76 protein-coding genes and 1 tRNA gene (1 of these 77 running past the window's edge) are annotated in these 51,833 nt (G+C 67.4%); 37 read left to right on the top strand and 40 right to left on the bottom strand.

Going from position 1 to position 51,833, the window contains the following annotated elements; genetic code table 11:
* The 14 genes in view from IPK85_01535 to IPK85_01470 are tightly spaced (at most 39 nt apart) and all read right to left on the bottom strand, a layout consistent with a single transcriptional unit that may run on beyond the window.
* Positions 1-571, bottom strand: partial view of a hypothetical protein gene (locus IPK85_01535; GenBank protein MBK8246077.1) — the 5' portion only. Its footprint begins 665 nt before the window's first position; only the first 571 of its 1,236 coding nucleotides appear in the window; the start codon lies at positions 569-571; the stop codon falls past the left edge of the window.
* 3 nt (positions 572-574) lie between these two features.
* Complete coding sequence (locus IPK85_01530) at positions 575-871, bottom strand: hypothetical protein (GenBank protein ID MBK8246076.1); 297 nt, start codon at positions 869-871, stop codon at positions 575-577.
* Entirely contained in the window at positions 868-1,221 is a 354-nt protein-coding gene (locus IPK85_01525) for a hypothetical protein (GenBank protein ID MBK8246075.1), read from the bottom strand. Before IPK85_01525 ends, IPK85_01530 begins: the two co-directional genes overlap by 4 nt.
* Complete coding sequence (locus IPK85_01520) at positions 1,218-2,000, bottom strand: N-acetylmuramoyl-L-alanine amidase (GenBank protein MBK8246074.1); 783 nt, start codon at positions 1,998-2,000, stop codon at positions 1,218-1,220. The genes IPK85_01525 and IPK85_01520 overlap by 4 nt, the downstream gene beginning before the upstream one ends.
* On the bottom strand, positions 2,000-2,923 hold the full coding sequence (locus IPK85_01515) for a hypothetical protein (GenBank protein ID MBK8246073.1): 924 nt from the start codon (positions 2,921-2,923) through the stop codon (positions 2,000-2,002). The genes IPK85_01520 and IPK85_01515 overlap by 1 nt, the downstream gene beginning before the upstream one ends.
* The gene (locus tag IPK85_01510) at positions 2,923-3,228 is read right to left on the bottom strand and encodes a hypothetical protein (GenBank protein ID MBK8246072.1); all 306 of its coding nucleotides are present in this window, start codon (positions 3,226-3,228) and stop codon (positions 2,923-2,925) included. Before IPK85_01510 ends, IPK85_01515 begins: the two co-directional genes overlap by 1 nt.
* The gene (locus IPK85_01505) at positions 3,228-3,641 is read right to left on the bottom strand and encodes a hypothetical protein (GenBank protein MBK8246071.1); all 414 of its coding nucleotides are present in this window, start codon (positions 3,639-3,641) and stop codon (positions 3,228-3,230) included. The genes IPK85_01510 and IPK85_01505 overlap by 1 nt, the downstream gene beginning before the upstream one ends.
* A gap of 3 nt (positions 3,642-3,644) precedes the next feature.
* Positions 3,645-4,049: a hypothetical protein gene (locus IPK85_01500; protein ID MBK8246070.1), complete on the bottom strand. Its 405-nt coding sequence runs from the start codon at positions 4,047-4,049 to the stop codon at positions 3,645-3,647.
* A 39-nt stretch (positions 4,050-4,088) separates the two neighbouring features.
* Positions 4,089-4,865 carry a hypothetical protein gene (locus IPK85_01495; protein MBK8246069.1) on the bottom strand — a complete coding sequence of 259 codons (777 nt, stop codon included), beginning with the start codon at positions 4,863-4,865 and terminating at the stop codon, positions 4,089-4,091.
* A gap of 2 nt (positions 4,866-4,867) precedes the next feature.
* Positions 4,868-5,074 (bottom strand): hypothetical protein, encoded by a 207-nt coding sequence (locus IPK85_01490; protein MBK8246068.1) that lies wholly within the window; start codon positions 5,072-5,074, stop codon positions 4,868-4,870.
* The gene (locus IPK85_01485; GenBank protein MBK8246067.1) at positions 5,074-5,445 is read right to left on the bottom strand and encodes a hypothetical protein; all 372 of its coding nucleotides are present in this window, start codon (positions 5,443-5,445) and stop codon (positions 5,074-5,076) included. The genes IPK85_01490 and IPK85_01485 overlap by 1 nt, the downstream gene beginning before the upstream one ends.
* Positions 5,445-5,684 carry a hypothetical protein gene (locus IPK85_01480; GenBank protein ID MBK8246066.1) on the bottom strand — a complete coding sequence of 80 codons (240 nt, stop codon included), beginning with the start codon at positions 5,682-5,684 and terminating at the stop codon, positions 5,445-5,447. The genes IPK85_01485 and IPK85_01480 overlap by 1 nt, the downstream gene beginning before the upstream one ends.
* Before the next feature lie 31 nt (positions 5,685-5,715).
* Complete coding sequence (locus tag IPK85_01475) at positions 5,716-6,465, bottom strand: hypothetical protein (GenBank protein ID MBK8246065.1); 750 nt, start codon at positions 6,463-6,465, stop codon at positions 5,716-5,718.
* 3 nt (positions 6,466-6,468) lie between these two features.
* Complete coding sequence (locus IPK85_01470; GenBank protein ID MBK8246064.1) at positions 6,469-7,047, bottom strand: hypothetical protein; 579 nt, start codon at positions 7,045-7,047, stop codon at positions 6,469-6,471.
* A 229-nt stretch (positions 7,048-7,276) separates the two neighbouring features.
* Here IPK85_01470 and IPK85_01465 point away from each other — a divergent pair, with 229 nt between their 5' ends.
* A complete protein-coding gene (locus IPK85_01465; GenBank protein MBK8246063.1) occupies positions 7,277-7,522 on the top strand; it encodes a hypothetical protein in 246 nt (81 codons plus the stop codon).
* Here IPK85_01465 and IPK85_01460 read toward each other — a convergent pair.
* The 25 genes from IPK85_01460 to IPK85_01340 form a co-directional block, all read right to left on the bottom strand.
* Positions 7,519-7,857, bottom strand: a complete 339-nt coding sequence (locus IPK85_01460; GenBank protein ID MBK8246062.1) for a hypothetical protein — start codon at positions 7,855-7,857, stop codon at positions 7,519-7,521. The two genes, IPK85_01465 and IPK85_01460, sit on opposite strands and share 4 nt — an antisense overlap.
* An 18-nt stretch (positions 7,858-7,875) precedes the next feature.
* Entirely contained in the window at positions 7,876-8,220 is a 345-nt protein-coding gene (locus IPK85_01455) for a hypothetical protein (GenBank protein MBK8246061.1), read from the bottom strand.
* A gap of 124 nt (positions 8,221-8,344) precedes the next feature.
* Positions 8,345-8,956, bottom strand: a complete 612-nt coding sequence (locus tag IPK85_01450; GenBank protein ID MBK8246060.1) for a hypothetical protein — start codon at positions 8,954-8,956, stop codon at positions 8,345-8,347.
* Positions 8,953-9,846 carry a Dam family site-specific DNA-(adenine-N6)-methyltransferase gene (locus IPK85_01445; GenBank protein ID MBK8246059.1) on the bottom strand — a complete coding sequence of 298 codons (894 nt, stop codon included), beginning with the start codon at positions 9,844-9,846 and terminating at the stop codon, positions 8,953-8,955. The genes IPK85_01450 and IPK85_01445 overlap by 4 nt, the downstream gene beginning before the upstream one ends.
* Positions 9,843-10,130 carry a hypothetical protein gene (locus IPK85_01440; GenBank protein ID MBK8246058.1) on the bottom strand — a complete coding sequence of 96 codons (288 nt, stop codon included), beginning with the start codon at positions 10,128-10,130 and terminating at the stop codon, positions 9,843-9,845. The genes IPK85_01445 and IPK85_01440 overlap by 4 nt, the downstream gene beginning before the upstream one ends.
* A gap of 70 nt (positions 10,131-10,200) precedes the next feature.
* Positions 10,201-13,395, bottom strand: coding sequence for a hypothetical protein (locus IPK85_01435; GenBank protein MBK8246057.1), 3,195 nt, complete (start codon positions 13,393-13,395; stop codon positions 10,201-10,203).
* A gap of 30 nt (positions 13,396-13,425) precedes the next feature.
* Positions 13,426-13,505: transfer RNA gene (locus IPK85_01430), tRNA-OTHER, on the bottom strand.
* Between the two features lie 84 nt (positions 13,506-13,589).
* Entirely contained in the window at positions 13,590-14,324 is a 735-nt protein-coding gene (locus tag IPK85_01425) for a hypothetical protein (protein ID MBK8246056.1), read from the bottom strand.
* A 59-nt stretch (positions 14,325-14,383) separates the two neighbouring features.
* Complete coding sequence (locus IPK85_01420; protein ID MBK8246055.1) at positions 14,384-15,112, bottom strand: AAA family ATPase; 729 nt, start codon at positions 15,110-15,112, stop codon at positions 14,384-14,386.
* A gap of 170 nt (positions 15,113-15,282) precedes the next feature.
* Positions 15,283-15,684 carry a hypothetical protein gene (locus tag IPK85_01415; protein ID MBK8246054.1) on the bottom strand — a complete coding sequence of 134 codons (402 nt, stop codon included), beginning with the start codon at positions 15,682-15,684 and terminating at the stop codon, positions 15,283-15,285.
* The gene (locus IPK85_01410; GenBank protein ID MBK8246053.1) at positions 15,650-16,381 is read right to left on the bottom strand and encodes a PD-(D/E)XK nuclease family protein; all 732 of its coding nucleotides are present in this window, start codon (positions 16,379-16,381) and stop codon (positions 15,650-15,652) included. The genes IPK85_01415 and IPK85_01410 overlap by 35 nt, the downstream gene beginning before the upstream one ends.
* On the bottom strand, positions 16,378-17,280 hold the full coding sequence (locus tag IPK85_01405) for a hypothetical protein (GenBank protein MBK8246052.1): 903 nt from the start codon (positions 17,278-17,280) through the stop codon (positions 16,378-16,380). Before IPK85_01405 ends, IPK85_01410 begins: the two co-directional genes overlap by 4 nt.
* Positions 17,281-17,647: 367 nt before the next feature.
* On the bottom strand, positions 17,648-17,818 hold the full coding sequence (locus IPK85_01400) for a hypothetical protein (GenBank protein ID MBK8246051.1): 171 nt from the start codon (positions 17,816-17,818) through the stop codon (positions 17,648-17,650).
* Positions 17,819-17,899: 81 nt separating this feature from the next.
* Positions 17,900-18,130, bottom strand: a complete 231-nt coding sequence (locus IPK85_01395) for a hypothetical protein (GenBank protein ID MBK8246050.1) — start codon at positions 18,128-18,130, stop codon at positions 17,900-17,902.
* Positions 18,131-18,211: 81 nt separating this feature from the next.
* Positions 18,212-18,556, bottom strand: coding sequence for a hypothetical protein (locus IPK85_01390; GenBank protein ID MBK8246049.1), 345 nt, complete (start codon positions 18,554-18,556; stop codon positions 18,212-18,214).
* Positions 18,549-18,815, bottom strand: coding sequence for a hypothetical protein (locus IPK85_01385; GenBank protein MBK8246048.1), 267 nt, complete (start codon positions 18,813-18,815; stop codon positions 18,549-18,551). Before IPK85_01385 ends, IPK85_01390 begins: the two co-directional genes overlap by 8 nt.
* Positions 18,812-19,162: a hypothetical protein gene (locus IPK85_01380; GenBank protein MBK8246047.1), complete on the bottom strand. Its 351-nt coding sequence runs from the start codon at positions 19,160-19,162 to the stop codon at positions 18,812-18,814. Before IPK85_01380 ends, IPK85_01385 begins: the two co-directional genes overlap by 4 nt.
* Positions 19,159-19,869 carry a hypothetical protein gene (locus IPK85_01375; protein MBK8246046.1) on the bottom strand — a complete coding sequence of 237 codons (711 nt, stop codon included), beginning with the start codon at positions 19,867-19,869 and terminating at the stop codon, positions 19,159-19,161. The genes IPK85_01380 and IPK85_01375 overlap by 4 nt, the downstream gene beginning before the upstream one ends.
* A 3-nt stretch (positions 19,870-19,872) precedes the next feature.
* A complete protein-coding gene (locus IPK85_01370) occupies positions 19,873-21,630 on the bottom strand; it encodes a DEAD/DEAH box helicase (GenBank protein MBK8246045.1) in 1,758 nt (585 codons plus the stop codon).
* 136 nt (positions 21,631-21,766) lie between these two features.
* Positions 21,767-22,093 carry a hypothetical protein gene (locus IPK85_01365; protein ID MBK8246044.1) on the bottom strand — a complete coding sequence of 109 codons (327 nt, stop codon included), beginning with the start codon at positions 22,091-22,093 and terminating at the stop codon, positions 21,767-21,769.
* 2 nt (positions 22,094-22,095) lie between these two features.
* On the bottom strand, positions 22,096-24,342 hold the full coding sequence (locus IPK85_01360; GenBank protein ID MBK8246043.1) for a hypothetical protein: 2,247 nt from the start codon (positions 24,340-24,342) through the stop codon (positions 22,096-22,098).
* On the bottom strand, positions 24,339-24,686 hold the full coding sequence (locus IPK85_01355; GenBank protein ID MBK8246042.1) for a hypothetical protein: 348 nt from the start codon (positions 24,684-24,686) through the stop codon (positions 24,339-24,341). Before IPK85_01355 ends, IPK85_01360 begins: the two co-directional genes overlap by 4 nt.
* Positions 24,683-25,021: a hypothetical protein gene (locus tag IPK85_01350; protein ID MBK8246041.1), complete on the bottom strand. Its 339-nt coding sequence runs from the start codon at positions 25,019-25,021 to the stop codon at positions 24,683-24,685. The genes IPK85_01355 and IPK85_01350 overlap by 4 nt, the downstream gene beginning before the upstream one ends.
* Positions 25,018-25,704: a hypothetical protein gene (locus IPK85_01345; protein MBK8246040.1), complete on the bottom strand. Its 687-nt coding sequence runs from the start codon at positions 25,702-25,704 to the stop codon at positions 25,018-25,020. Before IPK85_01345 ends, IPK85_01350 begins: the two co-directional genes overlap by 4 nt.
* Positions 25,704-26,147 carry a hypothetical protein gene (locus tag IPK85_01340; protein ID MBK8246039.1) on the bottom strand — a complete coding sequence of 148 codons (444 nt, stop codon included), beginning with the start codon at positions 26,145-26,147 and terminating at the stop codon, positions 25,704-25,706. Before IPK85_01340 ends, IPK85_01345 begins: the two co-directional genes overlap by 1 nt.
* A gap of 677 nt (positions 26,148-26,824) precedes the next feature.
* Between IPK85_01340 and IPK85_01335 the strand changes: the two genes are divergently transcribed.
* Positions 26,825-28,435, top strand: a complete 1,611-nt coding sequence (locus tag IPK85_01335) for a hypothetical protein (protein ID MBK8246038.1) — start codon at positions 26,825-26,827, stop codon at positions 28,433-28,435.
* 53 nt (positions 28,436-28,488) lie between these two features.
* Here IPK85_01335 and IPK85_01330 read toward each other — a convergent pair whose 3' ends face one another.
* The gene (locus IPK85_01330) at positions 28,489-29,016 is read right to left on the bottom strand and encodes a hypothetical protein (protein ID MBK8246037.1); all 528 of its coding nucleotides are present in this window, start codon (positions 29,014-29,016) and stop codon (positions 28,489-28,491) included.
* A 468-nt stretch (positions 29,017-29,484) separates the two neighbouring features.
* On the opposite strand from IPK85_01330, the gene IPK85_01325 reads away from it, so the two are divergent.
* From IPK85_01325 to IPK85_01155, 35 genes are all read left to right on the top strand, one after another.
* Positions 29,485-30,402, top strand: a complete 918-nt coding sequence (locus tag IPK85_01325) for a hypothetical protein (GenBank protein MBK8246036.1) — start codon at positions 29,485-29,487, stop codon at positions 30,400-30,402.
* Positions 30,403-30,566: 164 nt separating this feature from the next.
* Complete coding sequence (locus tag IPK85_01320) at positions 30,567-31,052, top strand: hypothetical protein (protein MBK8246035.1); 486 nt, start codon at positions 30,567-30,569, stop codon at positions 31,050-31,052.
* A 32-nt stretch (positions 31,053-31,084) separates the two neighbouring features.
* Positions 31,085-31,735 carry a hypothetical protein gene (locus tag IPK85_01315; GenBank protein MBK8246034.1) on the top strand — a complete coding sequence of 217 codons (651 nt, stop codon included), beginning with the start codon at positions 31,085-31,087 and terminating at the stop codon, positions 31,733-31,735.
* A 390-nt stretch (positions 31,736-32,125) separates the two neighbouring features.
* The gene (locus tag IPK85_01310; GenBank protein ID MBK8246033.1) at positions 32,126-32,329 is read left to right on the top strand and encodes a hypothetical protein; all 204 of its coding nucleotides are present in this window, start codon (positions 32,126-32,128) and stop codon (positions 32,327-32,329) included.
* A gap of 48 nt (positions 32,330-32,377) precedes the next feature.
* Positions 32,378-32,974: a transglutaminase domain-containing protein gene (locus IPK85_01305; protein MBK8246032.1), complete on the top strand. Its 597-nt coding sequence runs from the start codon at positions 32,378-32,380 to the stop codon at positions 32,972-32,974.
* Between the two features lie 36 nt (positions 32,975-33,010).
* The gene (locus IPK85_01300; GenBank protein ID MBK8246031.1) at positions 33,011-33,268 is read left to right on the top strand and encodes a hypothetical protein; all 258 of its coding nucleotides are present in this window, start codon (positions 33,011-33,013) and stop codon (positions 33,266-33,268) included.
* A 143-nt stretch (positions 33,269-33,411) separates the two neighbouring features.
* Complete coding sequence (locus IPK85_01295) at positions 33,412-33,687, top strand: hypothetical protein (protein MBK8246030.1); 276 nt, start codon at positions 33,412-33,414, stop codon at positions 33,685-33,687.
* Positions 33,688-33,692: 5 nt separating this feature from the next.
* Positions 33,693-34,223 (top strand): hypothetical protein, encoded by a 531-nt coding sequence (locus IPK85_01290; protein ID MBK8246029.1) that lies wholly within the window; start codon positions 33,693-33,695, stop codon positions 34,221-34,223.
* Complete coding sequence (locus tag IPK85_01285; protein MBK8246028.1) at positions 34,223-34,939, top strand: hypothetical protein; 717 nt, start codon at positions 34,223-34,225, stop codon at positions 34,937-34,939. Before IPK85_01290 ends, IPK85_01285 begins: the two co-directional genes overlap by 1 nt.
* Positions 34,940-34,943: 4 nt before the next feature.
* On the top strand, positions 34,944-36,956 hold the full coding sequence (locus IPK85_01280) for a hypothetical protein (protein ID MBK8246027.1): 2,013 nt from the start codon (positions 34,944-34,946) through the stop codon (positions 36,954-36,956).
* Complete coding sequence (locus tag IPK85_01275) at positions 36,953-37,645, top strand: hypothetical protein (protein MBK8246026.1); 693 nt, start codon at positions 36,953-36,955, stop codon at positions 37,643-37,645. The genes IPK85_01280 and IPK85_01275 overlap by 4 nt, the downstream gene beginning before the upstream one ends.
* A gap of 10 nt (positions 37,646-37,655) precedes the next feature.
* A complete protein-coding gene (locus tag IPK85_01270) occupies positions 37,656-38,084 on the top strand; it encodes a hypothetical protein (GenBank protein MBK8246025.1) in 429 nt (142 codons plus the stop codon).
* Positions 38,085-38,171: 87 nt separating this feature from the next.
* On the top strand, positions 38,172-38,471 hold the full coding sequence (locus IPK85_01265) for a hypothetical protein (protein ID MBK8246024.1): 300 nt from the start codon (positions 38,172-38,174) through the stop codon (positions 38,469-38,471).
* A gap of 19 nt (positions 38,472-38,490) precedes the next feature.
* Positions 38,491-39,267: a hypothetical protein gene (locus tag IPK85_01260; protein ID MBK8246023.1), complete on the top strand. Its 777-nt coding sequence runs from the start codon at positions 38,491-38,493 to the stop codon at positions 39,265-39,267.
* The gene (locus IPK85_01255; GenBank protein ID MBK8246022.1) at positions 39,264-39,626 is read left to right on the top strand and encodes a hypothetical protein; all 363 of its coding nucleotides are present in this window, start codon (positions 39,264-39,266) and stop codon (positions 39,624-39,626) included. Before IPK85_01260 ends, IPK85_01255 begins: the two co-directional genes overlap by 4 nt.
* Positions 39,626-40,072 (top strand): hypothetical protein, encoded by a 447-nt coding sequence (locus IPK85_01250; protein MBK8246021.1) that lies wholly within the window; start codon positions 39,626-39,628, stop codon positions 40,070-40,072. Before IPK85_01255 ends, IPK85_01250 begins: the two co-directional genes overlap by 1 nt.
* 94 nt (positions 40,073-40,166) lie before the next feature.
* Positions 40,167-40,709, top strand: a complete 543-nt coding sequence (locus tag IPK85_01245; protein ID MBK8246020.1) for a hypothetical protein — start codon at positions 40,167-40,169, stop codon at positions 40,707-40,709.
* A 29-nt stretch (positions 40,710-40,738) separates the two neighbouring features.
* The gene (locus tag IPK85_01240; GenBank protein MBK8246019.1) at positions 40,739-41,467 is read left to right on the top strand and encodes a hypothetical protein; all 729 of its coding nucleotides are present in this window, start codon (positions 40,739-40,741) and stop codon (positions 41,465-41,467) included.
* Between the two features lie 19 nt (positions 41,468-41,486).
* Positions 41,487-42,188, top strand: coding sequence for a hypothetical protein (locus IPK85_01235; GenBank protein ID MBK8246018.1), 702 nt, complete (start codon positions 41,487-41,489; stop codon positions 42,186-42,188).
* Positions 42,189-42,190: 2 nt separating this feature from the next.
* Complete coding sequence (locus IPK85_01230) at positions 42,191-42,883, top strand: hypothetical protein (protein MBK8246017.1); 693 nt, start codon at positions 42,191-42,193, stop codon at positions 42,881-42,883.
* A gap of 97 nt (positions 42,884-42,980) precedes the next feature.
* On the top strand, positions 42,981-44,249 hold the full coding sequence (locus tag IPK85_01225) for a hypothetical protein (protein ID MBK8246016.1): 1,269 nt from the start codon (positions 42,981-42,983) through the stop codon (positions 44,247-44,249).
* Positions 44,250-44,256: 7 nt separating this feature from the next.
* Positions 44,257-45,249: a hypothetical protein gene (locus IPK85_01220; GenBank protein MBK8246015.1), complete on the top strand. Its 993-nt coding sequence runs from the start codon at positions 44,257-44,259 to the stop codon at positions 45,247-45,249.
* Positions 45,246-45,674 carry a hypothetical protein gene (locus IPK85_01215; protein ID MBK8246014.1) on the top strand — a complete coding sequence of 143 codons (429 nt, stop codon included), beginning with the start codon at positions 45,246-45,248 and terminating at the stop codon, positions 45,672-45,674. Before IPK85_01220 ends, IPK85_01215 begins: the two co-directional genes overlap by 4 nt.
* Positions 45,675-45,735: 61 nt before the next feature.
* Positions 45,736-46,299, top strand: a complete 564-nt coding sequence (locus IPK85_01210; GenBank protein ID MBK8246013.1) for a hypothetical protein — start codon at positions 45,736-45,738, stop codon at positions 46,297-46,299.
* Positions 46,296-46,541, top strand: a complete 246-nt coding sequence (locus IPK85_01205) for a hypothetical protein (protein MBK8246012.1) — start codon at positions 46,296-46,298, stop codon at positions 46,539-46,541. Before IPK85_01210 ends, IPK85_01205 begins: the two co-directional genes overlap by 4 nt.
* Positions 46,541-47,164: a hypothetical protein gene (locus IPK85_01200; protein MBK8246011.1), complete on the top strand. Its 624-nt coding sequence runs from the start codon at positions 46,541-46,543 to the stop codon at positions 47,162-47,164. Before IPK85_01205 ends, IPK85_01200 begins: the two co-directional genes overlap by 1 nt.
* A 577-nt stretch (positions 47,165-47,741) precedes the next feature.
* Entirely contained in the window at positions 47,742-48,005 is a 264-nt protein-coding gene (locus IPK85_01195; GenBank protein ID MBK8246010.1) for a hypothetical protein, read from the top strand.
* The gene (locus IPK85_01190; protein ID MBK8246009.1) at positions 48,002-48,247 is read left to right on the top strand and encodes a hypothetical protein; all 246 of its coding nucleotides are present in this window, start codon (positions 48,002-48,004) and stop codon (positions 48,245-48,247) included. The genes IPK85_01195 and IPK85_01190 overlap by 4 nt, the downstream gene beginning before the upstream one ends.
* 1 nt (position 48,248) lies before the next feature.
* Entirely contained in the window at positions 48,249-49,079 is an 831-nt protein-coding gene (locus IPK85_01185; protein ID MBK8246008.1) for a hypothetical protein, read from the top strand.
* Positions 49,080-49,089: 10 nt separating this feature from the next.
* On the top strand, positions 49,090-49,464 hold the full coding sequence (locus tag IPK85_01180; GenBank protein MBK8246007.1) for a hypothetical protein: 375 nt from the start codon (positions 49,090-49,092) through the stop codon (positions 49,462-49,464).
* On the top strand, positions 49,442-49,630 hold the full coding sequence (locus IPK85_01175; protein MBK8246006.1) for a hypothetical protein: 189 nt from the start codon (positions 49,442-49,444) through the stop codon (positions 49,628-49,630). The genes IPK85_01180 and IPK85_01175 overlap by 23 nt, the downstream gene beginning before the upstream one ends.
* The gene (locus tag IPK85_01170) at positions 49,627-50,283 is read left to right on the top strand and encodes a hypothetical protein (protein ID MBK8246005.1); all 657 of its coding nucleotides are present in this window, start codon (positions 49,627-49,629) and stop codon (positions 50,281-50,283) included. The genes IPK85_01175 and IPK85_01170 overlap by 4 nt, the downstream gene beginning before the upstream one ends.
* Complete coding sequence (locus IPK85_01165; protein ID MBK8246004.1) at positions 50,280-50,801, top strand: hypothetical protein; 522 nt, start codon at positions 50,280-50,282, stop codon at positions 50,799-50,801. The genes IPK85_01170 and IPK85_01165 overlap by 4 nt, the downstream gene beginning before the upstream one ends.
* A gap of 135 nt (positions 50,802-50,936) precedes the next feature.
* Positions 50,937-51,230, top strand: coding sequence for a hypothetical protein (locus IPK85_01160; protein ID MBK8246003.1), 294 nt, complete (start codon positions 50,937-50,939; stop codon positions 51,228-51,230).
* A 2-nt stretch (positions 51,231-51,232) separates the two neighbouring features.
* A partial coding sequence (locus IPK85_01155; GenBank protein ID MBK8246002.1) for a hypothetical protein occupies positions 51,233-51,833 on the top strand: 601 nt, incomplete at its 3' end.

The raw sequence follows: 51,833 nt of genomic DNA, 5'->3' as shown, positions 1-51,833 counted from the left end.
AGACCGCATAGGAGTGATCGACGTTGGCCGGGACGTTGGGGAGGCGGGGGTTCGTGCCGTTAATGACGTGCAGCGCAAACTGGCGCTGGCTCACGTGGCCAGAGCGCCCCGGGATGGTCTGCTTTGTCGCGGGAGCCGTCGTCATGGCGCCCAGGCTGCCCGGGCACGAGCCTCCGAAGCTGGGCGGCCCAACAGGCAGGCTGAAGCTTGGGGCGCCCATCTTCGAGGTGTCCGTGAACAGCTGGATGCTGCTCAGCAACGGGTTCTTGTCGCCCGACCAGGGCGGCGAGGAGGGGTCGTTGAGCTTGATGGGCGGCTCGATGTGAATCTCGGCACCACGCAACGTGAGCGTGCGCCCCACGAGCGCCTTCTCAGCCCAGAAGCGTGTGTGGATGTCGCGCTCGAGCGCCGCGTGGGACACCTCGGCCTTCTGGGGACGACCACCACCAGACTTCTTGGTCCAGACGTCACCGCGCACCTTGGAAGGGCGCCGCGTGTACTTGTGGCTGCGTGCTGGCTTGACGTTCTGCTGCTCGAGCGCGTCCTCCATGCCGGTGGTGTTCGATGCCATGACTCAGCGCCCCCCAGGCAGCGCGTTCAGGATGCGCGCGATGTTCGACGTCGTCTGCTGCGTGATGCCGTACTCGGTGAGCACCTCGTCGAGGGTCTGCCGGATGCGCGGCGGGACCTCACGGTCGAGCTGGGCCTGGAGCTCGCTGCGCATGCGCGGGGCGACCGCGTCGATGAGTGCGTCCGCGCTCCGACCGATGTTCTTGTCGATCACCCGGTCGAGGATGAGCCACGAGCCGAACGCGGCCGCGCCGCCTGCGAGGATCGACCGGAGGAGGAGCTTCTTCTGAGAGGTGTTCATAGCAACTTCGCCACCTTGTACATGGTCGTCGAGACAGTAGCAGCAACCTGCCGCCCGAGGTACATGTCCGCCGTGCCGTTGATGCGCTTGGTCAGCGGATCGAACTCCAGCTTGCACATCTGGACACGCCCCTGCGGGCTGGTGGTGTAGGCCTCAGCCTGGACCATTTCGCCGCGCTTGTGGTTGCGCATGCGCACTTGCGGGGTGAGCTTCTTGCGGAAGGCCTCGAAGGCCTGCAGGCACGCTGCCCCAGCGCCGGCATCGAGCCCCGCGTACGAGGCAGGGGCCGATCCCTCCACGTTGATGGAGCCCATCCGTAGGTTCACGACCATCATGCGGTGACTGCTCATGCCGGAATACCTGCCACTTCTGCGAATCGCTTCCAGGACCAACAAGCGGGCGCTGTGTCCCAGGCCGCGCCGTTGCTCGAGCGCGCCACGGGGTGGCCGTCCGAGTGGGTGAAGATGTGGAGCGGGGACAACGGGATGTTGAGCCGCCCAGCGCACTCTAGCACACCCTCGGCGAGGCTCTCCCAGCACTTGTTCGACCAGGGCCCGCGCGGTCGCTGGATGTCAGGCACGACCTCCTTGCCCACCGCGTTGTCGTTGCAGCTCGCCTTCGCGAAACCGGTGCGCACCGCCATGCGGAAGGGCTTGCTGTTGCGCGCCTCCCACGCGGTGCCGGCGGCCAGCTCGAAGGGGCTCGTGAGGCCGAGAGCGCCCCAGCGCTCGAACCACCAGTCGTGCTGGCCGCCCTTGTCCGCCCAGCCGCCGTTGGGCTTGCTGTAGACGCCAGATCCGAGCGATCCCACGTGCCACGCCGCGAGGCTCTCGGGGCACACCTGGGCGCGCTCGCCAGCGGCGCCGTACACGTAGTGCGGACCTTCCTTCATCAGCGAGCCGTAGATGCGGAGCGCGGCATCGAAGGGCGTCTCGTAGCCGAAGCGTGTGCGCTCGCGTGCGTTGGCGAAGCGCCGCAGCGGCCCGCTGCCGGTCGTGTGGATCACGATGCACGTCGGCGGGTCCGGGCGCTCGAGGTAGACGTTCTCCTTGAAGCCGCGCGACGGCGCCACGATGAGCCCCGCGAGGCGGGCGTCAGGCGCGAACGTGGGCGGGGCGGGTTTCGGCATCAACGACGCCCGCCCAACGTACTGCCATCGCGCTGGTATTTGAAGTCCTGCACCGCCAACGCCACGTTGGTGATGTCGTAGGTCGAGCGCGGGGCGATCTTGCCCGGCACCGTGATGGTGACCTTGCGCTCGCCTGGCCTAATGTGCGCGATCGCGAGCAGTTCGACACTGTGCCCGCTGCTCCAGACGCGAATCCGCACATCCTTGACGGTGTTCGGCTTGAACTCGCTTGGGTGCCGCCCGATGGTGCGCACCCAAGCGTTGAAGGCGTCTTCGAGCGCGGCGCGAAGGCTGGGCTTGCGCAGTCCTGCGCCGCTTATCGCACCATGTTGGATCTCGGCTTGGTAACTCATCACTCCACCCACTCCCCGTAGACATTCTCCATGCCGTGCAGGAGAACCTCGCGCCGGGTACCGCACGCAGCGCTCGACCAGCACTACACCGCGTGAGGTCTCCCGGCGAGTGGTCTTCGTCGCGGAAGGCTCGTGCGTGTGCCCCCCGCCACGCGCCGACTCCCACTTCGGGGCGCGCCAGTGGCTCGGACGTCCACGAAGGCCCACGTTCTTGCGCTTGCGTGGGTTCTGCACGGCGCGTTTCGGGCCCCGCACCTTCACCGACATGCGCCAGGAGAGGTTGTAGATGTCGGCCGCTTCGTGCAGGCTCAGGCTGTTCGCGTGGAGCGTGCGCACGACGCTGGCGTTGCTGGCCTCGTCGTAGTGGCGCTTGTGCCAGGCCGCGCCGTACGAGCCGCCGCGGGCCTCGATGGCGATGTAGGGGTAGCTCGACTTGTCGAGCGCTGCGGGGTGCGCCTTGTAGAGCGCGGTCCACCGCTGCTCGGCGTCCACGCAGGCCTCCTCGAGGCGTGGCAGGGCGCGCGAGGTGGCCGTGATGCCGCCAAGGGAGATGGTCACCGCGTGCGGCATCAGCACCGCTCCAAGATGCGCTGGCCCGCTTTGAAGAGGGTGAGCGCTGCATCGGTGTCGAGGCCGCGCACGGTGGTGGGGTGCCCAATCCAGACGGTCATGGTCGTGTGGCTGGGCGTGCCCTGCGCGCGGGTGTACTCGATGGTCACCCAGCGGCCATTTCCGTCACAGCGCATGTTCTCGACCAACGCTTCAGCAGCAGCTCGTAGGCTTGTACGTGAGCTGCCGCGCCCAGCCGGATACGCCCCGCTGCGCGAGGTGAACGCGACGAGGTTGTGCCCAATGTTGAGGTGGCCACCAGCCATCAACGCACCGCTAGCGCGAGGTCGTAGAGGGGCTTCACGAGGTCGGCCGTGAAGCTGCCGGTCGTCGGGAAGGACTGATTGCCGTGCGTGGGCATGATGAGCTTGCACGACATGGTGCGGGTCGGTTTGCCAGCTCGCTTCGCGGGCGCATCGCTGAAGACACGTGCCGAGACCTCGACCACACCGGTCGGACTGGCTGCGCCCTTGCGCCCACGAATGACCAGCAAGCCGCGCCAACGTGACTTGGCGTCGGCACACGCAAAGCGCACGGCGTCCGCAGCGGTAGTCGCCTCGGACACACCAGTTACGACGAGCACACCACGACTGATGCTGACGTTGGCTGTGTACGGGTACGCCACCGTGCGATCATGCGCGTTCCACGAAATGTCGTCGTAGTCGTGATGGTGGCGCATGGCTCAACGCCCTCCCTTGCGCAGCTTGTTCCAGCGCCAGATGCCCCAGCCGAAGAGGCCCGCGCCGGCACCGGCCACGAGGAGCCCGGGGAGCGCCGACTCACCGGTCTCGGCCGACATGGCGGACGCTCCGAGGCCGCCCGCGAAGCCGGCCAGGCCACCGCTCACGAGGGCCCCCGTACCGGCGCCCGACCACTTGGCCGAAGCGAGACCGCCAATGATGGCGCCACCGAGCGCGGAGCTCGCCATGCCGCCGACGGCCACCCCCGAGGAGATGGCCACCATGACGCCGTCACCGAGGCCGCCGTTGAGGTTGTAGCGCCGCTCTCCACCAGGCGCGAAGCGGGCCGGGGTGGTTGGGATCACGGTGCCGAGCGCACCGGGGTAGGGGGAGATGCCGATGGTCATGTTGTTCTACTTTCCACATGTGAGCGCAGGCGGGCGTAATTACTCCGGGTCGACGGCGTTGGCGGTCTGGTAGGAGATGCGAAGCTGCATGCGCCCAAAGGCGTCACCCGTGACGCCGAACGTGACGCGCGCATTGGTTGGGGATGTGATGACGCACGTAGCGGTCGCGTCGGTGAAGAGCGTCGTCGCGTCGATGACGGGGTGGGCCCCGTCGGTGGCCATCTCGAACGGTAGGGGGATGTCGAGCGTTTCCGAGTTGACGATGTCAGAGAACGCGATGACGCCAGTAACGACAACGGTGTCACCAGCGCTTGGGGCGCCTGCTCCGTTTCCAACTCGCGACACGCCAGCGCTGCCGGGGTCAACGTCGTAGTTGATGAAGACGCCACCGCCGGCGGCAGAAAACGAAAGCTCGGGGGCGTACGTGCCAGAGTAGCTATAAGTGAACGCCACGACTTCGGCGCCCCCCGTTGCATCGATGAGCACCTCAGCAGCGGCCAGGTCCGTGGCGGGGCAAATCACCGGCCCTGGGCCGCCACGCAGGTACCACGTGGTGCCCGTCGCGCTGAGCTCCACCACCCGCTGGGTGTTGGGGCCACTGATGTAGCAGCTGCCGAAGTTACTGCTGACCACCACGGTGGTGAGCACAGTGCCGGCGGCCGTGCCGTTCACAGCTGCGGCCTGGGCGGCGGCCGAGAGCGCGGACTCGAGCTGCTGGCTGTCGGCCAGATAGACGGTGGACTCGGCGCCGCGGGGCGCAACGAGGGCGACATCTGCGACGTCAATGAGGCTTGTGCCGATGGTGATCAGGGCCATGTTCAGGTACCTTCGTGCACGGCGGTCTTGCCGAGGATGCGCTCTTCCGCGAGCCGGTCGTTGTCGGCCTCGAGCGCGGTGATTTCGTTGGTGCGATCGCGGATGAGGTCGAGCGCCTTGCGCTCGTCTCCGCGTGCCGCGCTGACGGCCTGGGCGCCCATGCGCGCGAGCTCCGAGAAGAGCTGGAGGATGAAGCCGAGGTTCTGCATCAGACGTTCTCCGGCATGGTGCTGTTCGCAGCCATGGTCTTGATCTTGTAGGCTGCGAGGAGCCCCACGCTCTGCGAGAGGCTCATGCCGAGCGAGAAGAGCAGCATGTCGCGCACCTTCTGAAGCTGGGCGATGTCGAGCACCTTGCTGGTGCCCCACACGAACGGCACCATGAAAGCGGCTCGCACGAACGTCACGTGAACGAGCCGCGGGATGCCACCGGGTTCGCCGTTGATGACCGCCGCCACCGCGTAGCTCGAGGGCATGGCGTCGCGCTCGATGGGCACGCCCTGGACGCCGTAGCGGCCGCCCAGCTGCCGGGCCCGCTCTTCCTGCTCGGTGAGCAGCGCGATGTCCTTCGTCCAGTGCATCAGCGGCGACCCTTCCGGCGGCGGTAGAGCAGCACGCCACCCACCACCACCACCGCGCCCACCGCCACCACGGCCATCTTGCCGGTCGCCGAGTCCGGCAGGATGTCACCGAGCACGCCGCCCTGAGGCTGACAGCCGCACGCGGCGAGGCCGCCCGAAGTGACGTTGTCCGGGTCGTAGGAGCGGACCTGGCCGGCCTGGTCGATGTAGGTGCGGATGGGTTGCGAGACGACGTACATGGCTGGTCCTCGGGGCGCGCGCTGGCGTGGATCAGGCCGCGCGGTACGGCAGGTGCATGGCGATCTGCACCACGGTTTCGAGCGTCACGGCGCCAGGCGCCGCGATGGTCACGGTGTTCGCGCCCGTGATGTCCGCGTAGATGAACGGCGCCGACGCGTCGCCCGAGATGCGCGTCACCTCGAGGACCGGAGCCTCGGAGGTGAGGTTGGCGGCCACCGGAAGGCCCGCGACCGTGAACGACATCGTCCCAAGGGCCGCGATGGTCACCGAGAACAGCGCGGTGACGAACACCATGTCGCCGGCCGCCGCCACCGGGCCACCCGAGCGGATGTAGTTCGCGGCGTTGGCCGTGAACGTCGCCGTCGTGCCCGCTCCATTCGTGATGACTGGCGTCCAGGCGCCACCGGGCGTCGAGTTGGTCGCACCAGCGGCTGCATCCACCAGGACGGCCGCAGCCGCCACGGTCAGCGCGGGGCACACCACGGGGCCGGGGCCACCGCGCAGCACGATGCTCGATCCGAGCACACCGTTGCTCGGGTCGATGCGCTGCACGTTGCCGGCACCCACGTAGCAGAGGCCGTAGTTGGTGCTGGTGATCACCGTGGTGAGCACGGTGCCCGCGGCGGTGCCGTTGATGGCCGTCCGCTGCGCGGCCGGCGTCAGCGCGGACTCGAGGAAGGAGTTGTCGGCCAGGTAGACCGTGCTGAGGGCGCCGCGCGGGGCGACGAGGGCAACGTCGTTCACGTCGACGCTGGTGGTACCGATGAGAAGCTGGGCCATGATTCAGGGATCCTCAGTGACAGGGGCGGGTTGATCTGCGGGGGCGTCAGGCCGCCCGCGGTTCGGCAGGATCTCTTGCAGGGCGCGCCACGCGTCGAGCAGAGGGTCCATGGCCGCGAAGAAAGAGGCGCGCGTACCGCGCCCTGCGCGGTAGGCGTCGAAGGCCGCAACAGCTGTCGCGTGGAGCTGCCGCACCAAGCGGAAGCGCGCGTACACCGCATGCGAGCGCGCGCGAACGGTGGCCAGCTCGCGCTGCACCTCGGCAAGGATGACAAGGCGCGCAGCCTCCTCGAGGCCGGCCGCGCGCGCGGCGCCGTCGTTGATGGCCGCCGCCTCGCTCGTGCGCTGGTTCTCGATGGCGATCGACCAAGCAGCCTCTGTGCCGATGCGCGTCGTCTCGAGGCTCACCAGCATGCTGCGCTGCCACGCACGCTCACCGCAGCCGGACACGAGCGGCAGCACCAGCGCGAGCAGCACCAACAGGGCTGCTCGAGCGGGCGCGAACGCGCGCGCGGGAAGCGCAAAGGCGGGCTTGCGGTCGCGCTGGACGAGGGGCCGATGTAGACTGGTGGTGGCGGTCACCCCCGCAGGATACCGCAGGCCTGAGCATGTACGCAAGTGACCTACACCAACCTACACGTAAGCAAAAGTGTATCTCTGCTTTTCTGCACAAGAAAAACCCAATAAAACCGGCATTTTAGAACTATTTTCATTTTTATTTAGCAGACTACTTGTTATTCGATTCAGGCGCCGCTAGATTGTGGTCTCAGGTCGCCGCTCTCACTTCCGGCGCCTCGAAAGGAACCCCGTCATGTCCAACCTCCGCACCGACATCTTCGAGCGTCGCACGGGACTCTTCGTGCGCCCGGCCACGGCCGAGGAGCACGCGGCCTGGGAGGCTGGACAGCCTGACCCGCGCTTCCAGCCCTATCCGCAGATGGGCTTCGCCTTCCGGCAGGCCATCGACCTCGGCAACGGACTGACCGTCGCGTGCGAGGTCGATGCGCCTGCCGACAACACCCGCACAGCGGGGCACTGGGGGCGGTCGCAGCCCTAGTTCCGGCGCTTCGGGCGCGGCGTCCCCACAGGGCGCCCGCCCTGCCCGGCGCCGCCCCACACCCGATCATCGAGCACCTCACGCGCCAGCCGATGCATCAGCTCCTCGAGCTCCGGTGTGGCCGCGCGGATGGCCTCCTGCATCCGCGCCAGGTACTGCCGCTTGAAGTGCTCCCCAAGAGCTGTTGCCGGCGTGGTGTCGCTACGCCCGTAGCGCCCCGCGACGATCTCCTTGGCCATGATGTGCGGGCTCACGCCCAGGGCGGCACCCTCCTCGAGCAGCTTGCGGTAGAGCTCGTCGTCATCGACACGGAACGTGATCAGCTTGCTGGCCATGGTGTGAGCGTACGCGCCTCAATCGCTCGCGTCGAGGTCGGTCAGGGAGTCGATCCACGCCTGGCCCCCGTTGTCGAGCAGCGCCTGAGCCTCGGGTCGCACTGGCACATGGATGCGAACCCGTGGCGCGCGCAACGCCGCCAGCAGCTCCCGTGCCACCTTGGCGCGATCGTCAGCGTGGTTGCCCCAGAGGTCCAGCTCGGCCTTCTCGCGCGCCAGGTACGCCCCGCGCCACGCGGTGTTGTGCACGATGTGCTTCCCGGCGTCGCGTTTCGCCTTCAAGTCCTCGATGTGGTCGTCAGCCTTGACCAGCCGCTCGAGCTTCCGCAACAGGTCAGTCGGTGTGTTCGACTTCGCTCTCACGAGGACCCCAGGTGTTCGAGCAGCAGGAAGAGCGCCAGCACGTTGACGAACGCGAGCCACGCCACGACCAGCGTGGCTGCCAGGATGACCAGCGCAAGGCGCAGCTGCAGCAAACGGCGCGCCTTCACGGATGCCTCACGAGAGCGGCCCAGCGCTGCGCCACCTTGCCGGCGCGCGTGGTCGGCCAGAGCTCGGTTTCGACCAGCCGCGGCGTGATCCAGTCGCGCGCCGCTTGGATGTCCGCGGCGGCGACCCCGTAGCCGTTGAGGGTTCCGAGGCGCTGCTCGAGGCTCGGCGGGTTCCAGTCGAACATCGCGCAGGCCTCGAACTCGGCCAGGAAGGCCTCGGCCTCGAAGAGCGCGCGCTTCCGCGTGCTGCGCGCGTACTGCGCGAGGAATCGTACCGGCTGCTTCCGCCACTGGGCGACGTGCTGGTGCTCGTGCACGGCGAGGAGCATTTGCGCGCGGAAGCCCCAGCCCTCTTCCTCGGTGCCGATGACGAACGGCAGGTAGATGCGGCGCCCGAGCGTCGTCACGAAGTCGTCCATGAACTCCGCGCGCGTGGTGTCCGTGCGGCGCGCCACGATGCGCGCGGCGATGCGCATGATGGCCTTCTTCTCCTTCGGGGCGACGATGGAGCCGAGGTCGCGCTGGAACAGCGTCCAGAGCGTCATGGTGTTGTGGGCGTTGGCAGCGATGGGGTCTTCGTACGCGCGCTTGTCGATGTGGTTGCTCACGTTGGGTCCTTGGGGTCTTGCGGGGTGGTGTAATTGCGGACAACCAGCTCGGTGGTCACGCCGCGGGTGGTGGACTTCATGCTGATGCTGCGCTGTGTGCTCACGGTGCGCACGTCCCACTCGTAGTAGAGCTCACGCGTCAGCGGCGTGTCCGCTTGGCAGAGCAGGAACTTGCCGCCGTCCTTGTCGATGCGGCGACAGGCATCTCGCAGCTCGAGGTGGTGCGCGTGGGTGAAACCACCCACCGAGTAGCCGGTGAAGCCGGCCGTCGCGCTCGTCGGGGTGTAGGGCGGGTCGAGGAAGTAGAACTTGTTCCCGGCGGCAGCGGTGCCCAACAACGAGGAGGCACTGTTCAAGCACAACGACACGTGGCGCAGCGCCTTGCTGGCCGCGATGAGCTCGGCCGAGTCGTAGATGCGCGGCTCCTTGTAGTCGCCGCACGCCACGTTGAGCTCTCCGAGCTTGTTCACTCGCCAGAGGCCGTTGTACCCGGTCTTGTTCAGGTAGATGAACTGCGCGGCTGCAATAGTGTTGGGCCAACCTCTGCGTGCGCCCTCCACAGATATCAGCCAGCGGTTGAAGGCGCTCCGTTCGCGGTAGTACTGGTCGCGGTAAGGCCCGAGCCGCTGCAGGTCGTCCAGCGCGAGCATCACGCCCTCCACGTCGTCGCGAACGCAGCGGAAGGCGTTGATGAGCGCGGTGTTGACGTCCCCGGCTATGACGCTCTTCGCGCGGTGAACGCCCAGCCCGAAGAGCGAAGCGCCGCCCCCGAGGAACGGCTCCACCCAGGTGTGCACCTCGGCGGGGACCAGTGGGGCGATCTGCTCGAGCAGACGGCCCTTGCCGCCCGCCCACTTGATGAACGGCTTGGCTGTCGGGCGAGCGGTCACCACGGCACACCGCAATTCGCGCAAGCAGCGCGTGCTGGAAGCCCAAAGCACGACTCCACATCCCACAACCCGAGACTCATGTCAGAGACATGGTCATCCACCACCACCCTGGACCCGTCTCTCAGCGTCAGCACGCAGTTCGCGCATGTCTCACACAGCTGCGCTGTGCCGGACACCTCCACAACCTCTGCGACACGGAAGACACGCACCGTTTCGTCCGTTTCGCACTCCAACACCAGAACGACGAACCGTTCTCCATGGCGTTCGACGATCTTGGTCTTCATCGCAGCACCACCCACCACATGAACGCCACCGCCCACGCGCACCCGACCGCCGTCACGGCTTCTGGCCAGCTCACGCCGCGTCCTTCCAGTTGAGAGCGATGTTCGCGCTGGCGGGAAGCGCCATCCACGGACCGCCGTTGAAGCGCACCTCACAACTGAGGCACTCCTCGACGAGGTTTGAGACCTCCTTCGCGTCTGCGATGTCGCACTCGACGTAGACGGCATCGTGCACCGTCGCGAAGATCTGGTTGCGCCCGTCGTACCGCGCGCGCAGCTGCTCGTCTAGCGTGATCACCGAGGTGTCCACGACAGCCGAGGCCGCGCCCTGCACGCCGTAGTTGTAGGCCACGGTGTCGTCCACCTGACCGAGCGGGAAGCAGCGGTAGCGGCCACCCATCATCTCGCGCACGTAACCCGTGCGCTTCGCCTCGCGGAGCACCCCCTCACGCCAGGGCTTCACCTTCGTGAAACCAGCGAAGTAAGCCTCGACGGTGCGCTGCACCATCTGCAGCGTGATGGGCGGGCCGTCGTAGCCGTCGTTGTAGATGCCGGCCAGCACCGTGTGTTCGTCGCCGCCGTACGCGAGCGCGTAGATGGTCCGCTTCGTGATGTCGCGGTAGGTCTTGCGCCGGCACGTCTCGCACAGGCACGTCTTCGTGTAATCCTTCTTCGCCGTGCAGCTCGGGTCCTTCAACGACAGACTCGTGAACGCCTGCCCGAAGCTGATGGCCGTGATGTAGCTGTGCGGGTCGAAGTCCGGCTCGAGCTTCCGATCCTCCTGCGCGTTGGCGCAGAGGTCGATCATCTTCTCGTCACCGGCCAGCGCCGCGATGATGCGGAGCTCGAGCTGACTGAAGTCGGCGCCCACGAACACGCGACCTTCGGGCGCTTCGACCATGGTCTTCGTGGCGCCCTGCCAGTTCTGGAAGTTGGGAGAGGATGACCAGCGCCCCGTGACCGCGCCCTGGGGCTTCCACTCGGGGTGGAAGCGCCCGTCCTGGCCGATGGGGATGTTGCCGATGGTGGTGCGCAGCTTGTCCGCCCCGCGATAGCGCATCAGCGTCTGCACGAACGGAACCTTCATGTGCGGGAGGAGCGCCTCCTTGTCGGCCGAGGGTGCCTGCGGGTTCAACGGGGCTAGCCCGAGGCGCGTGTAGAGCGCCCACTGCAGCTGGCGCTGGCTATTCGGGTTGAAGAGGCGCGGGTCGCGCTTCTCGGCCTTCGCATCCTTCATGGCCCCGTCGCTCACAAGCGCGTCTGGCACGAGGCCCACGATCTCACGCATCGCCCGCAGCGCCTTCTCGGCGATGAAGGTCTGGTCGGCCGTGCGCTGCAGCATCACCTGGCGGTTCACGGGCACCCCGAAGGCGCCCATGCGGAGCGCGATGCGCTGCTTCCGCATGTCGAAGTCGAGCAGGTGCTCAATGCCCTCGGCCACCAGCTCGGGCTTCATCGCCTCGAGGGCGAGCCCCGTCGCGCGGCAGTCGCGCGCGTTGTAGAGGTGGAGCTGCTCTGAGGAGTCGAACTGCCCGAAGCCGTTGCTGTTCTTGGGCGGCTTCCAGGGAGGAGCGTCCGTGAACTGGAAGGCGATGTGGCCGAGGTCGTGCGGGGCGTCCGAAAGCAGCAGCGTGTGTGCCACGAGGGAGTCCTCGGTCCACGTCTCGGGCACAGGGATGCCCCAGAGGCGCTCCAGCACCCGGAGGTCGTAGACGCCGTTCTGGGCCGCCCAGCGCAGATCACCGCGACCCATGTAGTGCTTGAGCTCCTGGACCAGGCTCGACTCCACGGTCATGCCTGCCGTCTCGAGCACCAGGATGCGCCCGTCCGCGCGGCGGTGGATGCCCACGCAACGGATGTCGGTCACGAGGATGGGGTCCTTGTTGTCCGTCTCGATGTCGAAGTCGAGCGGCTTCGCGCCAGCCAGCCAGAGCTCGGGGCCGCTCTGCGCGAACGCTGTCTCGGTCATGAACTCGCGCAACACCAACGGGTCCTTGGTCGACGACCACTGGAGATCCCACTTCGGGGCCTGTCCCGCGAGCAGCCTCGAGGCCTTGGCCACGTGGGCGTCGAACGCGGGTAGCAGGAACTGGCCGAGGATCTGCTTCTGCGCGTCCGTCGCCGCCTTGTTGTGGAGCGAGTGCGGGTCGTAGGTCCCGATGAAGTAGGTGTTCGCGCGCGCGTCCTCGGGGTAGAGGTGCCCGAGGGGCGTGCGGTCGACGGTGAACGCGCCGCCGGCCATGCCACCCTTGCCCGTGAGCGTGTACCCGCAGCTGAAAGTGGGCAGTTGCACCTCCTTGGTCTTGAGCCCGTTGCAGTCGCCGCACTTCTCGACGTGCTTCTGCCACTTGGGCGGGTTCAAGGGCTTGCCCTTCGGGCCGACGGCGTGGCTGCCGTCCTCCTTCACGCAGCCACAGAAGTGGTCCCAGGGCGTGCCCTCGGGCTGCACCTTCGCATCGGTCCAGGGTAGATGCCGGAAGCTCGTCTTGCACTTCGCGCAGCCCCAGAGGCGCCAGGTGCGCTCGTTGCTGCACGTCGGGCAGTCGTACGCCTCGCGGCGCGTCTTCATCACCTGATCGCCCATCACCGCAGTGAAGGCCACGGAGCCGAGCGCGAGAATGACGCGCGGCTGGATGTTCTGCACCTCGGTGAGCAGCTTGTAGCGGCAGCTATCGAAGACGTTCGCCGGGATGTCGTTGCGGTCCATCTCCTGGGGGATGTTGCACGCGATCGCGTGCGTCACGTACGCGTCCTCGTACTCGATCCCGTGCCGGCGCAACGCCTGCTGCAAGATGCTCATGTTGCCGCCCGAAGCGTCCCCCAGGCGGATGGCGCGCTGCGTCGGGAAGCCCCACACGACCATCAGGCCGTTGAAGTTCTCGGGCGCCTGCGGCGCGCGCCCGGGGCAGTGCCCGTCCGCCGTGGGCGTCAGCTGACAGCTCGAGCAGTGCGCCGAGCGCGCGTCGTACGCGTAGTCGAAGGCTCCCTGTGGTGTCTGGGCGAACACCGGTAGTTGGGCTTTGGTGTAGTGACTCGACTGCAAGTCGAGCTCACGCAGATCCTGCTGGTCCTCCTCAGTGAGGAGGTTGATGTGCCCCTCCTCCTCCTCGCGCAGCCGCAGCTGTCCGAGCGCCTCAAGTTCCTCACGTGAGTCGCGCGCGGCAGCTGCCGCATCGAAAGCGTCGCCTTCGATCTCGCCGCACCAGACGCAGCTCCGAGGCTCATCGGGGTACGGCCCCGGTTGGAAGTTGTGCTCGCAGTCGATCATGGCGGTTCCTGTGGTTGTGAGAGATGAACTTGGTGGGTGCCGCAGGGCTCGAACCTGCGCTGGCAACGCCCCCGGCGGGGCTGGGCCTGTCAACCTTCTATGAGGCACCCGGGTGGTCGCGATATCCCGCGCGACCGTTCGGCGATCCTACGATGTCGTTGGCTCAAGGCACCTGGCACGAGAGCCGTACGCTCTCAGCGCTGGTACGCGGGCGGGGTCGCTCCGGCCCCCTGGTAGCCCTGCGGCCCCGGCTGGGCATAGCCGGCCGAAATCGGCTGGTGGGCGGGCTGGTGCATCGGCTGCGCCACCGGCTGCGCCACCGGCTGGGCGACCTGCTGGGGCGCGTGGGAGACGTAGCCCCCGGGGATGAACGGCTGCGCGGCCACGGGCTGCGCCACCACACCGGCCACAGCGCCCGGACGCGCGCTCTGCACGACGCCACCCGCGCGGGCGAAGGTGCCCTGCGGCTGGTAGTCGACGAGCCTGGTCTGCATCGGGTACTTCGCGCCCGGGCGGTCGTCCGCCTGGTGGATGACCTTGACCTCGATGATGCGGTTCACGAGGTGGTCCGTGTCGAAGGCGATGCCCTGGACGCCGCCCGCGTACTGCTGGATCGCGTAGTGGACGCCCGCTGCCTCGACGAGGGCCTTCATCGTGCCGACGGTCTTCGGGCTGTGCGAGAGCACCTCGCTCACGCTGCGACCCATCGGGGGCGTGCTCGCCAGGTCGGCGAGCTGGAGCACGGCCACGACCTGCCCCTCGAGGCGTGACCACGGGTACTTGCCGGCCTCCTTCGGCGGGTTGATGTCGAACCCGGTCACCAGCATCTGGTAGATGCCCTCGGGCACCATCCCACCGCCGTTGCCGGTGTACTGCTTCGCATCGTTGATGGCGACGTTCTCTTCGCCCTGGATCTGGATAAGCGGCATTGTTTTCTGGCTCTCTTTCGTGTGTGACTGGTTGGTTGTGGCTCAGTACAAGGGCGGTGCTAGGCGCCCAGGTACGGGGCGATGTGCGCCCCGAAGTTGAAGTTTTGATAGGCACCGTTCGGCATCCCCGGGATGCGCCCGCCGCCTGTGAACATGCCTCGGCGGCACATGTAGGCCATGAAGACCCCATCGGCCTCCTGCTCGGTGTAGGCGATGATGTCGCACTCGCTCGGGAGGAGCGCCCCGATCTGACCCTTGAGCGCGTTCGTGTGACCGATGATGCGCCCGTCTTTCGACTGCTTCACCTCATCGAGACACGTCAAGACCACGTGCACGGGGAGCGCCCAGAGCGCCGCGCGGAAGGCTTTCCAAGCCTCGAGCAGCACACCCCAGGTCTGCTGCTCCATCTTGCCCTGCCCCACCAGCTCGGACATCAGCATCGACTCGAAGTGCGACAGCGAGTCGATGATGATCGTGCCCACAGGGCTGCCGTCAGCGCGTCGCAGCGTCCCGTTACGCGCCTCGGCAGAAGCCCAGCGCACCACGTCCATGAGCGCTGGCCCGCTCGAGCTCTTGCCGGCCTGGAAGCCGCCGCACTCGACCACGCTCACGTGGAAGGGGAGGTTGTCCGCCACACGAGCCCCGTTCTCGTCCTTTGCCGAGACGAGCAACGAGTTCGGGAAGGAGAGCGCCGTCGAAGTCTTCCCCGACCGCGAGGGCCCCGTGAAGAAGGCACGCACGGGGCGCGTGGCGACGCCCTGGTTGGTCCGCATGTGGGCGTTCAGCATTCGAGTCGTGCTCCGGTGAGAGTCGGGCAGGCGAGGGTCTTCATGGTGTCACTCCGTCCTAGGCGTGTTGGCGTAGGTTGCGTTTTGTTCGGTTGTGTCGAACGGAGAATCAGGTTCTTACAGGAGCGCGGTGGAGAGGTCAATAGATTTTTTCGACCAATCGTATGTGGTCACGGAAGTACGGACAGTTGCAGCTTTTTCTGCCTTTCGAAGAACGGACCCACGGGTGCCCCGGCGGCGTAGTCGTGTCCCGTGTACGGTCGCCCCTGCTCGAGCATGCCGCGCGAGACGTCCGTGCTGCACACGTCGAAGAAGGGGCAGAGCCCGTACGGGCGGTTGCAGGCCGCCCAGTTCTTCGGCCAGCCGCGCTCAGGATTCCGCTGCTGGTCTTGCTGGGCGAGCAGCATCGACTCGCGCCACTCGAGCAGCCCCTCCCACGGGGGCGCCACGACCACGCGGTGATTGCGCGGCTGCGCCTTGCTCCATTCAACCTTGCCGCCCTTCGTGGTGAGGTTCACGAGGCCGCCCGCGTAGTACTCACCGGGCCAATGCGTCTCGAGCGCGTTCGCCATGACCCACACCTGCCCCCGTCTGGAGGTCGTGCGTGAACATCTTCAACGTCTGGGGGTCGTCGAAGGTCGAGCTCTTGTGCTCGACGCTGCGCAACACGGGCGCCGCGCGCACCTCGTAGTCGCGCACGACGAGGTCGAGGCGGCTCGTGTACGTGACGCCCTGCCGAGGGTTCCCAGCATCGGTGCGGAACTCGTGCTCGACGGCCAGGATCTCCCACTGGTCCCCGCGGCTGAACGCCAGGTAGCTCTTGAGCATGCGCTCGAGCCGACCGCGCCAGGTGTCGTTGTCGTAGTCGGGGGGCCCTTCGAGGGCGTCCGGCACCGAGAACGCAGCGCGCGTGGCCTCTTCAGCGCCCGCGCTGAAGTAGGCTGTGGGGTCGATCCAGTTGAGCTGCAGCGCGTTCACGATGGCAGCTCCCAGCGCCGGGGTGTCGGCGCGCCCCGCCATGGCCTGCTGCGCCCGCTGCCTCACCTTGTAGAACCGCTCGAGCATCAAGTGCCAGAGCAGCCCCATGTCGAGTGCCTCGCTCAGCTGCAAGGGCGTCCAACCGAGGTCGTTGCTGAGGAGCCCTTCGCGTGCGCACTGGAGCTCGCGGCGCCAGTACGTGCTGCCGCGCGAGCTGGGGCCGCCGTTGAACTCCGGGAAGATGTCGCTGAGAGGCTTCCGCAGCTGCGGCTCACCGGTCTGCACGATCATGGTGTCTGGTCCTTCTGCGCCTTCTTGCGCCTGATCACGGTCTTCTGCTTCACGGGCTTCACGAGGCGCTCCTCGGCCGGAGGCGGGGGTGCGTACGCCCCGAGGCTCTTCGGCCCGCTGTACTTGATGTCGCCGCGACGCATGACGCGCCCAGCGCCTGCGAAGTGCCGGCGGAAGCGCCCCTTCCGGTACCCGTAGTAGACCAGCACGGTGCCGACCTTGCTGCGCTCCTCGGCGCCGCCGAACCACAACGGCTCGCGCAGGAAGCACACTGCGTCGGCGGCCCAGACGTAGTCGAACCAAGGGCGCGCCGCATGCTCGAGGCTCACCACCATGATGACCTCGCCCGCGAACGGCAGCTCGTTGCCCTGCTGCACGACCTTGGCGGCTTCACCGCCGCGGGCGCGGGCCCGGTGGTTGAGCGACTCGGTGCGCACCTTCTTGAGCCACTGCTGGGTCTTGCCGGCCTTGAAGCCGGGGAAAACGTACGTGAGGCCCTCGTCCGGGAAGGGACGCCGCAGGCCATCACCGAAGGTTACCTTCCCTGGGAAGTTGTGCTTGTAGCGCATCGACTGTGTCGCCTCGGTCGAGAGCTTCAGCTGGGCCGCGCGGTACTGGGTGAGCATGTTCGCGTTCGTGGCGCGCGTCGGCGACCAGGGACAGCTGCACGGGTCGTACGCGATGGGCGCGCCGCCGAGGAACTGCCGGATCTCGTAGAGCAAGCCGGCAGGCGTCGTCACCTCCTCGGCGAGGAGCGACTCACGCTCGAACGCCTCAAGAGCGCCAAGGACGGGGCGGCCCAACGAGAGCTTCTGGGGCTGCTCTTCTTCTTCTTCTTCTTCTTCTTCTTCTTCTTCCTCGTCGAGAAGATCTTCGTCTACCGCACCGACCCTGCTCATCCTCCATGCTCCTTCTCGGCCGCAGCCGGTACGTATCTCGCTGACTCGGCGGCAAGCTGGGCGAACGCCAGCGACTCACGCACCCACTCCCCCATAGACACGCCTGCGCTCCTCGCTGCGGCCTGGTAGGCCTCGAGGTCAGCAGGCGTCACCCTGACGACCAACCGGGCCGTGCGGGCTCCCTGGGGGCCTGGCTTGCGGCCTGGGCGGGCGGGGGTCAGAGCGCGCAGCCAGCACCAAGGCGGAGGCGCCTCCTCCGCGCGCGTCGCACCGCACGAGCGAGGTCCATCGCAGTGCGTGTAGTCCGTGCCGTCGTCCATGCGCTCGACGCACATGTGACGACACACGCCGCATGTCGCTGGAACCGTCATAGTGAGCGCACTGTCTCCATGACGCCCTGGTAAGCGGTGTGCTCGCCGTGGACCTTGAAGTTCAACCCGGCGCCGCGCTCGACAACCTTACCCCAAAGCACCTTCACGCAGCCTGGGGTGATCCCGAGGATTGCGTCAATGCGAGCTTGCTCTTGTCGTTCGGTCATGGTCCTGTGTCCTCTCGGGGTGGTGTGCGTCCCGGACCGCTCTCGCGGTTTCGACTCGGCGCCCCGAGTCTCATCAGCGGGTCAGGCGGGGATGTTGGGGAAGGTGATGTTCTGGGCGACCCACGCTTCAGCGACATCGAAGGCGCGGTCGAGGCGGTAGTCAAAGCGATCGACCAGGTCGTTCCCGATGCGCAGGACAAGGCTCTTGCGCTCTTCGGCGTGGAAGTACTCCGGGAGCACTCGGCGATCTTCAAAGCCCCCAAAAATCTCTTCGGCTGTCTCGTTCTCGCTGCGGGTGTTTGGGCTGGTCATGACCTAACTATGTGCACACACGATTCAGATTGCAAGAGCCTTGTGCACACAAAGTTGCAAGCGCGCGGAATGACTGCGTTCTTAGTCGCGCTCGGCCTCGGCCGGTAGTCGTTCGCGGGCCCACACCGCAAGGCGCTCATGCGCGTCCCGGTGGCCTAGCGCGTAGTCGCTCCACCCGGTGTAGTCGGCGCTGTGGTCCGCACGCTCCACCACCTCCCCCATCGCCCGCGCGTAGCCCTGCGCGCGTTCGGCGTCCAGGGCGGCGAGGATGCGCTTGGCGGTATCGCCGTCGTAGACCGGCCCGATCGCCTTGGTGAACGCGTCGTAGGCGCCCTCCACGTGCTCTCGCTGGGGGACGTTGTACTCGTCCACCCAGGCGGCGTGCGCATCCACCACCGCCTGAGCCAGCGTGCGGAGGTCAGGCATGGGGAGCCCCGCTCTCTGGCGCATCGTCCTCGTCGGGCTTCAAGTCGCCGCAGTAGGCGCACCACGACCGACCGCCCTCGTCGCCGTGTCCGGGACACGTCTCGATCCGCCTGGACCACAGTTCCGCTTGATCGTCGGTGAGCGCCCCGATGGCGCGTGCAAACGAGATCACCTCTCGCATGGCGGACATGGCCCCCACGCTGCCGTTGTTGCGCAGTTCCCGCCATCGGCGGTGCAGTTCGTCGTCTGGATTGGTCACGGCGCCTCCGGTGCAGCGGGGAGGGCTCCGGCCCAGGCGGGCAGATGGTGCCGCCAGTGCGTCGGCGGGCTCTCTGCCGCCCCGTCGCCGGCCAGCCACCAACCGCCGCTGGCGGCCACCTTCGCCTCGTCGTACGTGCCATGCGCTACCAGCGTCGGGTCGAGTCGGCCATCGCGCGAGCCATGCTCTCCAAGCCAAGCCACATCCAGCCAGACACCACGCGGTGCCGCCGCGATCGGCTGCCACGCTGTCCGGGCCTCGGCTGCGCGTAGGCGGGTGATGAGGGCGAGCACGTGCGTCTCGTTGGGGTACTCGTCCTCCAGCGCATCCAGGTCCAGGCCGCTCATGACGCATCCCCTAGCAGGCGCTCGAGCTGCGCGGCCCAGTCTGGCGTACGCAACTCTCCCGTGTCCCACGCCGTGAACCCCGGCAGTTCACGCGCGCGCTCGACCTTGAGCGGCCACTCGCCTTTGTGGAGCATGCGCGCGGCCGTCCGCGCCGTCTCGTGCAGCGCCGGGTCGAGGGCGGGGGTGAGGTACTCAGCCGGCCGCCACTGCATCTCGTCGAAGTCGTAGCAGTCGTCTCCCACGTCACGGCGGCGCACGTCGGCCACACGCCACAGCCCACCCACCTCACCGCGCACCCAGTCCCCCACCTTGTAGCGCGGCTCGGGGCGGGTGGGCTCGGCGACCGGTGCGGACTGCTGCGCCGCCTCCACGATGGCCGCCGCCGTGGTCGCCGCCGTGAGCGCCTGCCGCTTCGCGTGGCACATCTCCCGGGCCGCAGCACGCGCTAGCCGGGCCTTCTCGCGGTCCGCGTCTGCCTGAGTGAACGCGGCCTCTGCCTCAGCGCACGCTTGTCCGGCGGACTGCGCCTCTTGCGCCAGCCGCACTAGCCGCGCGTGCCAGGGCTCGGGCTGCGGCACCGCCTCAGGCACCGGACGCGCGAGCATCGGACCGTCATCCCACACGGGTGAGTCGGCGTACGCGAGTGGGTCGGGCTGCGGCACGTCCATCGCCCGCTCTACCTGCTCTCGCGTGATGGGGTCAGCCATGGGTCAGATCCTGTTCTTCGCCCAGAGGGCGAGCTGCTGCACGAAGTCTTCCACACCCGCCTCGGGGCGTGCGTAAACCGAGAAGGCCTCACGCAGCTGCTGTGGCTCCTCGTCGCCAATGGCCGCTACGATCTCGTCAGCCTTCGAAAGCAGCGTGCGGATGATGTACTCGTCGAAGGTGGCGTCGGCGACCATCCAGTAGCTCAGCACGTTGCGGCGTTGCCCACCGCGCCAAACGCGCGCTTCGGCTTGCAACATGACCCCCGGCGTCCAGTCGAGGTCGTGCAGGAGCACCACGTTCGCGCACTGCAGGTTCACGCCCACGCCGAGCGCTCCGTAAGTGGCGATGAGCACTCCGCGGCGGCCTGCTTCGCAACGCTCGCGGAAAGTGAACACGGCCTTGTCACGCGCCCCGAGGCCTTGTTCCCCGGTGATGACCGTCGCCCCGGCGCCATCGCTGATCGCGCTGAAGTGCGTTGCCAAGTGGGCCGCCATGTCGCGTGTCCAGGTGAAGACCACGACCTGTTCGCCCGCCTCAAGGTGGCGCCGCACCGTCTGCACGGTAGCGTCGACCTTGTGCTTGCTCACCGCCGCACGCAGGGCCCCGACGGCCTTGATCGCCTGGTGGTCTTCAGCGCTCGGCAGCGTACCCGTCTGGCGCCACAAGCTGAGCGCATGGAGCGCCGCCGGTGTGAGCACCTTCTGTAGCCGGGCCACGGCCTTGTCATCGAGCGGTACAGGCACCGGGATGCGCTCCACGGGCGGAAGCTCGAGGCCCTGCTGGCGCACCATACTGACGGTCCGCCGCACGTAGTGGTGCCGGATGCGCTGCTGGAGCTCTTCAGTGTGGGTTGGCGCCCCGTCCACGAGCCCTCCGTGAATGTTTGGCTTGGCACCGGCGTACCGGATGCGGAAAGCGCCCTTGCTGCCCCACGTGCCCTTCCCGGTGAGCAGCTCGAGCAGGTGATGGAACTCCGCAACCCGGTTCTCGACGGGCGTGCCCGTGAGAATGACGCGCGCGGGGATGGCACCCACCGCCTGCATGACCGCGCGGCCGCGCAGAGTGGTCACGTTCTTTACGGTGTGCGCCTCGTCGAGGACCACTCCGGTGAACGGCACCAGACGGAGCCAGCTCCACCAAGCGTGGACGAGGTCGTAGTGGATGTACACCCACTTGAGCGCCGAGATGTCCGGGAGCGCTTCCTGGAAGACGACCGCCGGCTGGATCGTCTCGATGAAGTCGAACCGCTCGCCCGGAGCCCACTTCTGGAGCTCAGCGCGCCACGTAGAGCGAAGGCTCTTCGGCCCGATGATGAGCTTCGGACCGCCGCGCAGCTTCATGCACGCGATGGCGGAAGCAGTCTTCCCGAGGCCCATGGCGTCGGCCAACAGAAGCCGCTCACCACACTGGGGTTGGGCAAACCGCTGCAGCACCTCGAGCTGGTATGGCCGAAGCCGCGCGTCTCTCGGCAGCGCGCGCGCCACGGGGTCGAATGAGGCTCCCGGCTGCCACGTCAGCAGCCGCGGCAGCACAGCGAGCATCACACTCGCGGCCTCGGCGGCATTGTACGGAACGAACATCCACGTCTCGCCGCGGTGAGACGCCCAGACGCGCACACCGGCCACCTGGGAGCACTCCCACACCTGTTGGTGCGTGAAGCGGTCAGCGCAGAACGTCGCCCCGAGCGCGTCGTACACGGGCGCGAACGCCCCTTCGCCGATAGGCGCGCCGTGATGTCCGGGCGGTGTGAGAGAACCCATGGAAGGCATGCTGGCAGGAGGCAGAATCTTTGTCAACCACCTTTCTCAGCGACCTTTCTCGGGCACATAAAAATGGGGCGTCCGGTCTCTCCACCGAACGCCCCGGGCCACACCTGAGCCCTAGCACTCCCTACCGCTACCTACCGCTCGTCACCGTAGGCGCCAAGCCTAGCACACACGCCCCGTTGTCGTCCACGCTCTTGACCACGCATTCGAACCCGGCAGGGCAGAGCAGCGACAGCCACCACTCCTCGGGAGTCGAGCGCGTCACATGCTTCGCAGGCACGAACAGCACGTACTCCACGGTTGTCGCCGCGGCCGCCGCGTCACGGCCCAGACCGACCGCTTCGAGCGCCCAGTCCGCCGCGTCATCGTGCGCCCAAAGACACAGGTAGCGGTCGTCGTAGCCTTCGACCTCGACCTCGATGCCCTCGACACCGGGCGGCATCTCCGAGTCGCTCACGCTCACAACCCACCTCGCTTGTTGAGCACCTGCCCGAGCGCTTCGGGGCCGAGATCTTCACCCACTTCCTCGTCGTCGGCGCCGCCGTCATCGTCGTCGTCGTCATCGTCGTCGTCGTCGTCGTCGTCGTCAGCACCATCATCATCGTCGCCCTCGATGCGGAGATTGGCCAGGTCTGCCGCGCCACCGTTCGGGTCGATCTTCACCACCCGCAGGCTCTTCGTGGGCGCACCCTCAGCCGCTTGCTGTGCCGTGGGGGCCGCTGGGGGCGCCGGCTTGGGTTGTTGGGCCACTTGGACCGGCTGGACCGGCTGTGGGGTCTGCTGCACGACCACGACGGGTTGTGGCGGGGCCTGGCGCGCCGCCGTCTGCGCCTGGTCCGCGTTGAGCCGCTCCATGAACACGTCGAGCACCTTGCGCATGTACTCCGGGTGCATCTCGGTCACCGGCATGTTGCTCATGACGCTCTCGAGCACCTGGCGCGTGTTCGTCTCGAGCGCGGTCATGACCATCTCGGGGAAGTGGCCCTCGTTGTAGGCTTCGTCGATCACCCGCCGGAACCGGTCTGCCGTGAGGCCGGGGTCGCTCAGGTGGTGCGCGTGGAACACGGCCTCGCGCCACGCGATGGACGTGAACGCGGGGCCCATCTTGGCGAGGTGGTTCTCGAGCACCCACGCCGTGGCATCGGCCGCGTCGTCGTCCACCTCAAGGAGCCCCGCCCAGTTGGCGACGCTGGTGTTGTAGTCGGTGCCGTCTGTGGCCTGCGGGAGCTGCTGCGCCCGCTGGAAGACGGCCTGCTGTGCGGGCGTGAGCGCCACACCAGCGCCCTGTGGTGCGGTCCCCGGCGCTCCCGGCAGGGCGCGTGGCGGCTGCTGTTGCACCTGAGCGGCCGGCTTGCTCCCACCGCGCAGCGCCCCGATGACCTGGGGCATCTGGGGCAGCACCTCGGCAATGAGGCGCATGGCCAGCTCGGCGAGGTCAGGGTTGCCCGAGTTCTGCGCCTGCTCGGCCACCATGTCGGCGACCATCTTCAGCTGCATCATCGAGTTCTGCGACTGCTGGTCGGCGCGCTGCAGCGCGAGCTCGTCACGCCCCTGGCGCGCCGTCATGACGGCCGCGAGGATGGGCGCCCCGGCAGTGAGGAGCGCAGGGATGTCGGTCTTCTGCTGCTGCCCCTGAAGGAACATCTGCTGGAAGGCCTGCTGCTGCTGCATGTGCAGCTCCTGCTGTTTCATCTGCGCCTGGATCTGCGCCTGATGCCGCTGCGAGCCGTTGGAGATGAACGCGGTCGCCACAGGCACGACGGCGGCAGCCAGCGCCGCGAGCACGTTCGCGTCAAGCGTTTGCGACTTGGGCGGCTCGCGCGTGACCATGGCGAGCATCATCTGCATGTTCTGCGCCTGCTGCTGCATGGCGGCCTGCGCCGCGCGCTCCTGTTGCTGGTTCTGCTGCTGCATCATGTGCATCATCAGCGGCATGATGGCGGCGAGCCCGCCACCCTGATTCTGCTGCTGCAGCGCGAACATGCGCTCCACGTGCGTCTCCTTCTCGTTCGCGAGCTTCTCCTGGAGCACCGCCACTTGCTGCAACGTCGACTCGCGTCGATCGTCGAAGCGATGCGCGAAGTCCACGCTCACCTGATGCGCAGGGTCGAGCGCACCCCCAGGCTGCGCGGCCGTGTCGAACGCGTGCTGCCACTGGCTCTTGTAGTCGAAGGACGGCGGCATCGAGGTACCCATCAGGTTCGGGGGTGGCGGGCCCATGATCTCGCCGAGAGCGTTGACCGGCGGAAGCGGGAAGCCCGCGCTCATGGCGGACGCTGGCACGTTCACGCCCCCGATGTTGTGCGGCGCGAACGCGGGCGCCCCCGGAACGCGGAAGCCGCCACCAAGACCACCAAGGCCGCCGCCACCAGGGCCGCCCAGCGCGCGCGCGGCGCTCGGGTCGAACGCCTGACCCTCGAGAGGCACCTGCCACCGCGGGCTGAGCGCCTCGAGGGGGTTGTCGTTGTTGAACATCTGGACGATGTAGTTGCCGCCACCACCAGCCTCCATGAGGTCGCGCTCGAGCTGGCCGTTGGCGATGTTCTCGATCGGGTAGTCGCGCCGGTTCGCCCACACCACCACGTCGCGACCGTTCGGGCTGCGTCGGCGCACCTTCAGCGCCACCTGGGTGATCTGGTCACGCGTGAGTCGCGCGAGGTCTTTGAGGGGTGCTTCGGCGAGCACCTTCATCTGCTTTGCGGTCATCGGAACCAAGGCTCCCTGCGCTTCCGCGCGTCGTGTCGTTCGAGGAAGGCGTCGATCTCATGCTGAGGCGGGCCCGTGAGGAAGTCGGGCAGCAACCGGCGCACCACCGGCAGCGCCATGAAGTAGAGCGGCGTGAGCAGGTAGATGTCCCCCGCGCTGTGCGCCACGAAGAGGGCCGCCCACCAACCCGTGCAGTACGGGCAGATGACGAGCTGGAAAAGGAACACCGACCTGGACAACAGGCGCCGCAACGTCTCGAAGAGCGCCGACGTCGTGATGGCGTACGTGATGATGAGCACCACGCACACGTCGCACGCATGCTGCGCAACCTGCTGCCCGCTCATGGAACCACCGCCGTGGCGGCGTCGTTGTCGCCCTTCTTGAAGTTCTCGCAGCTCACATTGCTGCGCGCGGTCAGCATGCTGGCGTCGCCCTGCGTGCAGAGTCCGAGCGTCGTCGGGGGCGCGCCCAGGTGGCGCACCTGCCATTCGGCATCGTGCACCAGCTTGTCGAGGAAGCGCTCCTTGCGCATCGCTTCCTGCCCCGCGCGAAGCCGGAAGAACTTGCAGTCGCCGCAGGTGCCCTGGGTCTTGGCCGGGTCGCCGTAGATCTTGACGTCCTGCGCCGTCGGGATGTGCAGCAACGAGGACGTGGGCTTCTCGTCGGGCGGTGTGGTCACGCGGCCGGTTCCTTCGTGGCAGGCGCCGCCTTCTTCGCCTGCTGGAACGCCGAGGCCACCACGAAATCCGTACCGCCCAGCCAGGTGATGAAGTCGTAGTGCCGACGAGCCCGCTTGCGGTCCTTGCGGTTCAGCCCGCTGCGGATGGCGCGGATGTCCCCTCTCAGATCCTTGAGCGCGGTGATGCTCTTGAGCCACGTGTTCAGCACGTGGTTGACTTGCCAGCTGCCGAGCTCCTCGAGGATGTCCGCCTGATCCGAGAGGAGCGCCTCCCACGCGGGGTACTCACCGAAGCGGGCACGCAACAGCTCGAGCATCGGAGCACCCCACGGGTTGGGCTCGATGTCGTGGATGTCGAAGCGCCGCTCCCAGGCAGTCACGCGCAGCTTGTACGTGCGCTCGGCGCCCTTCGCGGACAGCTCGAGCCCCTCCGCGCGGTAGTGTCGCGCCAGCGCCGCGATCTCTTCCGCTGGCGGCGGGGGCGGCCCAGAGAGCACAGCTTCGATGTGATCGACCGTCTTCTTCGTGAGGCGCGCTCGCTGCAGGAAGCTCACGAGTGCCTCGCGCGGGACACCGACCTCCACGAGCAGGCACACGCAGAAGCAGATGGCGCGGTGGTGCCCCGTGATCTTGGTGCCCTCGATGTCGGTGTAGCTGGTGATCGGACGCTTCTTCTTGGCCATCAGGTGTAGTCCTTGCAGCTCGAGACCTTGTGGGTGCCCTCGCGGTGAAGCTGGCAGGCGCCGTAGTCCTGCCAGCGGGTGATGCGCTTCCCGGCGGGCAGCTGCGGCCCCGTGATGTCCCATGGGTGCTCGCCCTTGGCGGCCTCGTCGGCCACTCCGATCTGCTCTGGGCTCAGGTACTTGGTGGCCTCTTGGAAGGCCTCAAACTGCTTCATCGACTCCTGCCCGAGCTCGTAGTCCCAGTGCTTGCAGGCCTCGCACGTGGGCTCGAGCAGACCCGTGAGGATGAGCAGGCGGCGCTTCGGCACGGTGATGGGGGCTGAGCCCACCACCAACGTGGTCACCTCGCGCGCCTTGCGCCCCAGGTAGAGTTTCCAGAGCAGCAGGGTGCCGCACAGCACTCCAGCGGCGAGCAACACATCGGCGATGAATCCGTTGTCCATGAGGTTCGTTCGGTTCCTTGATTCGAGACGTTCGAGAGCTACCCGGCCCGCCGGGTGAAGAGCGAGAGCCCGTCGCGCGAACACGACCGGGCCCTCCGTGACACACCCCGCTGACAACCCGGCCGTGCTGTCCAGTCCTGACGCCGTGCGACCCCCATAAAGCGGGAATCCTGCGACTTTTCAACGGGTTTGACCCCGTAACGACAGGCAAACTGCGATCTAATTGTACCGTTGGAGCCCTTGTTCGGCGACGGCGACAGCCGCCTGGCCGTTAGAGCAACGCGGGCACGTTCGGCACCACGGAGCACAGCTCGGGAGTGCACGCCACAGACCCATGGCCGCGGCGCTGGATGCTGGGGTGTGTCTTGGGGCACGAGCACGAAGACGTGGTACCACCTGCCCACCAAAGCTGCAACGGTAGGCTGTTTCACCACATGTAGGTGTTTGTGGGTGCCGAAGCAGCGGACCCTACGACAACCCTCTTGCCACCCGCCGCGCGCCGTGCGAGTGTGTCCCCCACACCACTGCTCGCCTCCACGCCTCCGCTGACTCAGCGTGGGAGGGGTGAGTTACGCCCTAAACCTGCGTAATCGTTGAAAGAGTGCAACCCCTTGTGCATTTGCCATGCACCTTGCACTCTGACCTGCACAGCCACCCGCACCCCTGAGATCCACCCTATGCTGGTCACCGTTGGCGTCCCTCTTGCGCCTTCCGAGCCCGTGCCCGCCCCACTCCCATCGTTCTCGCTCACGCGGGCACGGCCCCAACCGCCGCGCGTGGTCATCCACGGCCCCTCGCAGCACTTCAAGCTCGGGGACAGCCTCGAGGTCGCACGCGCGCTCATCGCGGCCATGCAGGCCCACGGGGAGGTCGCCTACACCGAGCGAACATGGTACCACTACAACCCCGCCGAGGGCGTGTTCGCCGAGCTCACGGAGGCCGACGTGGCGCGCTACGTCCACGCCTTCGCGGGCGCCACGCACGGGGCGAAGCCCTCGCAGGAGGACGAAGAGAAGAACGCGAAGCTGCTCGCAGCCTGGGAGCTTGAGACAGCGCTGGCCGTTGCCGAGGGCAAGAAGCCGCCGGCCAAGCCGCGCCTGCGGCAGCCGCGCCTTCTGGCGCTGAACGCGCCCTTCGTCAGCTCGGTGATGACCAGCATGGCCACGGAGCTCGAGGACAACGACTTCTTCGCGGCCGCGCGCCCGGGCATCGCCTTCCGCAACGGCTTCGTCGAGGTGCGCCCCGACGCCATCTACACGCTGCCGCACAGCCCGGCACACCGCGCGCGCTTCCGCTTCGGGTTCGACTACCAGCCGGCCGCGCGCTCGGATCGCTTTGCGACCTTCTGCCAAGAGATCTGGCGGGACGAGACGCCGGAGGAGATCGCCACACGGCACCAGCTCTACCTCGCGTTCATCGGGGTCTGCAACCTCGGCCAGGCAACGCGCTTCGGCAAGGCGATCATCCAGTTCGGCGAGGGCAGCAACGGCAAGACCACGCTCATGGACATCGTGACCGGCTGCATGCCGGGACCCGACGCGGTCACTAACGTGAAGCCGCAGAGCCTCGAGGGCGAGTACTACCGCGACATGCTGGCCGGCAAGCTCTTGAACGCCGTCGAGGAGATGCCCGAGGCCTACATCGAGGACACGGGCCCCATGAAGGCTGCCATCACGGGCGACTTCATGCTCGGGCGCGCCATCCGCAAGTCGCCGCGGCGCTTCCGCCCGATCGCTGGACACCTCTACAACGCCAACAACCTCCCGAAGACCAGCGACCACACCACCGGCTTCTGGCGCCGCCTCATCCTCGTCGACTTCAAGCGCGACTTCGAGCACGGCGCTGGGGCGAAGGAGGGCGGCACCCGCGTCGACATGGCCAAGCACGTGCTCGAGGAGCTGCCGGCCATCCTCTGCGAGGCGCTGGCTGCAGCCTGGTACGCGCTCAACGCCGAGGCCTATCCGACGCCCTCGGCCACGACCGACCTCATGACCGCGTGGCGCTCCGAGAACGACACCATCGTCGAGTTCATCGAGACGTGCCTGGTCCCGCTGAACCAGCAGGTCGAAAGCCGCGAGGGCTGGATCAAGAGCTCGGAGCTGTACTTCATCTACCACACCTGGGCGAAGCAGAACGGCCACACGCCCTACGCCAGCAACAAGTTCCGGCAACGGCTGCAGCAGCTCAAGTACCGCCACCTGCGGAGCGCGCAGGGCACCATCTACCCCTTCCAGCTGCGCGGTGCGCCCACCTTCCAACCGGCTGGTCAGGCCCCGCTCCAGCACTGATGCGGAGCTACACCAGCTGGGCGCTCAGCGCAGCCGCATGAAGAACTTGTGCTTCACCGACGGCGGCAGCTGCCGGTACCGAGCGCCAGCATCTCGGCCTTCGTGCGGTTGACCGTGCTCTTGCCCGTGACCTGGCGCCCGTCAGGCGTGGCCCAGCGGCGGCCCGGCGCGGTGGTCCCGAGGTACGTCCAGTTCGTGGCCCGGTAGATGGCGCCCGTGTGCCCCTGCGCGGTGTCCGCGTACGTCAGCAGGGTGTGCCAGCGGGGTTCCTGACGGATGAGCCGGATGGACCTCCCGATGAGAAACGACGCCCCGTTCTTGGGCACGCTCGGGGCGACCGCGAGGCGTGAGAGCGCGAGCACCCCGCGCCACGCATCGGGGCCGCGCCCACCAGTCACGGACTCGGCAGCGACCCGCGTGGGCGGCAACCACAAGGCGACCCCCACGAGCTCCTCGTTGAGCAGCAAACCGTGACAGAAGACCGAGGTGTTGGGCGCGCCCCCGGCGTAGTGGTGCGATGCCACGAAGGCGCGGCCAAGGGCGTGCGGAACGGGAGCAACCCGGTACGGTGAGAGCGCCATGCCGAGCACCCTAGCACGGCTTAGTTAGCAGCTGCATTGAGAAACCGTGACCACCGATGACGATACACAGCAACGCATCGACTTATCTGTTGACAACTTTACACGACTTTACGAGTGCAAGTAAAGTGCAAGCGAGTGCAAGGCAGAGTGCAAGTGATTTTCGACCTAAGTCGTTGAAATGACTAACAGAGTGCAACCAGTGTATGTGTTAAACACCCATGTTCTAATATTGGAAATATTTTGGCCGGATAAGTAGAGCGGAGCATTTCTGCTCTACCAAACCGGCCAACGATTTTTCAATTAAAAAGTACGACCCCCAATGCACTTGCACTCTGCCACTTCCCCAATGCTAACAACGATCTAGCTTGCACTTGACCTTGCACTTGACTTGCACTGCTTGCACTGTGTGGTCCAGGTCACAAATTTAGCATTTTGCGTACTTGACGCGCCTCGGGCATGCTCTCGGGCATGGCCAACCGTCACCACCTCTCGCCTGCCGAGCGGCTCCTGGAGCGAACCCTCGTGCGCATCGTGTGCCCACTTGTCCGGCCTCTCCGACGCCCGCTCTACCGGGCCCGCCGCCCGTTGCTCCGGCGCAAGCGCCTGGGTTCAACCCACGCAGGCGACGCGCTGTCGTTGAGCGCCGTCGACGGGCTGCTCGACCTGCTCGACATGCCGGCGGTGTGGGCGCTGCAGCTCCGGGCGCGCGGCCAGCATCGTGTTCTCGACGAGTTCCAACGGCAGCTCGAGGAGTTTCTGCAGCAGGCCGACTTGGAACCGATCGTGCTGACTGCCGAGGGCGCGGAGGCGCTGGACCGCATGCTGGCCACAGATCATGAGCCAACGCCAGCGCTGGTGGCCCTGATGCGGGGCCTCCCGCCTGTCCTCGCAGTGCTCGCGCTCACCGCCTGCGTCACACCCCCACCGCTCGCCGCGCTGCAGGCCACGGACCCATGGGCACAAGCTGCGCACCGGCTCGCCGCCGACTGGGAGGAGCACCCAACGCTTCCCACGCTCGAGACGCCGTTGTGCCGCCGCTACGTCGCCCAGGTGCGCGTGGTGCACACGACCGCGCAAGAGTTCGCGGACCACACCGGGTTCTGCCCCATGACGACGACGGGTTGCTCGACCATGGGCGGCTGCCCAGGGACGCGCTGCGTGACGGGCTCGGTCATCATCACCGGAGGCGATGTGCCGACCATCTTCTTGAGCCCCGAGGAGAACGCAGACGGGCACGTGGCGACGGTGCGCCACGAGATGGCGCACGTGCTGAGCGCGTGTACGACGGGGGCCTTTGACAGCGGTCACCGGGACGCGCGCGTGTGGGGCGGCAGTTGCGGTGTGGTCTGGCGAGGGGCCGCCGAGTGCCGCAAGGTGCAGCGCTGAAAAGACTGCGGGCGTGCATCCCCCTTAGGACGCACGCCCGCACACCACACCTGAAGGAGCAGCAGAAACAACGCTTCGAGATCTGAGGGGGCTGTACAGCACGGGGCGCGGGTGTGCAACCCTTTCTGCGTGACAGGCGTTTCGCGCGCGGGTACAATGCCTGGATGCCACACCCTCTCTCACAACATGGCGTACTGCTGCGCATGCTCGAAGATCATGCGCTGGTTCAAGTGCACGTGAACCTCGAGCACCCCGACATCGTCGTCCCGCCGAGCTTGCTCGAGCGCCCTGACCGCAAGGCCTACAACCCGAACGTCCCACGCGTGGCGATGTTCGAGCTGGGCCTCAACCTGGCGGTGCCCCCAACGGGTTGGGACTTCGGCGAGCACGAGATGCGCGTGACGCTCTCGTTCGGGCGTGTGCCGTTCGCATGCGTCTTCCCTTGGGAAGCGGTCTTCATGATCGACTCGGGGGAATTCAACGATGCGAGCGCTCCGCGCGTGGTGTGGCCCTGGTCGGCGAGCGTGGTCCAGCCCGAGCTCTTCGAGGGCCTGAAGGGGCTGCGCAAGGTCAACGAGCTGTTGGACGCCACCGGCGGGCGCAAGCCTCCCGAGCCGCCCAAGCCCCGGCACCTGAAGGCGGTGGAGTGATGGGTGCTCTCACCGCAGAAGATCTCCCCCTCGTGCGCAAGCTGCGCGTGGCCGCCGAGACGTGTCGGCCCCAGGACCTTCGGCGCTGCGCCGGCATCGAGAACGATGCGTGGGTCATGGGCGCCTTCTGCACCGTGCACATGCCTGCGCTCTGGGAAGACTGGGCGCGCGCCAACATGGCGGATACGCGCGCTGACGCGCACGCGCGAGTCTGTCGAAAACTTCGGCTCATCGAGATGGAGCTGGAGCGGCCCGAGTTGGCGGACGCGTACCAGCTGAACAGCTTGGGGCGCACCGCCGCAGAGCAGCGAAAGCTCGACATCGCCATGAGCGTCGCGGAGAAGTACGACGAGGAGCGCAAGGCTACCGAGCTCAACGCCCGTCTCGAGGCTGAACACCGCGCCGAGCAGCTGCAGACGTACCGCAAGGCAGAGCTCGCCACGGGTCCCGTGCGCGTGGCGCCCGCCATCGAAGCCCGCGCTGACAACGGCGGCTGGTTCCACATCTGGTGCACGGCAGAGCGTGTGGACGCACGCGGCGTGAAGACTTTGCGCGAGTGCGCGGCCGGCATCCACCCTGTGCTGGGCGAACTGCGGCTGCCCGCCGCCAAGCTCGGGCCCGAGTGGGCGCCCCTTCTGCGGCGCGCAGCGGACATCATGGAGAAAAGGACGGTGGAATCATGATCCGACAGCTGGCAGCCCTCTTCGCCCCGTTGATGACCGCAGCCGGTCCTCGTGGGTCCATCGTGCCCGTTTCTCTGCGGCGAGCGCACGTGATAAACGGCGCCAGCAACCGCTCAGCTCGGGGAGGCGGCCGGCGGCGCAAGGGGCGGCGTGTTCCGCGTGTAGGGGGCATCGCGCACCCGCCCACCGCGCGCTTGCGTGCCTGTGGCCACTGGGGTCGGCGGTGACACCGGGGCGTGGTGTCTACCCGGAGGCCCTCGAACGCGAGCACGTAGCACGTGCCGCGCGGGAACATCGGGAAGAGGCGGAACGGTCCAAGCCGCGCTGGCGGGTGACGGACTGCACTATGTGCGGCGGTTCGTACGAAAGACATCGAACGTGGTGCCCGTTGTGACGACGGTCCGCATCGGGGACCAGGAGGTGGTGCTGACCGAATGGCAGCACACGGCGAAGTGGTCGCAGATCATCGAGTGTACGCGGCTCCCCGCCGACATCGAGCCCAAGTACCCAGACACGCGTGGCGGCCGGATGACCCGGCAGCGTGAACGTGCCGTGTGTAGGCGCCAGCGCGGGTTCTACGTCGTAGAACGGTAGCCGTTGCCTTGCAGGATGGTGGTGTGGTAGTGTAGGTTCTGTACCTACATGGCGTCCTTCCGTTCGAACATCCACAAGACGGCGTCGCTCGACGACCACATCGCGCACATGCGCGAGCGCGTGGCCAACGGCGTGAAGGACCCCCACGTTCACCGGCTGGCGCGGAACATCGCGGCGGGCACCTGGGAGTGGCAGAAGACGCGCGAGGGCGCCGGCCGCGTGGCCTGCGTGCCCTTCAAGGACCGCTGGCATCCCGTGGCGCCTCCAAGGCAGGTTCCGCCCCGTTGTGGCCAGCGTGAGGACGCCTGCGTCATCGCGCGCCTCTGGGACTTCACGGTGCTCAACGTGCGCTACACCTCGGACCCGCGCGGCGTGGACACCTACGTGGACATCGCCACGACGCTCGCCGCCGGTGGTGGTGACTGCGACGACTCGACGATCTTCGTGTGCACGCTCGCTGAGTCGCTCGGCCTCTCGAGCATCGCGCGCGTCATCTCCCAGGACGGCAAGTACTGGGCGCACGTCTATCCGTGCATCGAGCTTGGGGGCAAGTGGGTTGCTCTCGACACGACCGAGCAGGGCAAGCGTCTGGGGTGGGAGTTCGCCCGGCCCGCAGCTGTCCGTGACTTCGACATGGGGCTCTGACCCCGCACATCGACCTGATCGAGGAGAATCTGACACATGGCCAAGAAGAGCAACAAGCGCCGCGGCGCCCGCAAGTCCACCCGTCGGGGGCTCAGCTCCGTGACGTGCAGCCGCGTCAAGGGCAAGACCGTCTGCCGTCCCACCCTGTCGGGGGTGAAGCGCAAGTCCAGCAAGGGCAAGCGCCGGGGCGGCCTCGCCGGTGCGAAGCGCAAGACCGTGAAGGGCAACCTGCGCGGCCTCGGTGAGGTCACCTGCCAGCGCGGGCAGTACGGCTACAACTGCCGGAAGGTCTGAGCGCCATGGGCCCGTACGATCTCGCTTACGGCATGCAGGTCGCGAACCTGCGTGCAGGCGCAACGGGACGTGTGGCGCGGCGTGGTCTTGCGGGAGACACGCCGGCTGATGCGTCCGTGAAAACAGCCACTGATGAGGCTGCCATGGCGCAGTCCATGACGCGTCCCGGTGGCGGCAACAGCATCATGGTGGACCCCAAGGTGAACCTGCTCGACCCGAAGGGTGGGGTCACACCGGACACGTACATGGGCGTTTCGCCCACCACGCCGGGCCCCGGGGAGGTTTCGACCTACCTGGCGCCCGTCGAGCCGCAGACCGTCCTCGAGCGCTTCAACGCGCTCTCCACGCCAGCGAAGGTCGGCGTCGGTGTGGGCGGTGTGGTGGCCGTGGCCGGGCTTCTCTGGCTCCTGAAGGGCTGATCAACATGCGCCGCTATCCCACGCTCCCTGGACCCTGGCAGACCCGCGACAACTTGCCCGAGGAGATGCAGCAGCTCCCCCTCGAGCTCTTGCGTCGCGACCTCACGACGCGGGCCCCGAACATCGTCAACGCTGTCCTCTTCGGGCGGCAGATGTTCAACCCCTTCGCGATCCTGCCGCGGAAGTACTCGCCGTTCGCGGCGGGTGCGGTGGGGGGTGTGGAGGCGGTTTACGCGGCCGACGTGCGGCTCGCGGAAATGCACGACTACGTGCTGCAGCAGGTGGGCGCCCCCGCGCCCGACGCCCCACCAACCGTGCGGCTCAGCTACGCCATGGGAGCCGTTGACACGCAGCTTCCTGCCAACATCCCGTTCACGCCGCGCATGGGGCTTCCTCCGTTCGCGATCGAAGAGCAGAACAGGCTGCGGCACATCCAGGATCGCGAGGGCGCTACCCTCCCGGCCCAACACACCTACGACGCCCTCGAGATGGTGTCGGAAAACGCGGCCAGCGCGCGTTTTCAGGAGCGCTACTGATGCCTGCCACGTGGCAAGAAATGCAGGACTGGGGCTACATGGTGAACCAGCCTACGACGGGCCGCATCCTGCCCACGCGGCAGGGCCTCACCGGCATTGGCGACCGCCTCAAGGAGAAGCTCGGCCTGCGCGGCAGCGTGCGCTCTGGCACCTTTGCGGGCTACCAGGGAAGCGTTCAGACGCGCGATCGCTACGGCACGCCGCAGCCGATGCGCGCCATGAACGAGGACCTCGCCGCGCTGGCAGGAGCCTTCCGCGACCCACGAGATCGCGCAGCACTGGGCATGCTCGAGGTGCGCCTCAACAACCAGCACCTGCGCGGCCTCGAGGGCATCAACCAGGAGCGTGCTGGGCGCGTCTGCGGTACTATGAGCGCCATCGCGCAGATCACCACCGCCATCGGTACGGCGGCCACGGCGCAGAGCTCGACGTCGGGCGGCACGAAGGACCCGGTGAAGGGGCAGGGCACGGGCACCACCTCCAACTGGCAGACGGCCAGCACCATCGCCGGTCAGACCGATGAGATTTGCGGGGCCCTCTTCCCGCAGGGTAGTGCACCTCCGGCGGACCCGTTTGCGCCACCCAGTGCGCCCCCGGTCACACCGCCCGCTGGGTCTGCTGCCGGCGCTAGCTTCGGCAGCGATGGCAACAAGTACCTGCTCTATGGTGCGGGCGCTGTGGCGCTCGTCGGCGTGCTCTTCTTGCTGAAGGATTGAACGCATGGCCACGGACTTCCGATCGCCCATCCCGGGCTACAACGTGAGCTTCACGTTGCTCGCTGCGCTGAGCACGGCTGAGAAGACGTTGCCCGTCGTCAAGGACACGGTGGACTCCATCGTGGCCAAGGGTGTGATCAAGGAAGCGCACAAAGACGTCCACCCTTGGCTCGAGTACGAGCTGCCGTGTGAGCAGTACGCCCAGATGATGGTGCGCTTCGACGTCTTCCAGGCATGCCAGCAGCAGCTGAAGCAGTTGCTCGGGGTCTACACCGCGATCCCAACGCACTTCAGTCCGCCACTCGTCTCGGAGGAGCAGTGGGCCGACAACGCAGGGGGCGTGTACAAGCGTTCTTCCCTGGCGCGCGTTGTGACGATCAAGGCACAACGTGAAGAGCTCGGTCTCAAGGACAACGAGTGGCCCGACATGAAGGCGGTGAGCGCGTGGACACAGCAGCGCGCCATCCTCATGCGAACCTGGCACGACCTTGTGGCCAAGTACGTGGAGCTCGCGATGTGGGCGACCAACATCCAGCCGCTGTTCATGTTCCCCGGAGAGGCGCAGAAGCAGGTTGTCCCTGAGGGCTGGTTCTCGAGCGGTCTGGGCGTTCCTAAGCAGGTGCGCGAGCTGCTGGAGCACGAGTGCCGCCAGCGTGGCGGGACGTTCAGCTACTGGCAGGACAACCCGGGCATCCTCGGTGGATCGGTGAACGACTCGACGCGCAAGGCTGAGTTCTACCAGAGCTTCCACACGAGCACGCACAGCTGGTTCCCGGGGCACCCCGCGAGCGCAGCGGACTTCGCTCCGTTCCGGCGCGGTGTGGACGTGCTCAAGCTGGTGCGCGGCAACAAAGACGGCATGGTGTGGGAGGCGGCGCACTGGGATGAGTTGGACCGCTACCAGAACCTCAACCATCGAGCATTCCCGGTGCATGCCTTCGAGGCTTGGTACGGCCCCGAGTCGTTGCGCCCCGGCATGGTCCCTCGCTGGACGGGGGCGTACCCCTCGTTCCTGCTCGACTACGCGCGCTTGAAGCAGGGGAAGCCGGAGATCCCGTGGTTCGATGGTGACCACCCGCTCGACGGCGTCAATGCGAACGCCTACACGCCCAACCTTTCGCGCATGGTGATCAACCGTGCGGGCCAGGCGGCCGTCCCGGATCCGCCTACGAAGAAGGAACGGCGGCGTAGGCGCTTCAAGCGCTTCCTCCACTGGGTGTTCTCGCCGGCCACGGCCATGGCTCAGGCGATCGCGGAGAATCGTCAACAGGATGAGCCGCACAAGTCCATCGTCGAGACGCTCGAGTTCATCGACACGATGTCCGACAAGGACCTCGAGGACCACTACTGGAGTGCCTGTGCGGTGGACAGCAAGATGCTCGACGACGAGTGGGTGGAAGCGTGGGAGGACCCGCGCAAGTACCACCTGGGCGCGCGCCTGCGCGACGTGCAGCAGGAGATCCGTCGAGCTGAAGCCCTCGTGCCGGTGACCACTATGGGGCCCCGCATGCGGCTCAAGTGGGCAAAGGCGTGGGCCGAGGGTGTGGCGTACCAGGACGCGGCGCAGACGTTCCGCGAGGCCATGAACCTCTACTTCGACGGGCACATCGGCTTCTTCACGGCGCGTGGTGATCTCCAGCTCGACGCCGCCACGCGCGAGGCCATGGCCATCGCGAAGGCCAAGGCGAATGGCGCGAAGGTGACTCAGGCCATCGGCGCCGTGGCGGCGCTCGCCGCCGCCATCAACCCCATCGCGGGCGCCATCGTGGCCGTGGTCGCCGCGCTCGTCGGGCTCTTCACGAACCTGTTCGGCGGGAGTGTGCGTGCGGACAACTTCAGGCTCGCCCCGCAGACCCCGGTGCTGCGACAGCCGAAGGACCCGAACCAATGTCTGCCTGCGGAGGAAGCGGTCCTACTGCCCCCGCCGCCACCCCCGCAGTCGAACCTCGGCTACATCGCCGCGGCCGCAGCTGCAGCCGTGCTCGGCTACGCCCTCTTCCGAAAGAAATCGCCATGACCGTCACGGCCCGCACCGCAGTCCTGATCATCAACACCAAGCGCGCGCAGTTCGACGCGCTGCTGCGCGCGAAGTACGCGTCTGACGCCGGCCAGAGTGCCCCTGCGCGCGTGGAATACCTGTCGAACATCGGGCTGCTCGTCTACCCCGAGGCGCTCCGCTGGGCATCCGAGCGCGCGTTCAAGATTGGCACCACCAGCAACGTGCTCTACGTGCCGGACTCCGAATGGACGCAGGTGCTCGCCGCGCTCGACAAGCTCTACACCAGCGTGAAGGCGGCCGACACGCCGTGGAAGATGGCCAACGTGTTGGTGGGCGCCATCACGGGGCTGATGCCAGAGGGCTACCAGGGCGTTTCCCCAGCGCTCCCGGCCCCCATCAACACGGTGGCACCCGCGCAGACGCCCACCATCACGACCGGGTCTGGCGCCGGCGCGGACCCCGTGACGGGCTCGCTGCAGACCGGCGGCGACAACCTCGACACGTCGATGATCGACTCGAGCACGCCAGTCACCACGCGCGAGGACAACGTCATCACGCTGCCGGTCGCCACGAACACGGACCCGCTCGACAACCTGCGCCCGCCCGCAGAGGTCACCACCACCGGGATGGACCCGAAGCTGAAGATGGTCGGGTTTGCAGCGGCCGGCCTCGTCGGCGCCTTCCTCCTCGTCAAGCTCGCGAAGTGAGAACCACGTCATGCCCGTCTACACCCTCGGAAACGCCTCCATGCCCACGACCGACGCGAACGTCGTCAGTCGTGACGCCATCACCCAGCTGCAGGCCCAGGCGGCCTCGGGCGTCGTCACGCCCCAGGACGCGGCTCAGGCCGCCATCGGCACGGTGAGCATCGGCGAGCAGCTCGCCAACCAGATCGCACAGCCCGCGCCCTCGCGCGGCGGCGCGCTCAACCCGAGCGCCTTCGACGCTCCGCGACAGCGCAGCTACACGAGCGGCTGCGGCGTCATGCCGGGACGCCCCGTCGTGCCCAACACGGGCTACGCGTGGGGTGGCAGCGCCGCGCCGCACGAGCTCGCCGTGCTCGAGGCGCGCCAGCGCAAGGTGGGCCTCGGCTTCCTTGCGCTCGGCGCCATCGCCGTCGCAGCGGTACTTGCCGCGTCCCGCTGACTCGGTGTATGCTGATGTAGGCAAAGGTAGCCCGCTGTAGGCGCACCGTTCGAACCCTTCCTGTTCCTCCCTGCCGAAAGATCCATCATGGCCAAGAAGAAGTCCTCGCCGTCGAAGAAGAAGTCCTCCACCAAGCGCAGCTCTGGCGCGGGCTGCTCGTGCGGCACCATCAACCGCAAGACCGGGCCCAGCTCGGCCAAGTGGACCCAGTGCCGCAAGAAGGGCAAGTTCGTGCGCATGCAGCGCCCGGGTGGCAAGGGCATCGAGTGCAGCCAGTACACCTACGAGGGGAAGGTCGTGCGCCGCTGCTACAAGCGCGCGAAGAACGAGCTCACCCAGCGGATGAACTGGGTGCCGACGCCGATGCTGAAGAAGTGCGGCAACTGAGCTCGCGCTGAGGCACGACATGACCACCGCCGCAGAACGCAGAGCGCTCGATGCCCGCCGGCAGTTGGCGGTGGCCATGCTGGCCTACGCCTACCTGATGGCGGCGTACCGGGAGAGCCCCTCGGCGAGCCCGCTGCACACGCTGTTCGTGCAGTGGTACCTGGCCAACCGGAGCCTCTACCCGGATGACAGCGTCCTGCGCTCGATGGAGGCTGCGCGCAGCCAGCAGCTCACCTCGACGACGGGTTACACGGTGCTGTCCGGCTACGCGCTTGGCATTGCGCTCGCGGCGATGGCGCCCGCGTTCCTCACCGTGTGGCGGCGCTCGGCCATTCCGGCCCAGCAGGCGGCGCTCGGTGACTGGATGGAGTCGAGCGGGTTCTTCACGGCGGCCGGCACAGCGCCCGCGCTCGACCTGTTGGACGCGCAGCTGCGCGTCACGCTCGACCCCGTGCGCGCGGCGCCGATGGCGAACCAGCTCATGGGCTCGTTCATCAACACAGGCACCCTGCCGCGCCGAGAGCAGCCCGTTCCCGGCTCCACACCGGGCGAGATCCGGGCGTTGGAGTACGAGGGTGTCCCGTTGCCGGAGGGCCCCAAGGGCTCGAGCAGCGCCTCGAGCGCGGCCTCATCAGGTGAGGCCTCGAGCTCGGGCACCAGCATGACCACGTCGCAGGCGAGCCTGCCGAGCCCCTTCCGTTCGACTGATACGGCGCGCCTCGCGCTGGGCATCGGCGGACTCATCCTGGCGGGCACAGGCCTCTACTACTTCATCCAGTCCCAGGTCAAGCGATGAACGAGAAGCCCGTCTACATCATCGACGGCGACATGCCTCCGCTCGCGGAGACGGGGCAGCGCTCGCTCCTCCCGCCCGACCAGTCCGTGGGCGCCTACAAGGGCGCCGAGGGGCAGATCTACGGCGCGGTGCCGCTGCCGAAGCCGGGCGACTACAACCCCGGCGCGACCTCGGTGTCCTCGGGTATGATCCCCGTGGCCGACGCCGACGTGCCGGCCACCGACATCGAGCCGCTCAACATCACGGCCTGGTTCGGCAAGAGCTGGGTGAAGTGGGGTGCCGCGGGCGTGCTGGCCGGCGCGGCCGGCCACGTGGGCTACCAGGCGTGGCGCAAGCGCCGCGGGCGAGGAGGGCGCTGATGGACGTCATGACGATCGACTCCTTGGACGGCCTGCGCAGCACGAAGCGGCGCGGTCTTGCAGGCGCTGCGAGCGACTACGATGTGCTGGCCAACCAGCAGCTGGTGATGGCCGATTTCGAAGATCTGGCCGAGACGGGTGCGATCCCGCAATCGGTCATCGACAGCGTGCGCTCTCGCTTCGAGCGCGTCAACGCCCAATTCGAGGCCCTTGTCTCAACGGTGGAGGGCTATCAGCCGGACGCTGGCGTGACCCCCGAAGTGCTCGAGCGCGCCGCGCAGCAGAGCCCTTCTGCGTGGAGCGAACACATGCGCGCAGCGGCGGACTTGTACTCCGACGTGCGCGCCATCGTGGGCCGTGAAAGCGCTCTCTCGAAGCTGCGATCAGCGGCTGCGTTCAGCGTGGGAGCGGCCCTCGGCGTCCTCCTCATGAGGCGCTTGACCTGAGAAAAAACATCGCCCAGCAGGCCGATGTGGCTGATGGGGTTGCCAAACACACACTGTAGGTGGTACACCTACACACACAGGAGTAATCCGAGCCATGGCCAAGAAGTCCAAGTCGAAGAAGTCCCGCAAGAGCCTCAAGGGCATGATGAAGATGCAGTCGCCCGTCGCGGCCGTCCTCATCAGCGGTGGCGCCACCGCTGCCACCGTCCTCGGCATCCGCCAGTTCGTGACGCCCACGGACGAGCTCACGCGCAACGTGACCAAGCACGCGCCGCTCGTCGGCATCGCGGTGGGCATGGTGCCCGCGCTGATGGCGGCCAAGGGCAACAAGGCACTGGCCATGGCCGGCGGTGTGGCCTCGCTGCTCGTCGGTGGCACCATCTTCGCGACGCAGCACCAGCCGCCGAGCATGGTGGCCGCCGCGGACAGCGTGGCCGGTCTGCGCGGCATGGGCGCCATCGTGCCCCAGCTCTCGGGCCGCCGCAACGGCATGGGCGCCATCATGATGGAGCAGCTGCGCGGTAACGACCAGGGCCAGGGCGCGGTCATCGACCTCGCGGGCGCGCGTCGCAAGGCGGGCCTCGCCGCGCTGACGGGCACCGTGTCCACCTCGGCCTTCGGCACCAGCACCTACTGAGGCTTCGGCCTCGCGGAGAACCCACGACCATGAGTGTCAACCAGATCACGCAGATCCGTCTCCAGGACGGGCGCACCATCAGCCTCACCGACTGGAGCAGCCGGCGCCTGTACTCGACGGCCGACATCCTGAACGGTGCGACCGATCAGGAGCTGCGCCTGTTCTCGTACACCGAGGGTGACTCGATCGTCACCACGGACAACATGCCCGCGTCGAGCCGTCGCATCGCGACGCTGAACGACACGAACATCCAGACGGCGAACCAGCTGGCCTCCACCGAGGAGTTCCTGGTGTACGCCATCGAGAACGAGCTCTACTGCCGCAGCCACGACGAGAACCCTGAGGAAGGCTTGCCGATCTTTATCGGCGCGGCTGGGCAGCCGGGCCTGAACTACACCACGATGAAGGCGCTGCATTTGCAGCTGCTCCTCGAGCTGGACATCAGCGAGAAGACCTTCCCGATCTCAAGCATCGGGCGCTTCGCCCCGGGCTTCGGCGCGGTGGTGACTCCGGCCCTGACCGGAGACCTCTCGGCCCTCGCGATCGCCGAGAACAGCGTGCAGTCGCGCGACGCGGTGGAGAGCCTCTCCATCCCGCTGCACATCGGTGGCACCGAGGAGTACTCGGTCATCCTCCACAACCCGACCGGCCAGGCGATCGACACCTACGACAACGACGGTGTCGCCGCCACGGCGGAAACGCGGGTCATCACGGCGCGCGTGTCGCTGTGTGGCCTCCACAAGCGGCCCACGGCCTGATCAGGAGCACGAAGACACCATGGCGTTCATCGACAAGGTTCGACTGGGGAATGGCGACGTCGTGCGCCCAGTCGATTGGAGCTCGACTCCGTACTGGAGTACGGTCGAGATCAACGACGGCAACATCGAGACGCTCAAGGCGTTCGGCTACGGCATCGGGGGCGACGTCCCCGGCAGCCCGGGTCCGCGCAAGAGCACGAAGCTCGACACGAACCTCAAGGGTGACGGCGGCGTCATCCAGGAGCAGAACGAGCTGCTGCTGCACACGATCCAGATCGAGTGCATGCAGACCGTCACCGACCCCGCGCTGCTCTTCTCGAGCGCCGAGTTCCAGCCCGATGCGCCCTTCGTGTCCGGCCCCAACATGAAGCGCCTCCAGCGCGACGTGATGGTCGAGCTCCGCATCGCGAACACGAAGAGCTACTGCGAGCAGCCCCTCGGGTTCTTCCCGGCGGGCGCGGGTGTGAACCCGGTGCTGGGCGCGGCGACGCGCAACACGGGCCCCGGCGTGCCCTTCATCATCGGTCAGAACGGCGGCGGCTCGGTGTACAACAACCGCCAGTTCGCCACCCCGCACCACATCGGCGCGGGTGAGGCGTTCGCGATCAACCTCAAGTTCCCGTGGGGCCAGGTGCGTAACCTGAACCTCGGGACGGACCCCAACGCGCGCGTTCGCGTGCGCATCTACGCCGCGGGCTACCGCGCGCGTCCGGTGGCGTGATCATGAGCAGTCTCAGCACACTTCGACTCAACGACGGCAGCACTCTCGACATCAGCGAGTGGCTGCACGACCCCCTCTACAGCGCCGCCGACTTCACGAGCGGGGACCAGTTCAACCTGGACCTCTTCTCGTACACGGTGGGTCAGAACGTGACGCGCACGTCGAGCTCCGCCGCGCGCATCGCGAACGCTGGGGACACCAACCTCGTGCGCGCGCGCCAGATGAACCAGGACGAGGCCATGGTGGTCTACGCCATCACCTGGGAGCTGTTCCAGGCGGAGGTGAGCCCCCGGGTCTTCCCGCCGGTGCTGGCCAACAGCGCGCCCTCCCCGCTCATCAACGGGCAGGATCTCGCCGTGCTCCAGCGCGACACCCTCATCGAGCTCAAGGTCGGTGCGGGCATCAAGAAGCCCCAGGTCGAGCTGCCCCTGTCGCAGCTGGGCATGAGCCTCGACACGCGTTGCAGCGTGGCGACCGGGCTCGCGGGCGTGAACATCGGCTCGGCTGGCGAGGCGACCCCCGCCAACCAGCAGAAGTTCAAGATCCCCGTGTTCGTCGGTGGCACCGGCGAGAACGCGCGCCCTGGCAACAGCCGCGTGTTCCACCTCACGTGGAAGTCCCTGCGACCCGTGACGCTGCTCAGCAGCGGCACCGCCCGGTTCTTCCTCGACGGCCTGCGCAAGCGCCCGGCCTGATCACCTGCTCGAGCTGGCGACGCGCCCCCTGGACCCTGCCCCTCGGGGCGCGTTGCCAGGGGGCGCGTTTCCGTTGTAAGGTCCCGAAGGCAACTCGATGAGCCACACCCCGCACTACATCAGCCAGCATGGCGACGTCCCCGACATGAACGTCGAGGGTTACGCGACGGGCCGCGACGAGGCGCTCTACGAGCCCCGCGCGCTGTGGCAGGTGGTGGACGTGCCCTTCACGAACCAGCTCGGTGTGGAGGGCCCTGAGGTCGTCCTCGAGGGTACCGAGTGGCAGAACGGGTCGCGCTACGACTTCGTGCTGACCCACCTCATCCTGAGCCCCATCAACTCCTGCGTCACGAACGACGCGTACGAGGTGCTGCAGAATGTCACGGTGAGCGTCGCGCACAGCGCGAGCCCCATTGACGTCCAGCGCTTCAGCCCGGCCCTCGGGCAGTGCCTGCCCATCGCACCCTCGCCGACCTTCGGGGACTTATCGATGGGGCAGTTCATGCCCTACGACTCGAGCCCTCGGCAGGTCCCGCCGACGGTCAACCCACGCACGCGCGCGGTGCTCTTCGCCCAGCCGCGCATCTTCGACGTGGCCCGCTGGCAGTTCGACATGCCCTACCGCCTGGTGCGCCGCGGTGTGGTGCAATTTGGGCTGAGCTCCTTGGGTGCTCCGAATCTCGGTGTGAACGATGACGCGGAGAAGCTGAACATCACGATGGGGTTCGACGAGGCGTGGAGTTCTGGCAGTGCCTTCCGTCAGCAGATGCGCACTTCTCGTGGCCGTTTGCTGGCTGTCAACGGTGCTGGGACGCCGTGGGGTTCGCCGCTGCAGGCAGGCCCCAGCTTGGACGCCAACACGAACGGGGTTGCGTGGCCTCCCGAGTCGCAGTTCAATCCTCGAGACTGGCAGAGGCAGGAAACGTTGCGTGGTGGCGGTGACGGCTCCGGCTGGCTGCAAGGCTTCACGGTGCATCTGCCGAACAACAACGGCGTTCGTGGGCTGGACAACCTCCCAGCGGCAGACGGCTATCCGCCAGATAGCGGCGTTTCGCTCGCCACACGTCTCGCAGTGCGCGCCAAGACCACGAACGGCGGAACCAATCGGTCCTGGTGGCGTGACGGTGCGCCCTTGGTGTTGGTGTCCCCCACCATCGGTGCGGGTGCGTGCATGAAGCTACAGACGCCCATTCGCCTCGGGAGCCGCGAGCAACTGCGGATCACGCTGCGCTCCGAGGGCAAGAACAACCTCTTGGCGGCGGTGACTGGTGGCATCGATCCGAACCCCATCGAGCAGGACCGCGAGTCCCCCGGCAACCACAAGGTGGGCGTCTCGCTCACCGGCTACGCCATCGTCAAGGACTGACCGACCCATGGAATTTCAGAAGCCTTCGCCGAACGACCTCGCGCCCCTCTACCAGCAGTACGCCGACGTGGCCAAGAGCCACATCGCGGACGTCTCGGGGCGACGCTACGAGCCGCGTGCGTACTTCCAGGAGTACGTGTTCTCGACCGACCAGGAGCTGTCCTACCCGGACACCTCGGTGTGGCGCAACGGGGAGCAGTTCCCGGTCGTCATCACGCACATCACGGCGGCCATGCGCGGCAACAGGCAGCGCACGGATGAACAGTACCCGCAGCAGGGGAGCCCCGCGCTCATCAGCGACTACTCGATGCGCATCGTGAGCCACGACGCGAGCTACATGTCGAGCGAGTACCTTCCCATCCCCGCGTGGCACAACCGCCGCAACGCCGCCTCGGACGTGTTCGGCGCGAGCACGACGAGCTGGATCTTCGACCATCCGACCATCCTCGGCAACCGCTCGAGCTTCAAGGTTCAGGTGCGCCTCGAGCGGCCCCCCATCGACACGGAGGGCGGTGCGAGCTCGCGCATCTGCTCGGTGAAGTTCGACTGCCTCGGAGTGAACACCCGGCGCCCCTACAACCTCGGGGCCCGGCTCACGCTCGCGAACGACGGGCTCGCCACGTTCGACAGCAGCAAGCTCAGCAACACGGTGGGCGAGCCCCTGCAGGTCATCGGCGTGACGTTCACGCTCGGCTCCGAGGCCCCGGGCTTCATGGCCGACATCACGCAGCTGCGCGCGCGCATCATGGTGGACGGCACAGGCACGAGCCAGAGCTGGTCCTACGGCGGCGGCGTCTCGCCGATGCCGCACGAGTTCGTGCCGGTGTCGCTCCTCGGCATCACCTCAGGCCTCTGCGTGTGCCACAAGCTGCCTGGCAAGGGCTGGCTGTGGGACCCGGGCCAGGGCGTTGACCCTACGCTCAAGTACGATGGATCCATCGCACGCGCGACCGAAGAGGCCGTGATGCTCGGGTTCATCGGCTACACGGTGATCACATGAGCCACCGCCCGACGCAGATGCGGCGCCGCACGGTCACGGAGGCCGCGCGCATCCTGCACCCCGAGCCGGGGGCGGGCCTGCGACGCGTGTCCATCACCGCGGCCTCGGGCAACTCGCCGCAGGTGGCCGTCGCGCTCTTCCCGTACGCGGCCATGCCAGGCGACATCCCGGAGCTCGACGACGCGGGCTCGCTGAACCGGATCGAGTCCGTGACGGTCACGGGCGCTTCGCGCGGCAAGGACGGGCCGGTTGCCCCGGGCAGCCTCGACGATCTCGGGCGCGCCGGCAAGTCGTACCTCATGCCGGTGTTCGACGCGAACATGCTCGACCTGTGCGTGACGCTGACCGAGGACCAGTACATCGAGGCGCAGGCCGTCAACACGGGCTACGCGATCCTCGTCATCACCGTGGAGTACCTCGACTGATGCCCATCACGATGCCCGCAGACGTTCGTCTGCCGGCGTGGAGCGCACCCACGCTGATTTTATGGCGACGGCCGACACTGTGGCGCGGCAGTGCAACGAGCTCGGCAAGTGCAGCCACGCAGTGGTCGCGCAGTGGCAGAACCTCGCCGACCGTTGGGAGGCTTGGTACACGCGCGAGTGGGATGATGGCTACGGTCTGTGGGGCGGCGACCTCACCACAGCCGAGCGCTTCGGCACCGAGCTGCTGGCTGTGCGCCGGGCCCTCACGGGGCAGGGGTTCAACTTCTACGGCGTCATCACGCGCACCGAGGACCCCCTCGAGACGCACAGCGGCGCGCAGGATCAGCGCACGAAGCGCTACCTCGGGTACGCCGCAGCTGCGGCCGGAGTGACCGTTGCCGTGTTCGGCATCTGGCAGCTCGTCAAGATCCGAGCCGTGAGCAACATGGCGCTGAATGGACTGCCCTCGGGCGCTTTCTCGGGGGCGCGCTTCCCCGTCAAGAGCTCGCCTACGCGCAAGCGTGCACGCGGCGGCACCAGCTTGGCTGGCCGGCGGACCCCCGCGCGTGGTAAGAAGGGTCGTGGCCTCCGGGGCCGCGAGTACAACATGGAGGTCATGCCGTGAACTCTACCATCACCCAGCTGTTGCAACGCACCCTTCATGGGGTGGCCGACATGCGCCGCGCTGCCGTGGCGCGCGAGGGCACCGAGTACGACAGCGGTCAGCGCGCCCAGCGGGCCGTGGCCGGATACGGCAAGCGCAGCTCGAGCGCGGCGGCGCAGGGCGGCACGAAGTGCACTCCATGCGCGGCCGCAGCCTACGTCCAGAAGTCGCGCGCTGAAGTGCAGAAGATGCGGGGGGTCTGATGTACACCCTCCCGCTCCATGGTGGCCACCCGGGCCTCTACGGCAGGCACAGCCGAAGCCTCGGCATCGTAACGCCTCCCACGGCGGTACAGCCCAAGCTGCCGCTCACGCAGGCGCAGGCCATGGCCCAGCAGAACGCCTCCGTTGCCGATGGCGCGGCGCTGGCCGCCGAGAACGCTCCGGGCGCGCCCGTGATGATCCCGGTCATGCAACTGCAGCAGGCGCTGGTGGCGCACTTCGGCATCGAGTCCATGCGCCACAGCTGCGGTGCGGGGACATGCGACGGTCGCTGGGGCGCTGGTACCGAGCGGATGCTGGATCGCGTCTTCGACTTGCTCGGCCTGTCGCACAGCGAAGCAACCTACGAGGTGAAGGGGCGCTCCGTGCTGTTGCCGGGCCCCGTCGCCACGTGGGTGCTGGTGCGTTCGGGATCGTACCTGCCCACACCCAACCGTGATCGTGATCCAGAGGCGCCGCAGGACATCTTGCCACCGGAAGAGCCCTACGAGTCTCCTTACCGCGTGCGCGGCCCGAACGTGTGGCTCATCGTGGGCGGCGTGACGGCCGCGCTCGGCGTGGGCGCGCTCGGCTTCGTCGTGTGGAAGAAGCGGGGTAGGCGCTGATGGGTGCTTGGGTAAGTGTACTCGATGTGAATCGCGCTCTTCAGCACTGGCGCGTGGGCACCCTTCCTGCGGAAGCATGCAGCAGCTACACCACGTGCAGCCCCTTGTGGTCGCGCTACACGGATTCTGGTTTGCGGTCTGTCTACTTGGGCGTGCTGCATACACGTCCACCTGATGCGTTCAACGTCTCCGAAGACGGCATGGGTGTGGAGCTGGATGCTGGTTTGCTGGAGTGGTGGCGTGGTTGGTCAGCTAGCGCTGCAGCGCACCACTCTGACTCGTTGCGTGCACCTGCGCCAAGCAGTGGTGGCGGTGGTTGGGGCCCGAATGTGCGTGGCATGGGCTACGCGTACCTCAGCCTGGGCGTCGCTGCTGTCGTGGTCGGGTTCGTCGTGTGGAAGAAGCGGGGGGCGCTGATGGCAAACCAGTACCGTACGGTGCAACAGATCCACAGCTTTGGTGGCTCGGTGTGGTGCGGCAGCAGGATGGGTCGTTGTTCACGCAAAGCGGGCGGCGTTTCACATCCTGCGCTGAGCAGGTTTGCCACGGGACATTCGACATCGACCCGCTGCACGGCGTGTACGACGCGTTGCACATCGAGCGCCCACCGTACTGGGAGTGGCGTGCTGGTGACGTGGCCCTCGCCCCGTCTGTTGCCGCATGGGTTGACGATCACGCAGCGCGCTACGTCGAGGCCGCGCGCATGACACCGTACAGCATGCCGCCACAGGCATCAGCTCCGGGGCCGAACGTGCGTGGCATGGGCTACGCGTACCTCAGCCTGGGCGTCGCTGCTGTCGTGGTCGGGTTCGTCGTGTGGAAGAAGCGGGGGCGCCGGTGATCAAGCGGAAGGCCCGCTGCGCGCACCCGGGCTGCGACGCGCGCCCGAAGGACGTCACGGACGGCCACCTGTTTTACCTGGGCGACGTGCCAGCCGCGTGGGTCTGCTCGGAGCACGTGCAGCGCGCGGAGAAGCTCGTCGAGGGCACGTCCGAGGTGCTCGCCGAGGGCGCGCGGCTCGTCGGGCAGCGGATCGTGAAGGGCGGCGCCAACAAGCTGGCGGCCTTCCTGTTTGGAGAGTGAGATGCGCAACGACCAGAGCACACGGCGCGACGACCAGGCCAGCGACTCACTCAGCTACGTGGGACCTAACGGCGCGCTCGTTCCCCTCGAAGGCGGCGAGGCGGGACCCCGTTTCGTGCCGGCGGTCGAGCGCGGCGCGGCCACGCTCTACACGGTGGTGCGCAAGGGGCTCATCGACGACTACGCCACCTGGCGCATCGGGCAGTACCTGCCGTGCGACGAGGTGCAGGTGCCCGGCGAGGCCTACGACATCGGCGACGCCATCGACGTCTCGGACGTGGGCACGATCCTCTGGATTCTGAACTACGTCCCGCCGAACGTAGAAGACGAGGCCGTGCGCATGAGCTACGTGCTCAGCACTATCATGGAGGTGAGCAACAACGGCTCCCGCTGGGTGCCCTACACGTTGCTCGACAACGCGTTCAGCCAACTGAACCTGAGCGGCGACTCGAGCCAGCCTGAGCCCGTGGGCGTCGGCACGGTGTACGCGACGCGCAGCGTCTACGCGTCCGAAATCCGGTCGCCCAACATGCTCGCGGGCGACACGCCCGAGCCGCCCTACAGCATCGAGCGCCGCATCGACCAGCCGGTGTTCGAGGTGGACGCTTCCGCTCCGCCGAATCCGCCGGCTGAAGAGCCCCAGGTCTTCCCCATCGGGTTCCACTTCACCTACGACGTGGCGCCCTTCACGCACGTGCGCCTGCGCTGGAAGCACATCCGTGTGGATGCTGCGGGAACCTTCGTGGCCGCCGGCGCGGCCTCGAGCGTCGATCCGCGCGACCCCGCGCTGAACGGCTACGTGACCATCAACTACGTGCTGTTGAACGGCTGAGGAGCACCCGATGAGCCGGCAGACTTTCCCGAACACGATCCCCATCTGGGCGCGCCGTGTTGTGAGCGCCTTCATCCCTGTGATGAACCCGGCGCCCCCAGCGGGTGACATCATCGTGGGCGATGGTGTTGGTGGTTTGGCGGACGGCGGTGCAACCATCTCGGACCTCGTGATCGCAACGGCCACCGCCCAGACCACCGCCACCGACGCGCTCTACCCCCTCGTCCAGACCGCGCACACGTCGGCCACCAAGACGCTCGCGGCCGGCGACGCGGGTGACATCATCCCGCTGAACGCGGCCAGCAACGCGATCGCGGTGACCATCCCGCACACCTCTTCGCGGCGGGCGGCACTGGTCGCGCGTGGAGCTGCGGCTTCTACGTGACATCGGTCGCGGGCGGCGCGGTGACCTTCGTGGGCTCGGGCGGCACGTGATCAAGTACTTCGGCAAGAAGCCTAGCGCGACCGCCATCGCGGCGAACGACACCATCTTCGTGACCGTCGTGAGCGCGACCCTGGCGCACGTCTGGATCAGCGCGGAGATCCCATGATGATGTTCGGCCAGGGCGTGATGGCGACGACGGGCTCTCGGCTCACCCTGCCAACCACGAACCTACTCGCGGCCTACGACGCGCGTGTGGGCGTGACCAACGTATCGGGCGCGTGCTCCGCGTGGGCTGATCAGAGCGGCAACGGGTGGCACGCGACGCAGGCGACAGCTGGCAACCGCCCGACGATCACGACAGCGGATGGTTACGCGTCGCTGTATTTCGACGGAACGAACGACTCTCTGATCAACACTGGCATCACGGCTGTGGCAGGGCCAAGGACGATCTACGCGGTAATCAAACCGAACACACTGCGCGGTATTTTCGACACACAGACAGGCCGCCTGCTCGTAGGCGGCGTATCCACATATCGACTCCTGGACACGGGATTCCGTGACTCGTCGGTTGCCGTCACGACGACCAGGCAGCGCGTGACGTACCAACAAGACAGCTCGTTATTCAGCTTTTGGCGCAACGGCGTAGCCGCTACGCCTGTTGCGTGTGGGGCAAATACCGCGATCGGTGGCGCGTCTAGGATCGGTTCGGACTACACAGGCGCCTATGCCACTGACGGCCACATCCTCGCGCTGTTCATCTACAACGCCGCGCGCAACACCGCAGTCGAGGACTACATCACGCAGGAGTGGGGCGTATGAGGTTCCACGGCACAGCAATGGAGTGCGCCGAGATCATCGCACAGCTTGACGTCGCCCACGGCTATCCACGCGGGTACACTCAGGCCGACATCGACTCGGGGCTCGTGGTGCGCGTCGGCGGCGGGATCCACGTGCCGCTCGACCAGATCCGCACGGAGACGATCGCCGCAGTGCAAGCCGTCCGCGTGGGCGCAGACGGGCGCCCGGTCGACGGGGAGCGCGTGGCGCACCTTCCGCCGCTGGACGCACCGAACAAGGCCCGCGTGGCAAAGGCGCGCGTGCTGCGGCTGCTCAACCGTGGCTCACGGGACGCGCTGCTAGCGGTGCCGGGCATCGGGGCCACGCGCGCAGACGCCATCATCGCGCGTCGTGCAACAGGCCGGCTCATCAGCATCGAAGACGTGCGAGACGCGGTGCCGGCCTCCACGGCGCAAGCGCTGCGGGACTACGCGCTCACGAAGATCAGCGATGACGACGCGGACGAGACCGGCGTCGCAGCAAAGGCGGTGCAGAAGTGACCGACCCCGTGCAGACCACGCAGCAGACCAGCGCCGTGGTGGACTCCGCCGGCGGGCCCGGCGTGGGTGGTCTACTGACTTGGTGGTGCGCCGCGGTGGCGCAGTTTGGCGTGCTGCTGTAGGCTTTAGCCCACCATGATCACGCACACCACCCGACTCCTCGTCATCACCTTCGCGCTCCTCGCTTCCGTGCTCGGGCTCATCGGCGTGAGCATCTGGGGCGACCCCGAGGGCACCACCTTCGGAGTTCTCATCGGCCTCGTCTCGACGCTCGCGCCGGCCTTCTTCGATGCGCTCGAGGTGAAGCGACATGGTGTGGCCCTCACCGGCAGCGCGGCCCCGTCTCGGGACTCCATCGTGCTGGTGGGGCGGCCCGGGCCGGACTTCGCGGAGATCACGGAAGACGAGCTCCTCAACGACCGGAAGTGATCGTGGGTGCGCGCCTCGCAGACCTCCCCCCGGTCGTGCTCCCAGAGCTGGTCGAGAGCGCGCCCTCGGTGCGGCAGCTCCACCCTCCGCCAGCGCCCTCGAGCCTAGCCGAGGTGCGGCGCCTCATCGCCTCGCGCGGCAAGTGGGTCGTGCAGTGGGACCACCTGATCGTGATCCCACAGCACCGGCTCGCGTACCTGGTGCTCGGGGCCTCGCGCGGGCGCACCTACGTGGTGTCCTTCCACCGGCTTCCCGGCGGGCTGCTCTCGTTCGAGGGTCTCTACCAGCTGCCGTTCGACTGGCACGGGGCGGCCGGCAAGCACTTCCACTATGCGCCCGGCGCGCGCCTTGTGGGCGATCGCGATCGCGTCATCGCGGAGCTCGAGCTGCGCGCGCGCAGCTGGTTCCACATCACCGGGGACTTCCTCGACGCGACCGGCGAGCGTAGCTTCGAGAATTGGTTCCACCAGCGCGAGGGGTGCTTCTGGCGCTGGCGCACGAGCTCGCCCACGGCCATGCGCCCCGACGAGCCGCTGGTGCGCTCGCTCGAGTGCGCCTTCCAGCACATCCGCCGGCCGGGCCGCAGGAACCCCGACGTGAAGC

This window comes from Gemmatimonadota bacterium, from assembly GCA_016712265.1.
Lineage (GTDB): Bacteria > Gemmatimonadota > Gemmatimonadetes > Gemmatimonadales > Gemmatimonadaceae > RBC101.
The sequence above is the reverse complement of the archived record's forward strand: the minus strand, read 5'-3'. Positions and strand labels throughout refer to the sequence as shown.

Excerpts from the sequence above, each read along its gene's own strand:
- IPK85_01400 (MBK8246051.1), bottom strand. The coding sequence starts at position 17,818 with ATGACCGAACGACAAGAGCAAGCTCGCATTGACGCAATCCTCGGGATC.
- IPK85_01160 (MBK8246003.1), top strand. The coding sequence starts at position 50,937 with ATGATCACGCACACCACCCGACTCCTCGTCATCACCTTCGCGCTCCTC.
- IPK85_01330 (MBK8246037.1), bottom strand. The coding sequence starts at position 29,016 with ATGGCGCTCTCACCGTACCGGGTTGCTCCCGTTCCGCACGCCCTTGGC.
- IPK85_01415 (MBK8246054.1), bottom strand. The coding sequence starts at position 15,684 with ATGGCGAACGCGCTCGAGACGCATTGGCCCGGTGAGTACTACGCGGGC.
- IPK85_01360 (MBK8246043.1), bottom strand. The coding sequence starts at position 24,342 with ATGACCGCAAAGCAGATGAAGGTGCTCGCCGAAGCACCCCTCAAAGAC.
- IPK85_01375 (MBK8246046.1), bottom strand. The coding sequence starts at position 19,869 with ATGGCTGACCCCATCACGCGAGAGCAGGTAGAGCGGGCGATGGACGTG.
- IPK85_01505 (MBK8246071.1), bottom strand. The coding sequence starts at position 3,641 with ATGCGCCACCATCACGACTACGACGACATTTCGTGGAACGCGCATGAT.
- IPK85_01320 (MBK8246035.1), top strand. The coding sequence starts at position 30,567 with ATGCCACACCCTCTCTCACAACATGGCGTACTGCTGCGCATGCTCGAA.
- IPK85_01325 (MBK8246036.1), top strand. The coding sequence starts at position 29,485 with ATGGCCAACCGTCACCACCTCTCGCCTGCCGAGCGGCTCCTGGAGCGA.
- IPK85_01270 (MBK8246025.1), top strand. The coding sequence starts at position 37,656 with ATGCCCGTCTACACCCTCGGAAACGCCTCCATGCCCACGACCGACGCG.
- IPK85_01265 (MBK8246024.1), top strand. The coding sequence starts at position 38,172 with ATGGCCAAGAAGAAGTCCTCGCCGTCGAAGAAGAAGTCCTCCACCAAG.
- IPK85_01285 (MBK8246028.1), top strand. The coding sequence starts at position 34,223 with ATGCCTGCCACGTGGCAAGAAATGCAGGACTGGGGCTACATGGTGAAC.
- IPK85_01515 (MBK8246073.1), bottom strand. The coding sequence starts at position 2,923 with ATGCCGCACGCGGTGACCATCTCCCTTGGCGGCATCACGGCCACCTCG.
- IPK85_01410 (MBK8246053.1), bottom strand. The coding sequence starts at position 16,381 with ATGATCGTGCAGACCGGTGAGCCGCAGCTGCGGAAGCCTCTCAGCGAC.
- IPK85_01220 (MBK8246015.1), top strand. The coding sequence starts at position 44,257 with ATGGAATTTCAGAAGCCTTCGCCGAACGACCTCGCGCCCCTCTACCAG.
- IPK85_01380 (MBK8246047.1), bottom strand. The coding sequence starts at position 19,162 with ATGAGCGGCCTGGACCTGGATGCGCTGGAGGACGAGTACCCCAACGAG.
- IPK85_01305 (MBK8246032.1), top strand. The coding sequence starts at position 32,378 with ATGGCGTCCTTCCGTTCGAACATCCACAAGACGGCGTCGCTCGACGAC.
- IPK85_01290 (MBK8246029.1), top strand. The coding sequence starts at position 33,693 with ATGCGCCGCTATCCCACGCTCCCTGGACCCTGGCAGACCCGCGACAAC.
- IPK85_01260 (MBK8246023.1), top strand. The coding sequence starts at position 38,491 with ATGACCACCGCCGCAGAACGCAGAGCGCTCGATGCCCGCCGGCAGTTG.
- IPK85_01520 (MBK8246074.1), bottom strand. The coding sequence starts at position 2,000 with ATGCCGAAACCCGCCCCGCCCACGTTCGCGCCTGACGCCCGCCTCGCG.
- IPK85_01185 (MBK8246008.1), top strand. The coding sequence starts at position 48,249 with ATGCGCAACGACCAGAGCACACGGCGCGACGACCAGGCCAGCGACTCA.
- IPK85_01240 (MBK8246019.1), top strand. The coding sequence starts at position 40,739 with ATGAGTGTCAACCAGATCACGCAGATCCGTCTCCAGGACGGGCGCACC.
- IPK85_01250 (MBK8246021.1), top strand. The coding sequence starts at position 39,626 with ATGGACGTCATGACGATCGACTCCTTGGACGGCCTGCGCAGCACGAAG.
- IPK85_01395 (MBK8246050.1), bottom strand. The coding sequence starts at position 18,130 with ATGACCAGCCCAAACACCCGCAGCGAGAACGAGACAGCCGAAGAGATT.
- IPK85_01485 (MBK8246067.1), bottom strand. The coding sequence starts at position 5,445 with ATGCACTGGACGAAGGACATCGCGCTGCTCACCGAGCAGGAAGAGCGG.
- IPK85_01475 (MBK8246065.1), bottom strand. The coding sequence starts at position 6,465 with ATGGCCCAGCTTCTCATCGGTACCACCAGCGTCGACGTGAACGACGTT.
- IPK85_01440 (MBK8246058.1), bottom strand. The coding sequence starts at position 10,130 with ATGAAGACCAAGATCGTCGAACGCCATGGAGAACGGTTCGTCGTTCTG.
- IPK85_01345 (MBK8246040.1), bottom strand. The coding sequence starts at position 25,704 with ATGGCCAAGAAGAAGCGTCCGATCACCAGCTACACCGACATCGAGGGC.
- IPK85_01200 (MBK8246011.1), top strand. The coding sequence starts at position 46,541 with ATGTACACCCTCCCGCTCCATGGTGGCCACCCGGGCCTCTACGGCAGG.
- IPK85_01510 (MBK8246072.1), bottom strand. The coding sequence starts at position 3,228 with ATGGCTGGTGGCCACCTCAACATTGGGCACAACCTCGTCGCGTTCACC.
- IPK85_01235 (MBK8246018.1), top strand. The coding sequence starts at position 41,487 with ATGGCGTTCATCGACAAGGTTCGACTGGGGAATGGCGACGTCGTGCGC.
- IPK85_01210 (MBK8246013.1), top strand. The coding sequence starts at position 45,736 with ATGGCGACGGCCGACACTGTGGCGCGGCAGTGCAACGAGCTCGGCAAG.
- IPK85_01340 (MBK8246039.1), bottom strand. The coding sequence starts at position 26,147 with ATGGACAACGGATTCATCGCCGATGTGTTGCTCGCCGCTGGAGTGCTG.
- IPK85_01530 (MBK8246076.1), bottom strand. The coding sequence starts at position 871 with ATGAACACCTCTCAGAAGAAGCTCCTCCTCCGGTCGATCCTCGCAGGC.
- IPK85_01405 (MBK8246052.1), bottom strand. The coding sequence starts at position 17,280 with ATGAGCAGGGTCGGTGCGGTAGACGAAGATCTTCTCGACGAGGAAGAA.
- IPK85_01255 (MBK8246022.1), top strand. The coding sequence starts at position 39,264 with ATGAACGAGAAGCCCGTCTACATCATCGACGGCGACATGCCTCCGCTC.
- IPK85_01275 (MBK8246026.1), top strand. The coding sequence starts at position 36,953 with ATGACCGTCACGGCCCGCACCGCAGTCCTGATCATCAACACCAAGCGC.
- IPK85_01225 (MBK8246016.1), top strand. The coding sequence starts at position 42,981 with ATGAGCCACACCCCGCACTACATCAGCCAGCATGGCGACGTCCCCGAC.
- IPK85_01245 (MBK8246020.1), top strand. The coding sequence starts at position 40,167 with ATGGCCAAGAAGTCCAAGTCGAAGAAGTCCCGCAAGAGCCTCAAGGGC.
- IPK85_01165 (MBK8246004.1), top strand. The coding sequence starts at position 50,280 with ATGAGGTTCCACGGCACAGCAATGGAGTGCGCCGAGATCATCGCACAG.
- IPK85_01170 (MBK8246005.1), top strand. The coding sequence starts at position 49,627 with ATGATGATGTTCGGCCAGGGCGTGATGGCGACGACGGGCTCTCGGCTC.
- IPK85_01480 (MBK8246066.1), bottom strand. The coding sequence starts at position 5,684 with ATGTACGTCGTCTCGCAACCCATCCGCACCTACATCGACCAGGCCGGC.
- IPK85_01525 (MBK8246075.1), bottom strand. The coding sequence starts at position 1,221 with ATGAGCAGTCACCGCATGATGGTCGTGAACCTACGGATGGGCTCCATC.
- IPK85_01215 (MBK8246014.1), top strand. The coding sequence starts at position 45,246 with ATGAGCCACCGCCCGACGCAGATGCGGCGCCGCACGGTCACGGAGGCC.
- IPK85_01460 (MBK8246062.1), bottom strand. The coding sequence starts at position 7,857 with ATGGCCAGCAAGCTGATCACGTTCCGTGTCGATGACGACGAGCTCTAC.
- IPK85_01420 (MBK8246055.1), bottom strand. The coding sequence starts at position 15,112 with ATGCTGAACGCCCACATGCGGACCAACCAGGGCGTCGCCACGCGCCCC.
- IPK85_01335 (MBK8246038.1), top strand. The coding sequence starts at position 26,825 with ATGCTGGTCACCGTTGGCGTCCCTCTTGCGCCTTCCGAGCCCGTGCCC.
- IPK85_01370 (MBK8246045.1), bottom strand. The coding sequence starts at position 21,630 with ATGGGTTCTCTCACACCGCCCGGACATCACGGCGCGCCTATCGGCGAA.
- IPK85_01230 (MBK8246017.1), top strand. The coding sequence starts at position 42,191 with ATGAGCAGTCTCAGCACACTTCGACTCAACGACGGCAGCACTCTCGAC.
- IPK85_01490 (MBK8246068.1), bottom strand. The coding sequence starts at position 5,074 with ATGCAGAACCTCGGCTTCATCCTCCAGCTCTTCTCGGAGCTCGCGCGC.
- IPK85_01390 (MBK8246049.1), bottom strand. The coding sequence starts at position 18,556 with ATGCCTGACCTCCGCACGCTGGCTCAGGCGGTGGTGGATGCGCACGCC.
- IPK85_01180 (MBK8246007.1), top strand. The coding sequence starts at position 49,090 with ATGAGCCGGCAGACTTTCCCGAACACGATCCCCATCTGGGCGCGCCGT.
- IPK85_01435 (MBK8246057.1), bottom strand. The coding sequence starts at position 13,395 with ATGATCGACTGCGAGCACAACTTCCAACCGGGGCCGTACCCCGATGAG.
- IPK85_01500 (MBK8246070.1), bottom strand. The coding sequence starts at position 4,049 with ATGACCATCGGCATCTCCCCCTACCCCGGTGCGCTCGGCACCGTGATC.
- IPK85_01295 (MBK8246030.1), top strand. The coding sequence starts at position 33,412 with ATGGCGCAGTCCATGACGCGTCCCGGTGGCGGCAACAGCATCATGGTG.
- IPK85_01495 (MBK8246069.1), bottom strand. The coding sequence starts at position 4,865 with ATGGCCCTGATCACCATCGGCACAAGCCTCATTGACGTCGCAGATGTC.
- IPK85_01425 (MBK8246056.1), bottom strand. The coding sequence starts at position 14,324 with ATGCCGCTTATCCAGATCCAGGGCGAAGAGAACGTCGCCATCAACGAT.
- IPK85_01355 (MBK8246042.1), bottom strand. The coding sequence starts at position 24,686 with ATGAGCGGGCAGCAGGTTGCGCAGCATGCGTGCGACGTGTGCGTGGTG.
- IPK85_01465 (MBK8246063.1), top strand. The coding sequence starts at position 7,277 with ATGTCCAACCTCCGCACCGACATCTTCGAGCGTCGCACGGGACTCTTC.
- IPK85_01280 (MBK8246027.1), top strand. The coding sequence starts at position 34,944 with ATGGCCACGGACTTCCGATCGCCCATCCCGGGCTACAACGTGAGCTTC.
- IPK85_01300 (MBK8246031.1), top strand. The coding sequence starts at position 33,011 with ATGGCCAAGAAGAGCAACAAGCGCCGCGGCGCCCGCAAGTCCACCCGT.